A 57,671-nucleotide genomic window follows, 5' to 3' on the forward strand; every position below is an offset into this window, starting at 1 on the left:
GCCGTTGAAGTACTGTTGATGGCCGTGATGTCATCGTTTAGGTGATCAGCCGTGGCTGCTGACACGATTCCGTCAATCAGAGCCGATTGTTTAGCTGCTTCCTGAGAGGCGGCAGTTGCGACGGCAGTCTCACTGGAAGCAACGACAGATGCAGAACTTGCAGAAGCACTATTACCAGCACTCGCAAAATCACTGGCCGCCTTAGCGGCACTACTTGCAGCATTAGCTGCTGTCGAAGCAGCAGTTGAAGCGGTATTGATTGCTGAACTTACGCTGTTAATTGCTGTCAAAGCAGAAGTAATCGTTGAATCATCTGAATAGTCAGTGTGCATACTTGAAACTGCATTTACAGCACTAGTGGCATTATCAGAAACAGTAGACAATGCCGTTGAAGCCTTACCCGCATCGATTGCCGAACTTGCTGCAGCTGAAGCATCCGCATTCATATGTGCATTGTTCGCATCAGCGACAATACCAGCAATCTTAGCTGCTTCATTGGCAGCGATGACAGACTGCTCACTTGCAATCGATGATTGAGCGGCAGCTGATAATGAATCGCCCGTAACAGCTGCACTATCACTGCTTGCTGCATTGGTAACGGCTGAAGTTGCAAAACCATTTGCTGACGTTGCAGCATTCGAGGCAGCAGTTGATGCAGATTGAATTGCTACACTCACGATATTGATGGCAGCAGATGCAGATTGCAATGCAGAATTATTTGAATAATCACTAAGCAAAGCTGCAATTGAAGCACTGGCATCCTTCGCTGTTGTTGATTCAGATGATTGATTAGCATCTGCAGTCGCTGCTGTTGCACTATCAGAAGCTGCACTGGCATCTTTATTCATGTGCCAGTCCATAACTTGTGTCGTATTATCATTTGCAGCAATGACACTGTTTTGAGCATCTTGAGCAGCAATGGAAGCTGACTTAACGCTTGTTAATGCTGAAGCAACGATCGTACTTGCTGTGGTCAAATCCTTCGCTGCAATTGCACTCGACAGCGCCGAAATAGCACTGGTAACTGCAGTCACAGTCGATGTTGTTGTATCGTTATTTTTTGCAATGTTATCTGAAATCTGAGCGACCGCTGTAGAAGAAGCAGTTACGCTGGCAGAATCATCAGAATAATCTGAAAGTGCGCTGTTGATACTCGTAATATCACTATTAACAGATTTAATTGCGTTACCAGTAGTCGTAGCGTAACTGTTGGCAGACGTTAACGCATTATTAAGATCCTGCGTATAAGTCCAACCCGTATAAGCATCGGAATCACTGGCAATTGCATTACTACCAGTAGTTAAATCATTGTTATTGTTAAATGCATTTGATCCAGCAACATAACTAGTCATGGCGCTGGCAACACTATTGTAATTACCAGCTGTAATTGCACTGCTCATATCAGATACTGCACTTATCATCTCGCTGTATGCACTGCTTGCAGCTGTTGAAACGTCAGCGATACTGTCAAGAACCGACTTAGCATTAGCAAGTAATGCCGCTACCGAAGAATTTGATGCGTTACTTGCAGCAGCGGTTGATAATGCATTATAACTTGCAAGAGCACTATTGTAGTCATTATTTACCGTGGTTGAAGTGGCAGCCAAACTGGCTACGGTTGAACTTGCGGAAGCGACTGAGGTTGCAATGTTAATATTATTTGCAATCGAAGTAGCCTCTGCACCAGTCACCAAGACATTGTCATTAGCAAGAGTTAAATTAGCGAACGCAACTTGTAAACCGGCCGATAATACAGTCATTCCAGAAGCGTTACCAGCCACATCAGCAGCACTGATTGCGTTCGAAAGTGTTGTAATATCCGCATAGATTGAACCAGCAGCAGAACTTTGAGTATTCAAGCTTTTTACTCGATCTGATAGCATTGACATCAGCGTTGTTAAGCTTGAATCATTGGCAACGTACCCGCTAACGGTGGTGCTGGCACTGGTAAGCAATGTATTACCTGAGGTAGTAGCGGTATTTACTTGTGTTGAAGTTGCTTTTGCAGTTATAGAGATTGAATTAGCAACTGAAACTGCGTTGTCGATGGTGATACGGTCGGAAGCTGTAGAAGTAGCAGTTTGTCCTGTCGTATTCGTTGCAGTAGCACTGGTGCTTGCCTGTGTAGCAGTTGTCGAAGCAGTTACAACTTCATTGGATAATGAAGCTGCATCGATACCGTAGCTTTCAGAAACTAAATCTGTATTAACAACTGCTGATACTGCGCCAAGACTTGTCAGTGTATCACTGATTGCCAGTAACGAGGCTTGTAAGTCTGCAATTGCTGAATTAGCAAGTACAACTGCTGCGCTAAGGCTTAGATCAGACACACCATAACTCGTAATGCCACTTTGCAAAGTAGCCACACTATTTTGCAATGCCAAAATTGAATTGTTTAATGCAGTGCTCTCTGCAGTCCAGGTATCGATAGCAGTAGATGCAGCACTTGATACTGTCAATAAATCATTTCTTGAAGATGCTGCTGTCGAAGCTTCTGAGTATGCTTGCGCTGCTTCAGTTGTAGCGATGGATGCAGAACTAATTGTGGCTTGATTTACAAGCACTTCGATAAAAGCTGATTCAATACCAACAAAATTGTTCGCATTAACAAATGAAGATATATCTGAAAAGGCAGAAGTCAATGCGCCAACTGCACTACTGACAGCATCACTATTACTCATGTAATCTGAATAAGCTGCGTCTCTCTCAGTAGCTAGCGATTGCAACTTTGTATCAGAAGTACTGTACGAAATACCACTTGTTAAACTCAAATTCTCAATTGAAGTTGAAACTGACGCTGCCGATGAATTAATACCACTAGCTTCTAGGCCTACTCCATTGTTATACAAATCTTCTGCATAATCTACGACGCTTCCATCCATGTAAGAATTCATTACTGTCGCAATTGAATTATATACATCAAAAGCAGATATTGCAGCACCGAGATCACTAGCTGTAGATGCCGACGTAAAATCAGTAGCATATGATCCAGCCGATTCAGCTGCAATCGAATTTGATATCGGAGATACGTAGCTTACTATTTCGCTGAATTGGTTGATTGCACTCAATAATGATGCGTCAGAACTATTACTGCCATACTTGCTTTCAAGACCAGCAAGCAACTGATCTATACCTGAATAACCGTTCATGAAATTATTGTAGTTGTTTACATTTTTTGCAGCAGATGTATTCCAATTGTTTAAATTAGCCCATGCCAAGGATTGTGCCTTAACGGTTAAACTTGAAACTGTTACAACTCCAGTTGAAGCGGCTGAAATTCTAGTCTTTAAATCTGTAACATTATTGTTTAATTCAGAAATCGTACTTACTGGCTGTGTCTTATTTAAGATAGAGGCCATAATTGCGGAGGTCGTTTCTGCATTTGTCACTTCATTAGATAGTGCAATATACGCACTTGAAATGTCGCTCGTTGCCGATGAACCGGCCAAATCCGGATATTTTGTAATCCCACTTGCTAGGGTGCTTGCGTCTTGTAACTCACCTTGCAAAGAATCGATAACTGTTTTAGTCACAGTACTCTCAATGCTTGCCATACTTGCAACATTTGTGTTCATAACACTGTTAGCTGACGAAGTTGCTGATGCAGCCGCTGCAAGTGAAGTTGTTAATTGGGTTAAAGTAGTGGAAGCAGCAGCAATTGATGCTGAGTCAGTCATTGTTGCCAGATTTGATATAAGGTTACTTAGGCTGGCTCCTAACGCTAAATAGCTAGCAGCTACAGAATCAGTAGTTCCAAATAGCGCCAAATACGTGTTAAAAATTGCTGTTGAGGCAGAGGTTAACGAAACCGCGTGATCAGCGTATCCTGAAGCAATTGCTAAATAAAAGCCGACACTACCCACCATTGAATTTGTTGCAATTTCAGAAACTGCCGAACTCAACGAACTAGCGTACGATTCCGCTGCTGCAATAGCATCAGCCATATCAGCAACCGATGCATTTACTGTGGCTGTAGTCATCGCCTTAACCATCGGCGTTCTCAAAACAACCGACTCCCGAGTATCAGAAGAAGCGGCAGCATTAGAAGCAGCAGTTAAACTATCACTCAAGGTCGAGTTAATATCTGATGTCGTGTCTGAGCTGCCATTAGTAGCCGCATCACTCAACATCCCACTAACATCCGAACTACCACCCGAAATAGCGGCAGTATCCGAGCTAGCAGAAGCACTTAAATCATTACCACTCGCAGGGTCACTTGCAGAATTACTATCCGCACTCTGGCTGACCGTAGTCGGTGTAGCGCTAACATTGTCACTACTACTTGTCCCAGCACTGGTAGTATCGCTTTCTGTACTGCTTGCCGTCGTTGTGCCGGCGGATTGCGTTGATTGCACACTGGTATTATTGGCGTCATCTGAGGCCAATTCGTTGGTTGACTTGTCAGTGGTTTCATCGGCGACTTTCACGGAAGTGCTGGCGTCGTCTGAAGTTGCACTTGAAGAAACGCTGCTTACTGCGGCAACGCTGGTATCGGCAGCCATACTAGTTGTACTGGCTGCTGTAGCACTTTGCTGTAAAGTGTACGTATCTGATTGCAGTGACGTCCCCGAACTGGTGGCGTTGGATGCAGAATCAGGTGAATTGTTGTTTGTGGTTGCAACTGTATCGGCGTCCGCAACGGTACCGCCATCAATCACATAACCGCTGATTGAGGTGAAGAAAAGCAGGATGGCACTGTACATCCATCGCTTCCCAGCCTTAAACATCTTATAATGACGCTTTTCGGTCACGTCATTATCATTCTTTGGATTTCTAAATCGACTACTCATATAGTTGGTTGCCCCCATTTCATAAAAAAGCTACTCCTAGCTCATAATTAACTCTGCGTCATACTTCTTAACTTCATTGCTTAAAAAATAATCAAAAGCGGTTTGTTCGCTATCGAACCAGCGATGTTCACCGTCGTAGTCCATGATTTCAAAACTCGTTTGGACCACTGGCCATTCGTTTTGCGTTTTACCCTTCAGGTGTTGCCACATAAATGATGATTGTGCGCCGACTCGACCCTCACCGTTATAAAAGATGATGTGGGTCAAGCCGCCGTACGTCGTGTAGTACCGGGTAGCGGAGCGAAAACCGCGCCAATCCCAGATATCTGAAACCACGTTTTCCTCTCGCCGGTCCAAGTAGTTGAGCATCGATACTTGACCCAGCGGTTGTTCACCGAACAAATCAATGTCGATCATGGTCCGACCGTAATCTACCCCGTCGCGCTTAGCTCGAGCTAAGGCAAAATCGGTTCCCTCTAAATGATACTGAGTCTTATCGATTTCAGGATTGTAACGGTAATGAACAACCTTTTCTGGCATGTTTGTCGTGCCTAAGAACACATCGTACATATTTAATAAATCGCCACTATCCAGACCGTAGTCCTTCAAATGGGCGTGTTGATTAGGAAAATACCCCCGCACAACGATTTTAGCTGCAATGCCTGCGTCCTTATCCTTCTTGACGGCCTCAGCGACTGCCGGGTCCAAGTTAGGATTATTTGATTTATCAACATATAGTTTCATAACTAGCCCTCCAGTCGCTAATTGCGTTTAAAGTATTTGACAGACTTCGGACCGCGCCACGTCACTTCGTTGGCACGTTGCCCCATCTGATACTGGGTGTCCATTTCACCCTTATAAGCAACGCCATAGCGTGGTAAATCATAGTGTTGCTTGTAAAGTTCCGGCCACTGCTTGTTGGCGTCATCAATCAAGGCCTTCCAAGCATCCCAGACTGTTTCTTCATAGAATCGTTTACTCAAGTCATAGGCTTGGTCAGACAAATCTTGGAGCTTCTTATCACTGCTGAAGACTTCGTAGAATCGATCGGCCATTTCCTTAACAAAGAGGTTTTCTTGTCCCTGTGGTGCCCAACGCGTCAAGTAACCGTTCTTACCGTGAATGATCAGGTCATTTGGCCCGTAGTTCACGTCGGTGGAGATAGCTGGTTCACCGTTAGCCATGGCTTCCATCATCGAAATATTGAAACCTTCCATAATTGACGCTAAGGCGTAAACCTGGTGAGAGCGGTGAATGCGATATAACTCATCGCGATCCGTAATGTAGTTGTGTAAGGTCACCACGTCGGATTCGAGGCGCCTGGCCTTGGTGATATCATCCGTTGGCTTATCCTGATCATCTAACATGGTTGGCTTATCTAATTTGAAATCTTCGAACAGTTTGAGCAAATCGCGGTTAGTTTGGTTGTTGTTGCTGCCATCAAAGTAGCCGTAGACGTCCAAATGGGCATTTAAGCCGGGATGTTCGCGATTAGCAATCATCAAAGCTTCCGTAACAGCGTTGATTCGCTTATCAGGCGCTCGACGGACGATCATCAAAACGGAATGCGGATCACGTTCATTCATTGGGACGCGGTCTAAGTCCCGAATCGCTTGTGGTACGACCCCAACTGGAATCGTGAAGCCAGTTGCGTTTGATTTATAACGCTTATTGACATCTCGACGTTGCTTGTTAGTCGCCGAAATAATCGCGTTGAATCGATTATTGTTGATTAAATCATATTCATAGTTGTTGTTAGCATCCGTTGTCATCACGTCGCGAGTATCAGAGGCGTGCAAGTTATGCAGATGCAGTGCCTTATAGGCTGGTTGTGACATGTTCACCATGCCATCACCAGCTGCACTGGTTCGGTCAGAAATGAAGACGTTCGGTGTTTTTTCACTGAAAAAGTCGTTGTTCAAATCATCTAAGAAGGTCTTAGTTAATTCGTCAAATGAATCGATCATGTAGGTAAAGCCGTTTGGTTTGATCAGACGGTAGCCTGTGACAAACGTTTCTTCCTTCGGTGCTTCAAACTTGCCTTCTTTAAACTCAGTCCCGTTTAATTCAGCGTTAGCTTTACGTTGACCCTCGGCCTCAAAAAACTTTCGTCGTCGAAGATTTATCTCGCTTGTACGTAACGGCTTTTTGCGTAAAAATTCCTCAATGACTGGACGGCCGTCACGATCCAGGTAGACGTTGGTGTTTGGCGTGCCATCCGGATCAATATACTGGGTTTTTGAAACAAAACCACGGGTATCGTAAAAATCTACCTTATATAAGTTACCGAAATGTTCAAACACTTCCGTAAAGGTAACAATGTTGTCATGTTTGGCATCCGTATGAATGCGACCCATAAACTTAGTTTTTTCGTTGTCTTCCCAGACCATGGTCACTTCTGGGTTCTTTTCGTCAGGTTCCAAGATTGCCGGCGTTCGACCGCCCCAATCAACATCCTGAGCGTGAACTGGGTGTTCTGGTACGTATTCAGTCTGTGCGTAGTAATCAAACAAGTTGATCAGTTCCGCATCGTTAATGTTCCATGCGAGAATATCGCGGTGACCAGTTTGCGTGTAAGTCCGGGTCACAATTTTAAATGACACTTCATTCTTGCGGAATAGTAAGCCACGCTGTACCTGTGCATGTTCGATACCTGAACCCTGCTCAGCGACGCGTTCATTTACAAAGAAATACATATTAAGTTACCCCCGTAACGTAAAAAAATGCCTGTAAGTTCGATACTCCTACATATCGTTTAATGTGTTAACCATTAAGGTTATAACACTCGTGACTATAAATATCGTAACTTCCATTATACTAAATGTAAGTGAAAATAACAGCATTTAAAGCATAATCTTAACAATTTTACGACGTTATTTGATTTCCTCAAATAATATAAATTCACTTTTCTGTGTAGGTGACTCACCATGATCAAACAGCAGGTTGAGTGGACGATCAATTTTGACTTATGTTCATAACATTTGAATCCAAAAAGCATGACTATTTAAATTGACTTTGATTAGTTTTTTACCAGTTTCTCCATCTGGCAAAAGCCCGGTATAATCCTTTTAATCGGAATTCTCTCTTCTCAAGGCATCAATAATAGTTTACTTCCCTATCATAATCAACTTACCTTTGAAAAAACTTAAAACTCGCATTTAAAACTCAAACAAAAGTAAGTCACCCTTACCCAATGAATTCCCCGTTACCACAATGGGTGATAAGTCCTGTTATAACGGGATTTAGTAGTTTAAATTTATCACGACTTTTACGGGTTTGTCGATAAGTATAGCAGGATAAGTTATGGTATTAATGACCTTTTCAGTATTATACTCCTACTTATTTATGATGATTTCATAAATTTGGAGATTTTCATTAAATTATCGGCACTGAAAGTAGTCAGAATCAAGTGAGGTCAAAATTAGAAATGTCGAGCTTAGTTTCCAGGACTTTCTCAGCACATTTATTCAAAAAATAATCCAACGTATTAATTAAAGTAATACCTTTCTGCACCTACATTGTAGTCGGTTAAAAAATTTTTAGTTGGAAAATGCAATTTTTTATTCTTGATTTAAGATTATTGGAGTATGATTAGAGCTGTAACTACATATTAATAATTCGAAAGTAGGTTTTAAACATGTCTAAACGATACAGCAGCGACAAGATGAAAAAATTGGTTCGCGATATTTACAGTGCGTACGGTTTTAACGACCAACAAGCACAACAAGTCGCAGACACACTTATTTATACCGACATGCACGGCATCGCCTCACACGGTGTTCAACGCATGGTGATGTACGATCACTTCATTCAAAATGGTAAGGTTCGAGTGAAGAGCCAACCCGAAATTGTCACCGAAACCGATGTCAGTGCCGTTGTGGATGGTCACTTTGGCTTAGGTTCGCTCATCGGGACCTACAGCATGAACGTTGCCATCGAAAAGGCCAAAGCTCACGGTGTCGGCATCGTTGCCACCCGTAATTCCGGTCACTACGGTATTGCTGGCTTCTACGCCAACATGGCGGCCGACCAAGGCTTGATTGGTTTATCTTCAACCAACTCGCGTCCTGCAATGTTACCAACACATGCCCTGCAAGCTTTCGTGGGCACCAACCCAATTGCATTCGCAATGCCAGCCAAGCCACATAACTTCATCTATGACGCGGCCACTACAACCGTGCCTCAAGGCAAAATTGAAGTTTACCGGAAATTGGAAAAAGACTTACCCGCATTCTGGGTTGCTAAGGAAGGCGACGAAGAAATCAACGACCACACCGATGACGTTGACTTGGACGCTTTGCGTGATCCATACTCACACGTCGGCTTAACTCCACTTGGTGGTGTTGAAGAAGCCACTGGTAGCCATAAGGGCTTCGGACTTGGTATGATTGTCGAAGTCTTCAGTGCAATCTTATCTCAAGGGAACACTTCACCGGAAATCACCCCTGAAGACCTACAAGTTGGCCCTAGTCAAAGCTTCATTGCCATCGATCCATCAATCTTTGGTAATCCCGATGCCATCATCAAGAAGTTCTCCGATTACCTGCAACAGATTCGTGAATTACCAGCCCGTCCAGGCAAAACAATTTACGTTCATGGTGATAAAGAAGCGATTGCTTATGACGATCGTAGCAAGAACGGTATCGTGGTTGACGACAAGACGTTAGCCGAAGTTACTGGCATTGCTGACCGGTTGGGTGTCACTTATGGTGATTTAACTGAATAATTACGCCACATGTCACTGACGTCAAACTGAAACAAGCCATAGATAACGAAAATATCGTTGTCTATGGCTTGTTTTAATTTACCGCTATTAAAATTATTAATCATCACTGTCACGACCACTCCAGGTAACACGCCTTTTCAGCTGCTGTGGGACCGACTTCAGCCACGAAAAACACGTGTCTTCCGCCTCGCTTGTGAGCCTTCAAAACCCGAAGTCTCACAAACGTCCAGTTCGAGTAACCGCTAAAGCGCTAACTCGAACTTGTCACTGCAACTGAAAAACCGCGTTACCTTCCGCTCACGTTACCATGATTATAGTAGTAATAATTGTCCTTCACCAAAAAGTTACTGAACAATCCGACTATCAACTATCGAATTCATGTAACCAAAATTCGACAAATTTTCACCCACTACATAAGCCGTAGTGCCAGAAGCCAGTCTTTTGGGCGGGTAGCAGTGACTAGTGCCACTTTGCGCGTAGCGCTTAGTGGCACTGGACGCTTCTGAGCCTCGAAAATCACGAGTCTCAGAAGCGAGACGGAAAACGCGAAGCGGTTGAAGTCGGTCCCACAGCTACCCGCCCAAAGGACTGGCTGGCGGCCGAAGGCGGACTTCTAACTAATTATCAAATAATCGAAACGTTCCCCTCATTTAAATCAACATGATTCAAATAAGCGGTTTGGTTATAAACGTCAACGTAATAGCCATCAGGCCGAACCCCAAGAATTGAAGTTGACAAGTTTTTCAATCCCAGCAAGTGTTGGTTACCAGTTGCACCCTTGATACCGAGTTGACTAATGCCGCCATGAGAAAAAATCAGGGCATTTTCATCCGGACCCAATGATGCGGTAATCTGATCCAAAGCCCGCACATATCGTTGTTGTGCTGCATTAAAATCTTCGACACCAATCGCCGTTAGACCTGGATCATTTTGACGTTTTGATAATTGTTTGAACAAGTCTGGTTGAGCCACTATCAGTTCTGCTTTGGTCTTGCCCTCCCACTCACCAAAAGAGAGTTCTTTTAAATCCGGCAGCAGTTGAATATCATCAATCGGCTGCTTCATGCGCAACGTTACCAGTTTGGCTGTATCCACCGCGCGTTCAATGGGACTGCTGTACACCTGGCTAAACCGATACGTATCCAAATAAGCGGCCAATTGTTCGTAACCAGTTAAATCATCCGTAAGCAACGGACTGTTGGCACCGGCCCCTTGCAGGCGTTTTTCAAGATTCCACTGTGTTTTACCATGACGAATAATGAATAATCGTTTCATATTAATTAAACCTTTCCGACTGTATCGCCACGGAGACCACGACGAATCGTTGCAACCGAGATGGCGTCCTCAGTGGCGATGTTTCCAAGATTAACTGCCGGACCGTATTTCAAGACCAACGCCACTTGTTGTGCTTTTAGTGGCGCTTCGATAATCAAGTGTTCTACGCCGGCTTGTGCCAGCACTTTCAGTTCATCATCGATAATTTGCCCATTGGCATCATAGATACCAATGTTCTTACCAGCTTCGCGCGCTTCGAGAATCACATAGTGCGCACCATGGTCAAGGTCAGCTTGGATCATGGCTAACCGTTCAGTTGGCGTTAATTCGTGGTCTAGGTCAGGGTTCTTTTTACCAACCTCTGAAATCACGAAAAAGCCGGCGTCTCGTGCCTGCTTGATTAGTTCGCCCCGGGTAACAGCATCAATGACGGTCGACCCATCCGAGACTTCAATGCCGGTAAAGCCGATTGCGCGCGCTTCATTCAGATATTCAGCGTACTTACCTTGCAACACTGCAACTTCAAGTAACGTACCGCCCGGATAAGTTGTGATGCCAGCAGCGTTATAAGCTGCCACTTTCTGCTGAATGAGATTTCTGTCTGACACGGCACTGGTTCCCCAGCCAAACTTCACAAAGCTGATATGAGCACCAGCGACAGCAATTAAATCCGTTACCTCATTTAAGCCCAGCCCCTTGTCTAGCACCATGGTTTTACCCATTGGTCGATCAGTCGTTAAAAAGTTAAATGCGTTCATACGGCGCCTCCTGTTTTTAATGTTGCTATGATTATAGCAGAGTTGGCTTAAGTGGAACTAAAGGATCCCGAGCAGTAGTGTGGTTTTTATCAGATTACAGTTGTTGTTTTGGCTTCTTGGCCTGGTGTAACACTAACTGAGATGACGCACTAGCCAATGCAACGCCCAGTCCTAGTGGCAGAAGTGCCGAGTAGTCCAGGTGGCAGACCTCAAAAATCATGAAGAGTGCCATTAACGGCGCTTGTTGTGAGCTGGCTAACAGCGTTGCAGCACCAATTAGGCCGCCCTGCCAAATGGCGATGCCAGGGATTAGCATGTGCGCCACGACACCAAGAGCCATACCAATCGTTGCGCCGATGGCAATTGAAGGCGTCAGGGTACCACCAGAGGCACCGGCTCTGAGTGAGAACACGGTCACCAGCGCTTTAGCGAGGCCGCCAATTAGAAATAAGCCAACCAATCCGGCTGATTGATTTGTCATCGCCGGTTGTGCCAGAGCGCGACCATTCCCCGAGATTTCAGGATAGAAGTATGCAATCGCGCCGGTTAACACGGCTACGACAGGCAGTAGCCACAAAATTGAACGGTCCCGGGCCTGATGCTTGTTGGCCCATTGAAAGAAGCGACGGAAGTATGCGCCCACAAAGCCACAAAGTGGTCCAACGATAACCACTAATACCACCGAAATGGGTGAGAAATCACCATTACCGACGGCGTAGTACGGGTGAAAGCCCCGCAAAGTTGAACCCATCAACATCGCAATTGACGACATAGTGAGGCTCACTGCAACGGCTCTGCCAGTCACCTTCTTATACAACAGCTCGATGGCAAACATGGTCCCGGTTAACGGTGCAATATAGATACCAGCAAATCCAGCACCCGCAGCCGCCGCAATCAGTAACTTTCGATCCTCTTCATCAAAGGTGATGCCAAACCGATGTAAAAACCGTTGCCACGTTTGCGACAACATCGCACCAAATTCTCGTGGTGCCAATTCACGACCGACTGATCCGCCTGTGGCCACAAAGAAAATTTGGGTAAAAACGTGAACCGCAGTGGTCCACACCGGCATGGTCTCACCATCCAGCGCCTTGGCAATGCTAACGGTTGGCTTCATTTTAGTTCGCATGTAGTACCACACAATGGCCGCGATGACACCGCCAATAATCATCGAGACTAACCTCCGCGTACCACTGACGTTAGCTGCAAATGGACTCAGGGGTGTTTCGTTGAAATTCAAGAAGAGCTTTTCAATGATATCCAAAAAGTTGGCCAGAATCAGCGACCCCAAGCCGGCAATCACCCCCAGCACAACTGTTGAAATGGTCATCATTAATCTTTCACGTGTTTTTGTCATATGATTCAAATTCCCTCTTATTTTAATATGTAGACTTTCCGCCTAAATTAAGGTAGCACGGTTAGCGACGAGATTCAACTTAAACTCAAGTTCATTGTGACTGTGACAGCTATTAGCCAATTAGTTGTGCGTTTTTACTAGCCAGATTCGGCGAGACAATGTGGCCAACGCGGTAACTTTGTCACATCATTACTGCCACTACCACTTCAGAAAACGCGAAGCGGTTGCAGTCGTTCCCACAGCTACCCGTCAAAAGCCAGGCTGGCGGCCAAAGGCGGCATTTCCAATCCCTTTTACAATTCAAAGAATAATTTGAGACATAAAAAAACGACGCCCATACGAGCGCCGTCTAAAAACTTACTATCCTTATTTAATGTTAACAAGTGGCAAGTTAACCATCTTAGTGAAGTCTTCGATTTGTTGTGCAGTAACTGCATATGAGAATACCGTGTGGTGGCCACCGCCGTTTTGGATCCAAGCAGTTGCGCCTTCCTTAAGGCCAACCTTTGGTGTCCATAATTGCTTAGCAACTGGCAATTTTGGCGTTTCAGCTTCTGGCTTGTTTGCGTCTACTTCATACATGATCATCTTGAAGTCGTCGCCAAAGTCAGCCAAGGTAACATCGATTGCGTCGCCTTCTGAACCAGTGAAGACCAAACGTGCAGGATCATCTTTACCACCAATATCCAATGGGTGAACTTCAACACGTGGCTTGTCTGAAGCGATTGAAGGATCAACTTCCAACATATGTGAACCCAAGATTGCTTCGTGACCCTTACGAAGATCCAATGTGTAGTCTTCCATGAAGGCAGTCCGCTTGTTGTGGGCGATGATCTTCATCAAACGACCCAAAGCAGCAGTCTTCCAGTCACCTTCAGCGCCGAAGCCGTAACCTTCAGCCATCAATAATTGAGTAGCCAAACCAGGTAATTGCTTCATACCATGTAAGTCTTCAAAGTTGTTTGTGAAGGCAGTTGCACCACGATCATCCATGAACTTCTTGATAGCGAAGTATTCGCGGATTTGGTACTTAACTGATTCTTCAAACTTGGCAGCATCGTTGTCGCCTGGCGTGAAGGTGTATTCCTTTTGTAATTCGGCGTATTTCTTGTCGATGTCAGCATCAGAAACCTTGTTGATTTCTTCGACTAAATCACCAACGGCCCAGTAGTCAACTGTCCAGCCTAATTGAATTTGGGCTTCAATCTTGTCACCATCGGTAACGGCAACGTTACGCATCTTGTCACCAAAGGCAACCACTTTGATCTTGAAGCTTTCGTTATAGGCAACAGCAACGTCTTGCCAGTCAGCGATTTCTTGTTGAGTTTCTTCATCGCCCCACCAGCCGTAAACGACTTTGTTGTTCAAACGAAGACGGGCGTTGATAAAGCCGTATTCACGGTCACCATGAGCACTTTGGTTCAAGTTCATGTAATCAAAGTCAATGTCTGCATATGGAATCTTGTTCAAGTATTGAGTAGCCAAGTGAAGTAATGGCTTTTGAAGAAGTTGTGTCCCACGGATCCAGTTCTTAGCAGGACTGAAGGTGTGCATCCAAGTGATCACACCAGCAACTTCGTCATCGTAGTTGGCTTCCTTCATGAACTTAGTGATGTTTTCGGCAGTCGTTGCAACTAACTTGAATTCGACTGGGTAAGGCAACTTACCAGAAGCGTTCAACTTGTCAACGATGTCTTTAGCATCTTTTTCAACGGACTTTAATTGTTCTTCACCATAAAGGAATTGTGAACCAGTAACAAACCAAAACTTGTAATTTGGGGTACTTAACATAGTAATAATCTCCTTTAAAATAAATAGTTTTAATAGTTGGTTAACATAAATTATGAATTATTCGTGCTTAGCATGGCTTTGTGACTTAGCGTTATTTTGGCCATAATAAGCGTTGGCACCGTGCTTACGGTAGTAGTGCTTATCGAGCAAGTACTGAGGTAGCCGTGAGTTATCCATCGTCATTTGCATGGCGTGGTAGTCTTCTTCAGCCACAACTTCAAGGACTTTTGAGTTGTAAACGGCCTTGGCTGGTGTTGGTCCCCAAGCAAATGGGCCGTGTTGGCTGACCAAAGCAGCTGGAATGGCTTCGTAGTCGATACCGCGTTCTTCAAAGGTCTTCACGATGGTCTTACCCGTGTTACCTTCGTAGTCTTCTTCAATCTCTTCCTTAGTTAAAGCATCCGCAGCTGGTACGTCACCGTAGAAAGTATCAGCGTGAGTCGTGTTCATGGCTGGTACGTCCAACTTAGCAGCGGCGAATGAGACAGCCCATGGTGAATGGGTGTGCACAATACCACCGATCTTTGGGAAGTGATTGTAGAGGTACGTGTGAGTTGGTGTATCACTTGATGGGTTCATGTCACCTTCGACGACTTCCCCCTTCAAGTTAACGACCACGAGGTCAGAAGGCTTTAATTCGTCATAATCAACACCAGATGGTTTGATAACGAAGAGTCCCTTCTCACGGTCAATACCACTCACGTTGCCCCAAGTAAAGGTCACTAGACCCAACTTTGGCAATGACATGTTAGCTTCGTAGACTTCTTGTTTTAGTTCTTCAAGCATTTCGACTAAACACGCTCCTTAATTAAAGTTCAATTGATTTAACAGCTTGCGATTCAACTTCAAGCCCCTTCTTATAGGCTTCGATAAATTCGTTGCAACCCTTGACTCCTTCTGGGTTAGGCTTAACCGTGACACTTTCAGGATCAGCAAAGACCTTGTCGTCCAAGAAATCGGCCAAACTTTGCTTGCCATCGTTGTTCTTGGTATAGAGGGCCAAAACAGCCATGCCCCAAGGGCCACCCTCACCGGCGTTACTCATGACGGTGATTGGCGTATCCAGTGCGTCAGCCAAAACTTGTTGGCCAACTTCTGGTGTCTTGAACAGACCACCTTGAGCGATGAAGACGTCAGCCTTGATGTGTTCATCGTTGGCCAGGATGTCGTTACCAATCTTGAGTGGTGCGAAGGCGGAATAGAGATGCGTCTTCATGAAGTTTGGTAAGTTAAAGCGACTGTTTGGTGTCCGAACAACCATTGGCCGGCCTTCAGGCATCTTGGTGATGTTTTCACCTGAAAGATAGGCGTAACTCAGTAAACCACCGGCGTTATCTTCAGCTCGCTTTGAGCTGTTGAATAAGGCACCGTACAAATCGTTCGGTTTCAAATCAACGCCAATTTCTTTGGCGAATTCATTGAACAGACCTACCCAAGCGTTGATATCTGATGAACAGTTGTTGGTGTGCACCATAGCAACTGGATCACCACTTGGTGTCGTGACCATATCGATATCACGGTGAACATTATCCATTGGTGAATCCAAGACCACCATTGAGAAAGCTGATGTGCCGGCACTGATGTTACCTGTCCGTTTACGAACAGCGTTGGTTGATACCATCCCGGTCCCAGCGTCACCCTCAGGCGGTGCCATGACGGCGCCGGCTTCAAGAGTGCCACTTGGATCAAGTAATTTCGCCCCTTCAGCGGTCAAGTTACCAGCACTTTCACCGGCAAACTTGATGCCAGGTAAAACGTCCTTTAGGCTCCAAAGATACTGACGAACGGCTGGTTGCTGATTGAATTTATCAATCATCCCCTGGTTGTAAGTCTTAGTAGCGTCATCAATTGGGAAGACCCCTGACGCATCACCAATTCCTAATACCTTTTCACCAGATAACTTCCAGTGAACATAGCCGGCTAAAGTCGTAATAAAGTCAACGTCCTTGACGTGATCTTCTTGATTTAAGATGGCTTGGTAAAGGTGGGCAATACTCCAACGTTGTGGAATGTTGAAGTCGAATAACTCGGTTAGATCATCCGCAGCTTGTTCAGTAATGTTGTTACGCCAAGTTCTAAATGGCACTAACAAGTTACCTTCCTTATCAAATGGCATGTAGCCGTGCATCATCGCACTGATACCAATGCCACCAATTTTCTTTAACGCCACGTGGTACTGGTCGTTAACATCGTTGGCCATTTTTTGATAACTGCTTTGGATACCAGCCCAAATCTTGTCGACTGGGTAAGTCCAAATGTTATTGACCAATTCGTTCTCCCAAGTAAAGTCGCCAGCAGCAACGGTTTGGAAGTCGTCTGTTACTAAAACAGCCTTGATCCGCGTTGACCCTAGCTCAATACCGAGGGAAATGTTTCCGCTTACAATTTCATCTTTAATAGCACTCGAATCCATGGTTTAAATCCTCCAGAATGGCTTTGCACTTCTAAATTCGTTTCAAATTCGTATCGCTTACAAAACAAATTGTAGAATATTTATCCGTATAAATCAACAATTAATTTATTTATCTGTATAAAAAATTAGTGAAAAAAAGACACGAGCCTTACAAGCTCGCGTCATAAAAGTTCTCAAACAATTTTTAATTTATTTTTTTGACGGAATTTCGAACGATTAATTCAGGGTCATACATGATAGATTCTGCAGGTTCTTTTTCGATCATGTTGATCAACAGCCTTGCTGCATCGTGCCCCATTCGTTCCTTTTCATGCACCATAGTAGTAATGGCCGGATCCATGTAACGGCCCAGTTGATAATCATCAAAGCCAGTAATTGAAATGTCATCTGGAATACTGAGGTCCATGGACTTCACCAGATCAATCACTTGAATGGCCAGTTGATCATTATAGCAAACAATTGCGGTTGGCCGCTTATCCGTTCGAATATGTTGTTCAACTTGTGCCAACACCTCTTTGATTGGATCGGTAGACCGATACATGACAATATTGCTCTTTAAGGTGATCTGAGGATGTGCTTGATACGCGTTGATAAAGCCGTTCATCCGGTTAACGCCTTGAACGTCATCAACCTGAAAAACGCCCAAGATGCGTTCGTGACCCTGATCCATTAAGTAGTTGGTGAGCTTTTCGATTGCGCCCTGATCATCAGTCGTAACTGAAACACCATCGATGGCGTTGTACTTGGCGTTAATGAAGACCACTGGCAAGTTTAACTCATGAATTTTTTGATATAAATCCATGTTTGGCGATTGCAAAGTACTTTGCGTTGGTTCGATAATCAACCCCGTAACGTTGCTATCCAACATCGTAATCAGTGATTTCCGTTCCCGCTGCGGATCATTATGAGTGTTAGCAAGTAACATGGCGTAACCGTTATCCGAGATAATTTGGTCAGCCCCACTAATGATATTGGGGAAAATATAGTTGGCAATGTGGGTGGTGATAATGCCAAGCATGCGGTTTGACGTGGTTTCTGTCGCCTTGGCACTCTGCCAATCGTTCACGTACATACCACCACCTTGAATCCGGTACACAAAGTGCTCGTTTTCTAGGTCACCGATTGCTCGTCGCACGGTATAACGACTGACGGCATACTTTTGCATCAACTCCGTTTCAGTGGGTAATTTGTCGCCAACCTGATACTCACCAGACAGGATCTTTCCCTTGATGCCTTCTTCTACTATTTCATATTTTGCCTGCATATTGACAACTCCATTTACTAGATTGTACGTGTTCTATTCTATGTATCGACTTAAGAAACTACTATTATTAATATAGCATAAAATAACCTCAAATTGACTTGAAATCGTTGGATTTACCAGATGTTGTTGACATTTATACGGATAAATTATATCTTGTAAACGGATACATTATTTAATCTGGAGGGATAACCCATGCAAACTAGCCAACACGTCTTTGATCAATACGAAGGTCACGATGTCACTGCTTTTCAACTCACCAATGATAACGGCGTTTCTGCAACTATTTTAAGCCAAGGTGGTTTGATTCACGAATTTAACGCACCAACTGCGGATGGTGGTCACCAAAACGTTCTGTTGTCATACCCAACTACTGCCGATTACTATACCAACCCATTTTACGTCAACATGGCGATTGGTACGGCTGCTGGTCGTACGAAAGCGGCTAAGTTTGTGATTGATGGTAAGCAAGTTGACGTTACAGCCAATGAAGGCCGTAACACCCTTCATGGTGGCCCTCACGGCTTTAGTAGCGTCAATTGGGACGGTCAGACAGCCGTAACTGACGCTGGAGCAACGTTAACCTTAACCCACCACTTTGAAGGCGGTGCCGGTGAATTTCCAGCCATGGACGTCACGATCACTTACGTCTTGGATGCCAACAACACGTTATCACTGACATACACGGCCACCAGTGAAGCGCCAACCGTCTTTAACCCAACCCAGCACGTCTACTTCAACTTGACCGGTGCAGACAGTATTCGCCAACAAGTTCTCCAGTTGAACACAACACGTCACTTAGACGTTGACGCCGAAAAATTACCAACTGGTGACTACCTTGATAACGCTGGTACACCGTTTGACTTCAGTAAACCAACCGTCTTAGGCGACGCAATTGATGGGATGCAAAATACTACCGAAAAGGGCTTTGATGATATTTTTGAAGTCAAGCCTGACGCCGATAACACAATTGCTCGTCTCAGCGACCCTGACAGTCAGCTGGCCGTCACAATTCACTCATCACGCAACGGACTTGTCGTTTTCACTGCCAACTCGTTCACTGATGACATGAACCTTACAATTGGCCATGGCAAGCCTAATATGGGTGTAGCACTTGAAGCCCAGAACTTGTCAGACGCAACCCGTCTGCCACAGTTTGGCGATATTACGCTAAAACCTGGCGAAGAGAAATCATACACGATTGGCTATCACCTATCATTTTAAGCTAAATATTTCTAATGTTAAAACCGACTAATTCTAGTATAAATAAAAGAAGCGCTCCCTATGCTTACGCGGGGAGCGCTTCTTTTACATCTTATAAGTCGCTAAACGATTGTCTTCCGCCTTCGGCTCCCGGTCAGGGTGGGGGATGCTGTGGGGCCGGTCCGAGCCAAAATGCTGTCTCGGACCTCGAAGTTGAATCGTGCCAAAACCCATGCACGTTTCAACTTCGTCCCCGACTGGTTACCCAGTCGTTTCACTGCATCCACCACCCTGACCGTCCGCACTACGGCTTACATTATACATTTAGGTTCGTTTGGCTAATTGGAAATACAGCGGTCTTCAAGACACATTGGTCCTGTTGCAATCATCAAAAGTTAAATGCAGCAATTTATATTTGATAAATTCTCTACTTAAACTCTTCCATTTCAACTAGATAAGCTTCCAACCTGGATATAAGCCGTAGCGCCACCAGCCAGTTTTTCTGGCGGGTAGCAGTGACTAGTGCCACTTTGCGCGCCAGCGCTTAGTGGCACTGGACGCTTCTGAGACTCGTAATTTTCGGGGCTCAGAAGCGAGACGGAAAACGCGAAGCGATTGAAGTCGGTCCCACAGCTACCCGCCAAAAAACTGGCTGGAGGCCGAAGGCGTCCGCTACAAGTTTCGCCATTTCAAAAAGAGACCCACCAGTAAAGGTGAGTCTCAAATTCTACTATATAAATGAACCTTTAGAATGTACCTGGTTCGCCAGCTTCAACGTGACCCTTAGCGTGAGCACGGCTACGAAGATCGGCTTCAAGTGATTCCAAAGTCCGGTTACGAGTTTCAATCGTAAACTTGGCAATGAACCAAATCGCAACGAAACAAAGAATACCGTAAACGATGAATAATTTGGCAATGCCTTGGCCTTCTGCGTTGACTGCGTGAGCAGGCGTAAAGGCAATCAATAACATTGGGAAGGTTTGGGAAACACCGAAGTTGGCAGCCCAGTTGATTACGGCACCAAATGAGTTCCCTAACCCACGAATGTTAAGTGGGAAGGCTTCACCAATCATAACCCACATAACTGGGCCCCAAGTTGCTGAGAAGAAGGCGATGTAAAGTGTTAATGCGATAACACAGATCCATGAACCCAAGTTACCATTACCGGCTTTCAAGACCAACATAGCAGTTGACATCACCAAAAGTGACGCACCCATCCCGATGGCACCGTAAGTTAACATCTTCTTACGATCAATCTTATCCATGATCTTAACGGCAATCGCAGTCACAATCACGTTGAACAATCCGATAACAATGTGAGATTGAAGTGCAAAGTGTTCGCTAAAGCCAGCTGAGATAAAAATCTTAGGCGCATAGTACAGCACCGTGTTACAACCCATCACTTGTTGGAAAATCGCAAGTCCTAAGGCCATAATCAGAACTGGCCGTGCCATGGTACCAAATAATTCTTTGAAACCGCCTGAAGGAATTGAGGCTTGTAACTTGATGTCTTCCAATTCTTCATCAACGGCATTATCGTTTGAGTTAATTTGAAGTAAAACGTTACGGGCGTCGTCATTACGACCGGTTTTAACCAAGAACCGTGGTGATTCTGGTAAGAATAACCCACCTAAGAACAGTAGTGCGGCTGGCACAGCAGCTAAGGCAAGCATCCAACGCCAACCAACAGCAGGTGATAAGCCAAACATCCCTTTAGGAGAAAGCCATTCGTTAGAAACGTAAGCAAGGAAGATCCCAGTCATAATCATGAGTTGGAATAACGTCCCAATCCCACCACGTTTTTCAGCGGGTGCCAATTCGGCCAAGTAAGTTGGAATCAAAGCTGATGCACCACCAACGGCGATCCCCAACAGAACCCGAGAACTAACCAGCACAGCATAATCTGGTGCGAAGCCAGAACCCAGTGCCCCAACAAAGAAGATAACAGCGGACGTCAATAGTAACTTTTTCCGTCCTAACTTATCAGAAAGTGGTCCGATAATCGCGGCACCCAAGATGGCACCCAACAATACTGAAGCGGTGATAAACCCATCTTCAAAGGAACCTGCTTTAATGCCTAATTCTGCACCAATAAATAACATGGCCCCAGAAATAACACCAGTATCATAACCAAACAACAAACCACCGAGGGCGCCAAAGAAGTAGATGAAGTTGGTTGACATTTTCTTCTTGCTACTAGTCATACAATAATCCTCCTACATGACGAAATATAATTGCTAAAATATCAGTGAAATAAAAAAAGAAACGTAAGCGCTTTCTTTGCATGTGTATACCATATACTACTTGGTTGGTTTTTTCAACCAACTAAAGCAATTTTGTTTAAATTTTTTATTGATTGATAGATACTTCAATTTTTTCGACTTGTGATTTAAACCCGAATAGTTGCAAGAATTACTAGTATTTCAATCGTTTGTTCGGTGGTTCAAATTCACAAAATAAGTCATGACACAAAAAAACAGCTCACCCTGAACTGGGTGAACTGGTCTAGTTCGATATATGACGTTAAGAAAACTTCCTCAATAAATAGAACTTGAGGTTACTCATTTTGATTTCGGATTCATTTAATCAGGTTGAGAGGCCGCATTTTGGCGATACTTGGTTGGTGCGATGCCGGTATATTTCTTAAACGACGTCGAGAAATAGTAAATATTTTGAAAGCCAACGCTCAGCGCGATTTTTTCAATCGAAGCATCCGTATTTAGGAGCCAACGAGCGGCCTCTTCCATTCGATACTGCATTAAAAACTCTGCTGGTGACAGCCCAATTGTCTGCCGTAATACACGGACCAAATAGTTTGGGCGTTCATTAAAATGGTCGCTCAGCGTTGCAGCGGTAATTTTTTGATTAAAGTTCTTCTTCAAGTACTGTTGAATTGACAATGATAGCTGCGTTAACTCATTCTTGGCGTTGTCCTGCGCTTGTAAGCTTGCCAATAATTTGAGGAATAATTGCTGGGATTCAAAAAACTGCTTTGAATCACAATTATAGGCTTTTGACACTAACTGATCGACCATTGGGTAGATTTCAGTCGTGTTATTAAGCGGTCGATGCTGCATCAAAAACAGCGTTTGTACCGGCACTGGTGGGTGTAACATCAGCTTTTCCATTGAATTTTTGGCTGGCGTCAAGTTCGACTGAGTATGCCAATCCCCCGCAACATACCCATAGATCCAATCAAGTTCAACCTTCTCTTCGGTAGCCCACCAGACGTACTGATGGTGGCCCGGAGTCATGATGTATAAGTCATTCTCGCGAACCGTCTGCTCTACGCCATCCTGAACCATGGTCAACTCCCCCTTGCGCACAAAGGCAAACACGAAGTATTCCAAATGAATCTGATTCATCTTACTGCCATCTGGTTTGATTTCAAGCCGACGTCCTTCAATGAACGTCGGCAGTGGCAGGCAAGATAGCGAAAGATATGCAGTTTGTGCCATGATTCATTCCTCCTAACAACATTCGCTATCACTCAATCATTATTGAAAGCTACGATACCTTCTCCATAATATCACGATTACTAATTGGTCTATTTAATCACAACCCTATTTTACCAATATCACACAGGTTATAACAACAAAAAGTGTTGATAAATCCGAATCTTTCGGCTTTAACAACACATTTTTATCACTTTTGTCCTTTTTTGAAGGCTTTAATTAATCCTTGTATAACTAAGTTATCCGCAGGTTTACCAATTGTAACCCGCAACCAATTCTCGCCAAGACCGGTTCGAACTAAATAGCCATGATCGAGCAACAATTCACTTAGCTGTTTGGCGCCATTTATTTTGAAAAAGACAAAATTAGCCTGGGACGCGTCAAACTGCAACCCAAGTTCCGCCAAAAAGTTTAACCATTGGGCACGTTCTTGTGCCACTGTCTTAACCACACTATCTACAAAAGCTTGATCTTGATAGGCTGCCACCGCTGCAATTTCTGCTACCGTACTCAAGTTGTACGGTAATCGAACGGTTTGCAACAACCGAGCTAACGGCTTGGCGACCACCGCATACCCCACTCGAAAATTGGCGAGCCCGTACGCCTTTGAAAAAGTACGCAACACGACTAAGTTTTCAAACTGTGGTGTCAAATCGATCACCGAAGCCTGAGATTCAGCCGTGACAAAGTCAATGTAGGCCTCATCCACAACCACTGTAACAGTGGCAGGTACCTGTGTCATAAAATCCGCAATCGCTTGATGTGTCACGTAAGTTCCAGTCGGATTGTTCGGATTACATAACCAGATCATTTGTGTCTTCGGCGTAATCGCACGTAACATGTCATTTAAATCCGTTTCCCCCGTGTCTGTGGCTGCAACGTTAACTAGTTTAGCGCCTTCAATTTCGGCGTGGAGCCCATACTCTGAAAACGTTGGTTGAGTCAAAATCACTTCATCATCCGGTGACAACAGGGTCCGGGATAACAGCTGAATGACTTCATCCAGGCCGTCCCCAAAAACCAGTTGCTCTGGATCAATTGTTAACCGATCGGCAATAACACCTCTCAGTTGAGCAACGTTACTATCCGGATAACGATTCACATCGGTAATGCCCCAATCGAGAATCGCCTGTTTGACTTTCGGAGAGGTTCCCCAGGCGTTTTCGTTTGCTGACAACCGGACTAATTTGTCTAACCCGCGCTGCGCCTTCAAGGCTGCCAAAGTTTGCTCGGGAACGTAGGGTGTTAATTGTTTAATTGCTGATTTGACCATTTGCTCCCCCCCTATAAGTCCTGAATATCACGGCGTTCCTTGGTTTTACTCATGAGCCCCTCACGTTCAGCGAGTTCACGTTTGATTTGATCCACGCTAATGCCACGATTAGCCATCAAAACCAGGACGTGGTAGGTCAAGTCGGCCACTTCATAGATAAATTCATCATCACTATCATTTTTAGCAGCAACAATGACTTCGGTGGATTCTTCGCCCACCTTCTTCAAGATTTTATCCAATCCCTTGGTAAACAGATAATCCGTATACGACCCTTCTTTGGGGTTGGCCTTACGATTTAAAATAAGTTGGTAAAGTTCATCGATATCTTGCATTTAGTTTTCCTCCTGCTGTGCTGTTTCAAGGTTAATTTCACGATAAAAGCAACTGGTATGGCCTGTATGGCACGCTGGTCCGGCTGGTTTGACGCGGACCATCAATGTATCTTCATCACAGTCAATCCAAATTGCGACAATGGTTTGCGTATTGCCACTCGTCTCACCTTTGTGCCAGAGCGACTGACGACTCCGAGACCAAAACCACGTTTGCCCAGACTCCAGGCTCAAGCGATAACTTTCAGCATTCATATACGCCATCATTAACACCTGTTGCGTTTGGTCATCGACCACGATGGTGGGTACCAGGCCATCTGGATATTTTGCAAAATCTGGTTTCAACGTCATCTGACCGTCACCCCGTTTCGTTTCAAAGCTTGTTTGACAGCCGGAATCGTGAGTTCACCAAAGTGAAACACTGAAGCGGCCAGTGCGGCATCCACGTCAGTTTGAGCGAACACATCCGTAAAATGACTCACTTGACCACAACCGCCAGACGCAATAATTGGCACATTCACGGCCTGCGTGAGCTGCTGATAAAGTGGCAGATCAAAGCCAGTCTTAGTACCATCCTTATCCATGCTGGTCACTAACAGCTCACCGGCACCAGCAGCGACACCCTGTTTGGCCCATTCAATCACATCCAGGTCGGTGGCTTGACGACCACCATTCACGTAAACCTGGTACCGTTTTGTCGCGTCGTCCCACTTACTATCAATCGCAAGGACGACACACTGACTGCCAAATTTCTCGGCGCCGGCCGTAATTAATTGCGGATCGCGAACAGCTGCCGAATTGACGGCGACTTTGTCCGCACCTGCTTTTAAGAGTCGCTGCATATCATCTACCGTATGAATACCACCACCGACAGTTAACGGCATAAAAACCTGACTGGCGACTTGTTCGATCGTATCCACAATGGCTGGCCGTTTTTCATTGGTTGCCGTGATATCCAAGAAAACTAGTTCGTCTGCACCCTGTTTTTCATACGCTGCCGCAATGGCAACTGGGTCACCAACATCCGTTAAATTAACAAAGTTGACACCCTTCTTAACTCGGCCGTGGTCGACGTCCAGACAGGGAATAATCCGCTTAGCTAACATCTTTGACCACCTCCGCTAAAGTCGATAGTGGCAAATCACCCGTCGCCATTGCGCGACCGACAATGGCTGCCTTAATACCGGCCTGTGCCAGCGTCTTAAGGTCAGCCACCGTGGTCACACCACCTGAAGCAATCACCGAAGTAGTTGGATAAGCATTTTGTAATGTCGTCAACAACGCTGTATTAGGGCCGCTCAGCGTCCCATCCTTAGCAATATCGGTCACAACGAAGTTCACGACACCAAAGGCGACCATAGACGCCATCAGCGTACTCATGGTAACGTCGCTTTCTTCCAGCCAACCAGATATTGCCACTCGGCCATCCTTGCCATCGATTCCCACCACAATTTGATCGTTACCAAACTGATTAATGGCTTCCTGCACTAAGTTAGGATTCGTCAAGGCCGCTGAACCAAGGATCACGCGGTTGACACCACTGGTTAAATAACCATTGATTTGAGCTAGGGTTCGAATGCCGCCACCGACCTCAACTTTGACGTTGGTCTCGGCACAAATCTGTTGAATCAAACGTCGATTGACGGGCCGGCCACTCTTAGCACCATCCAGGTCAACTAAGTGGAGTCGGCTTAACCCAGCAGCTTCAATTTGTTTTGCCTGTGTCACTGGATCATCAGCAATCAGCGTCGTTTGTTCAAAATCGCCCTGATATAACCGGACGCTTTGCTGATTCTTTAAATCAATTGCGGGAATAATTTCCATTTTCTACCAACTCCTTAAAGGCCAGTAAACCGTTCAGTCCAACTTGACCGCTTTTTTCCGGGTGAAATTGCATGCCGATGACGTTGTCTTTTTGAACAATGCTTGGCAGCGTCACACCATAATCACAGGTCGCCAACGTGTATTTTTCACTGGTTTTAACGTAGTACGAATGCACGAAATACGTTGCTTCTTGATCAAAACCTTTGGCAATTACACTTGGTTGTGTGACCTGGTTTTGGTCCCAGCCCATGTGTGGCACCTTGACACCTAAGTCATCCGGAATTGCGACCACTTCACCCGGAATCAGGCCAAGTCCGGCCGTTTCACCAAACTCAAAACTACGATCAAATAATAACTGCATGCCCAGACAAATGCCTAGCATTGGCATCCCCGACTTGGCTGCTGCTTGAATAACGGGAATCAATTGCCGTTCGTTCAGTGCATCGACCGCTTTTTTAAAGGCCCCCACACCGGGCAGAATCAACCCATCTGCTTGATTGATTACCTCAGAGTCTGCTGACAAAACATTATCAATGTTGAGATAATCCAGCGCCTTTTTCACGTTGCGGGTATTACCCGTATCATAATCAATGATGACAATCATCAGATCACTCCTTTAGTCGACGGCACACCCTTAATTTCAGGATTTAGTGTCACGGCTGCGCGTAACGCCCGACCTAACGCCTTGAAGAGCGTTTCAACTTTATGGTGAGTGTTACGACCGTACAGTACTTCGGCGTGAAGATTCAACTCTGCATTAAATGCAAAAGCTTGGAAGAAATCCTCGGTGACTTCTGTATCGTAATCGCCTAATCGTGGACTAGTTAGTTCCGCGTTGAAAACCAAATAACTACGACCAGATAAATCAACCACTACGCGGCTTAAGGTTTCGTCTAATGGAATTAAAGCCGATCCAAACCGTTCGATGCCCTGTTTATCACCTAACGCTTGCTTGAGTGCCATACCAAGCGCAATGCCAACGTCTTCGGTGGTGTGATGCGGATCAACGTCCAGGTCACCAGTTGCCTTTACAACCAACCCAAAGCGACCGTGCCGAGCAAAGGCGTCTAACATATGATTGAAAAAGCCGATACCGGTATCGATCTCAATCGTGTCGTAATTGTCCAAATTAAGGCTGAGCTCAATTTGTGTTTCGTTGGTGTCTCGTTTTATCGTTGCTTGTCTCATGGTGTACTCCTTTGGGTGTGTCTGCTTTTCCGTTAAAATGCTGATTCGTGATTCTACTACTATTTATCCAAGTAAACGTGACTGTTTGACTACCACTCCGGTTATCAGCGGTGGTCTGCTGCTGTGGGACCGGCTTCAGCCACTCTGTTTCTTACGCCTCGTTATCAAGCCTTGAAAATCACAAGTCTCGGTAACGTCCAGTGGTTGTAAGTGCTAAAGCACTAACGACCACTTGTCACTGCTGCTGACCACCGCTGATAACCTCCGTTCTCGTCTGGCGTCGATGCGGTGAGAAAAACAGTACGAATAAAAATCATCAAACAACAATATAATCATTCTGCTCGATCTCAGCCGGAGGTAACCAAGTCGGTTGGCTACCGCTGTGAAACGATTGGTGGGTTTCACCAATCGGGGACAAGTCTAAGACGAGCAATGGTTTTTAGCTCGGCTTGGACTTGAGGTTCGAGACCGATCTTCGGCTCGAACCGGCCCCATAGCGGTAGCCGACCGACTTCGTTGCCGGAGGCGAACATCACAGCAATGTACGTTTACTTAGTGTTATTTAAACCGAGCTTCAACAGCACGAGCGTGGGCTTCAAGCCCTTCAACCCGAGCCAACGTTGTGATCGCCTTTTCCTCTTTCTTCAAGGCCGCTTTCGAATAGGTCACAAACTGAATTCGCTTCACAAAATCAGATACCCCAAGTGGTGAGAAGAACCGCGCAGTCCCACCAGTAGGTAAAATGTGATTGGGACCGGCCACATAATCACCAACCGGCTCCGAGGCGTTGAAGCCCAAGAAAACGGAGCCAGCGTTTTTAATTTGGTTCAAATATTGCATGGCATCGGCCAGCTCAATTTCCAAGTGTTCTGGTGAAATGGCGTTCATAACTGTGAAAGCTTCATCAAGGTTATCAACCACAGCGATAAATCCTTTATTCGCAACTGATGCACTAGCAATTTCTCGTCTTGGTAAAGTTTCAAGTTGCCGATCAATTTCAGCACTCACTGCATCCGCAAAGGCCTCACTTGGTGTGACTAACATTGGGCGAGCTAACTTATCGTGTTCGGCTTGTGATAGTAAGTCTGCAGCAACATTCTTTGCATCCGCACTGTCATCTGCAATTACGCCGATTTCAGAAGGTCCGGCAATCATATCAATGTCCACTTGACCAAAGACCTGCTTTTTCGCTACAGCCACAAAAATATTACCTGGACCAGTGATTTTATCGACACGTGGTACACTCTGTGTCCCGTACGCTAAGGCTGCAATTGCCTGCGCACCACCAATTTGATACACTTCATCGATGCCAGCAATTTTAGCCGCTGCTAACACAGCTTGGCCAATGCCATCCTTTTGTGGTGGCGTGACCATCACAATTTTTTCAACGCCCGCTAACTTGGCTGGAATCACGTTCATCAAAATCGATGATGGATAGGCTGCGGTACCACCTGGCACGTATAGCCCGACTGCTGCCAAAGGGGTAATCTTTTCGCCACGCACAACACCGGGCTGTTCAGCGTCAACAAAACCATTTTGAATTTCTTTCTTGTGATAGCTGATAATGTTACTTTTAGCGAGGTTCAAGGCGTCGATCAATGATTGATCTGCGTTTTGATAAGCTTCATCAATCGCTGCCTGTGACACACGGAGGTCATCCAGCTCAACTTGATCAAATTTTTGACTGTAAGCCTTTAGCGCCGCATCACCATTTTTAATGACATTAGCAATAATTTCCGAAACGGCCGCTTCAACTTCTGGCTGGTTAGCCTGTTGGTCGGTTTGACGATCAACTTGTTCTAGTAATTGTGAGAGGGTTTGATTTTTTAAAATTTTCATTGCGCATTCACTCCTTGGGTTTGTTGTAAGGCATCAATTAAACTTCTAATCTGTGGTTGGTACTGTTTGAGCGCCAGTCGATTCACGACTAACTTAGTGCTAACGGGCTGCAACTCCGCGTAGACGTGCAGGTTATTTTCCTTCAGCGTCGTGCCCGTTTCGGTGATATCAACGATGGCATCCGCTAAGCCAATTAACGGTGCCAATTCCACGGAACCTTCAATTTTGATAATTTCAACATCTTCGCCAATACTTTGAAAGTAACGTTTAGTGATATTCGGATATTTGGTTGCAATAATTTTTCGGCTAACTTGCTGTGGATCGAAGTCACTTGTGGAGGCGAGAACGAAACGACAGCGACCGACGCCTAAATCCAGCATGGCGTACTGTGGATTACGTTGCTCGTCTAAAATATCGCTCCCGACGATACCAAGCTGCACCGCGCCACTGTTGAGATATGTTAAAACGTCGGGACCCTTCACCAAAATAGTTTCGTAAACGGGATCTTCATCAAAAATCAACCGCCGCCCCTTGCTGCGAATGCCAGAACAATCAATGCCACTGGCTTCCAGTAACGGCACAACTTGTTGTTCCACGCGGCCCTTAGTTAACGCTATCTTAATTGGCATTTGCTCACCTGCTTTCTGTTAAATCAATCAGTTGCTTGGCGGTGCTAACGGCAATTCGTTCTGCTTCCTCACGACTGTCCGCCAAACATAACGTACTATTTGGTGTTCTTGCTAAGGTTGCTTCAGCTAGTTGCCATTGATCAGCATCAAAGTAGATCAAGGTTTGGGGCGGTGTTGCGGGTGTTGCCACCTTGTCAGCCAGGGCATCAACGTCAAAGGCCAACCCAACAGCCGGCTCCTTGACCTGTTGGAAACTCTTCAAGAGGTCATCGTAGCGACCACCACTAAATAAGTAATCCGACGCGTTTTGCGTATACCCTCGGAAAGCCATTCCCGTGTAATAACGTTGCGGTGACGGAATGCTGAGGTCTAATACCACTCGTTGCGATGGTGCTTGCTGCTTAAGGAAAGCCGCAGTCGCCTTTAAATCATCAATCACCGGGGTTAAGGCAGGAATCGCTGGTAATTTGGCAACGACTTTCATCACGTCATCGAATTCACCGAACAACCAGGGCCATTCAGCTAAAAACGGACCAAACGGTGTCTTTGCCAGTAGCGCTGAAATTTGCTGATAAGTCGTTAGATTCTTTGCAAATAGTGCTTGTTGCAACGCTTGTTTCGTTGGCGTTGGTACTGGCAGTGCTTCAAGGACGCTCGCAACGAACCGGGCATCGCTGAGTTCTAACGTCATTTCAGTGACACCAGTTTCGCGACAACCTGCTAACGCAATCATCAATGATTCCCATTCGCCCTTAAGACCACCATAGCCGACCAACTCGAAGCCGGCCTCGCTGATCTGGTTATAGCTGCCGGATAACTGTTTCTTGACCCGAAAAACGTCGCCGCTGTAATACCACTTAGCGGGTAGCTCCACACCAGTCGTACTCAACATCCGTGCCACTGGTAACGTCAAATCAGGCCGCAGTACCAAGGCTTCACCTTGCTCATCCAACAACTGATACGCGCGGTTGTTTGTGAGATTCAACGGTTTAAATACATCCGCGTATTCCAAGATTGGTGTGGTGAGTTTTTCAAACCCGCGTTGCTTTAAGATGGCCAGTAGCTTTGCGGTAATCTGTTCCTTCACCGCGGCTCTGGGACCAAATTCATCTCGCGTCCCACTTGGTAAATTTCGATTTTTCATTGTCACGCCCCTTTTCGACCATCGCTGTGTTTAGAAAATAAAAAAGTCCTCGCAAACTAACTTAATAGTTTACGAGGACGATATAATCGCGGTTCCACCTCAATTTGCCGACACCTCACGATGCCAACCTTACGTTGCCAATAACTAGTCGTCGAAGCCCACTTCGAGAACAGTTACGGTAACCCTGATAACGCTAAACATGCGGAGGGGCTTACTTTATTCAGCCCATCAGTTCATAGAGGTGTTTCACGGTATCAATGGTCTGGTTCACACCGGCCCAAACTCTCTTAACATTGACTCACCGTTACTTTTTCTAATCACAACTTTATTTTGTCATTTAGTTTTAATTTATGAGTTAAATTTACCACCAAATTCTAATTTGTCAACTGATTTTTCTTAAAAATAATCAAGTTACATTTTAAATTCCGGATAATCATAACTCGTTTGACTGCCACTCCGATTACCAGTGGTGACTAGCTGCTGTGGGACCGGCTTCAGCCACGACATGTCTTACGCCTCGTTGATGATCCTTGAAGTTCACAAGTCTCATCAACGTCCAGTGTTTGTAAGTGCTAAAGCACTAACAAACACTTGTCACTGCAGCTAACCACCGCTGGTAACCTTCGTTCTCGTCAGGTAATGTAAAATCTTATTACATATCTGTCCAGGCCATTGGAATCGAGACGTACAACTTCAGCGTACATTTCAAACCAAAATTTCTAGCAGCCTTCGTCCACTGCATCAGTCAGAGATGGTCAACTCGGTCGGTTGTTGCTGTGAAACGATTGGTGGTTTTCACCAATCGGGGACAAGTCTAAGACGAGCAATGGTTTTGGCTCGGCTTAGACTTGAGGTCCGAGACCGCCGTTTGGCTCGGACCGGCCCCATAGCGGTAACCGACCGAGTTGACTACCGAAGGCGAAAGTCACAACTTGAACTTATTAAATTATGATGCCGCAACTTGGTCCTTAGCACCAAAATTAAGTTTATCTTGAATCTGCTGACGGAACTTCAAGAACTCATCAGAAGTCCGCTGACGTGGATAAGGCAACGGATTCGTCACAATTTCCTTAATTTGACCAGGTCGCGGCGTCATTACAATAATCCGATTAGATAGGTAAACCGCCTCATCAATATCGTGGGTCACCAGAATCATCGTGGTTTTGGTTTGTTGCCAAACCCGGTAAATCACATTTTGAATATCCGCCCGCGTAAAGGCGTCTAGGGCACCCATTGGCTCATCCAGCAATAACAGCTCGGGATGCATAATAATCGACCGTGCCAAAGCAGCTCGCTGTGCCATCCCACCAGAAACTTGATGTGGGAATGCCGATTCGAAGCCCTTGAGGCCCATTAAATCAATGTATTGATCAACGAGGGCTTGATCAAAATGTCTGCCCTGGGTTACGCGTAATCCGGCACTGATATTGTCTCGAATCGAAAACCAGGGAAATAAACTACCATGTTGGAAAACATAGCCACGTGAGACATCTGGTTTAGTAACCAACTTGTCGTTAACTTTAACGGTCCCCGACTCTGGTTGATCCAGTCCTGAAATCAAGCGCAGCAGCGTTGTCTTGCCACAACCTGATGGCCCAATCAGCGATACGAACTCGCCGGGTTCCACATCAAAATTAATATTGTTTAAAACCGGTACTCGTTGGCCGTTGTTATCAGTCAGAATTCGGTTTACAGCTTTAACCTCTAATAAACTCATTGTCGTTCCTCCCTAACGTCCGGCATCGCGCCACCGGAGCAATCGTGCTTCTACTTTATTAATGACGGCAAAAATGACTGAGAACAGGAGTGCCATGATTGCGATGGCCGCATAAACTTGCGTGTAATTACCGACACCCTTCGCCCAGTTGATGTACCAGCCGAGGCCAACCTTGGCGCCAATCATTTCAGAAATCACTAACATGGTGAACGAGAGGCCCATCGCCGTGAAGACACCGATAAAGATGCTTGGTAGCGCACCTGGAATAACAATTTTACGCACAATTTGAAACTCACTGAAGCCCAGTGTTTTGGCGGATTCAAAATAATCCTTCGAGATGCCCTGTACGCCACCAATTGTCATAAAGGCAACTGGGAACCACACAGAAAACGCGATTAGAAATACTTCCGCCATATAGCTGGTCGGAAAAATCACCATTGTCAATGGCATCCAAGCTGCGGCCGGAATAATCCCAATGACTTTCAAATAGGGAAAAGCCCAGTAATTAAACTGCCGATAGCGACCCATGAAGAGGCCTAAGAAGACCCCAAGTAATGTCCCAACGACAAAGCTCACCGCCCAAAGGCCAAGTGACGACAACGTTGATTCCCACAGTAGTTTGGCATCCTCGTGAATTTGCTGCAATATTTGAGCAAAGCTAACAAAAAACGGTAGCGCCATTAATGCAAATTTTTCGGTAATTAAATCTTGTATGATGAGCAAGATACCAATTGAACTATTAAGCTGTGCAAAGTGGCCACTATAACTCCGAACGCCACCGTGGGTCACCTGTCCGATGACGTAAACAATGATCAAATAAGCGATGTAGGCCCCTAAAAACCAGTGATAATACCGATTATCGACGGTTTCTTGCGTGGGTACTAGAGCGTTTTCCAAATAAGCCAGTGCGATAGTCAACACGCTAAACACGTTCCAGCCAATTGACCATTTTTTCCAATAATTGCGTTCACGCTCGTGCTGTTGAATCAGCTGACGTTCTTGTTTTACTGACGATTGCATGTGAAGACTCCTTTAGCGAATAGACTAGTTCAACTTGGGATTCCAGTAAGCCTGCTTCAATAATTGCTTGTTGTTCGTGTCCTTCTTCAGGTAACCGGCTTGCTTGAGCTGTTGAATGTAATAACTTAGGTCCGACTTGCCCTTCTTAAGGTTCAAGTCAAAGTGTTCGTCTTTCAAAATCTGGGTAACGTTTTTAACGTTAATAAACTTGGTCTTTGAGACATAGCCCTTGTTCAACTCAATCTTGGCAGTTTCTTCTGGATGCTTGTTGATCCAATCAGCAGCTTCCTTGTATGATTTCACAACGGCCTTAGCTTTGGCTGGGTTCTCCTTGATCAGCTTGTTAGAGAGATACAAGTAACAGCATGACCCTTGCTTCTTCATCCCCATAGCGGCCATTTTGTTGCTACCTGAATAATTGTTGTTATCAATGATTGCTTTGAAGCCATCCTGTTTTTGGGCTTGATAAGCGTATGGATCAACTGTCCCAACTGCATCTATTTCACCCTTTTGAGCTGCCTTGGCCAGTAAATCGGTGCTGTAAACTTTCCACGTCACGTCCTTCTTCGGATCAATGCCAGCGTGTTGTAGCGCAATCGAGGTCACGTACTGGGGTGTTGATCCTTGGGCTGGAATACCAATCGTCTTGCCCTTTAAGTCTTTGACGCTCTTGATACTTGAGTTTTTAGGGACCAACAACTTGATACAACCTTGGTGAATGCCACCAGCCGCCTTAATTTGAGCACCGTTTTGAATGGCGGGTAAATATTGAAAATCACCGTTTTGGGCATCGTATTTACCACTAGCGAAACCGGCTTCCAAGTCGCTGATATCCCGTGGATTGGCCACAATCTTGGCCTTAATTCCATTTTTCTTGAAGAACCCTTTTTCATATGCAATGTAGTTCGGCGCGTTACAAATCGAACCATCCTTCGCTGGGATCGTAACCGTCCCATACTTGTAGGTGCTACTCTTGCCTGCGGTTGACTGATTGCCACAACCTGCAAGCACGCTTCCCAATGCTAAAACACCAACTAAACTTAACAATGTCTTACCAATTCTCATACCCAATAACCTCCCTAAAATAAAAAAAGTCGTCCTCGTATCGTTACGATACAAGGACGACAAAGTCGCGTTACCACCTTAAATTTAAACACATTTCACAATGTGTTCCTTAGAGGTACTGTCTTTTACAGTCGATCAACGCCACCCTCCTTGTACTTCGGAGGCCAACCAACGTTGAGCAGTGCATCACAATACCCGCCCGCTGTAACGGGCGGACCCGTTGATGACTAATTGTTCGCCATCAAATGACGATAAGACCATATTCACCACGTCACATTGGCTGGTTCACATCAACCCCAGCTCTCTAAGCAATGCGTTATGGTTACTCAACTTACCATTGTCAAAATGTATAAAATTAGGCTTAAAACTTGAATATACATTAAATTATAATTAGAAAATTTGAGTTGTCAATAGCTATTTTTCATTTAGCATGGCAGCTAACGTATGAAAGCCGTGCCCAACTTCCGCGATACTGTGTGCATCTGAGCCAAACACTAACGGAATTTGCAGCCGTTGAGCAAGTTGGACGGTTGGTAAATCTGGGTAGACTTCATTACAAAATGGTTTGTAAAGACCGGCCGCGTTGTAATCTAATTGGCGACCTTGTTGTGAGATTAAAGTCAGCAACTGTCCTAAAACCGCCTGTGTGTCAGCATCGTACGTCCGAGGTAAGTAAAAATAGTCTTGAAACTTGCGAATGAGCGTGATGTGACCAATGCGCTTGGGTGCAAACGGTCCTAGGTCAGTGGAAACAGCTTCAATCAGGGCGTTAAAATACTGTTGGTACAGAGTCTGCCCATCCGCAGCATTGGCTAATAAACCACGTTCAAAATCTGGCATCGTATCATCCACACACCAAAAATGATCGTCTGTCCCCTGCATAAAGTGAACTGACAAAATGTTGTCGCTAGTTTGTGGCCCATACTCATTCATGAAATCACGGGTCCAGGCGACGTGATGTGGTAAAAAGTCGAGTTCAAAGCCAACGTTAATTTGAATTTGATCCCCGTATTTTGCCTGCATCTGCCGGCATTTTTTGAAATACGCAGGTAAATCAGACATCTTCATCGAGGCCTCAGTAAGACCAGTCTCATTTCCCGCATACTCCGCTTTAAAATCATCAGGTAGTGGGGCATGCTCAGTAATGCTATACGTCTCAAAGCCTAATTTAATCGCCTTTTGAATCATTTGTTCAACATCGTCGCCGCTACCGTGTGGACAAAATTCAGTATGTGAATGGCCTTCTTTTTTTAACATGTCGTTTCTCCTTCGCGTGCGTTTGCTATACTTATACCACAAAATATGGCCAAGGATCTTCTTTTATGCAATTTTATAAAAGTCGCCCCACCCAATGCGAAAAATTGTTATAATAAGCAAGACGTCTCATCAGATTTTCATTTTTGAAGGAGGTGCTAGCATGCCAATCGAACCAAGCATGACCGTTGCTAAAAGTATTGCGCCAGACGGTGACTTTATCAATCTACAAAAAATCGATGATAGTATCATTGTTGATTTAAAATACGCCACTGAAGACAACTTTACTGGCCAAGTGATTTATCAATTTCAAACTGCGGTTGCTCGTGTGGGGACCGCTCGTAAACTCGGCATTGCAGCACAATTATTTAAGGCACAGGGCTACCGAATCAAAATTTGGGATGCATATCGTCCAACTGTAGCGCAACAACGACTGTACGATGTTTATCCTGATGATACTTGGGTGGCCACGCCCAACCCCAACTACAGCCACGAAAAAGGTGTTACCTTTGATATGACGCTCACCGATCTTGATGGCCACGAACTGAACATGCAGAGTGGCTTTGATGATTTCTCTGACCGCGCCAAACGCAATTACCATCGCACCCCTGAACAAGAACGCAATTACCAATTACTCAACACCATTATGACTAAGGCCGATTTTCACGGCTACGAAAATGAATGGTGGGATTTTATGGACAATGATGCGGATGCCTACGGACCATCGCAAGTTGATCCAAATGATTATCGTTAAGGAGGCTTCATTTTGGGATTATCAAAACCTTTTTTAGACCCGGTTAGCGAAACCCTACCCGGTCCACGTAACCTCATTACCGACGTGCCTGGTGTAAGTGTGGGTCAAACAACTATTCAAGACGGGGTGCATAACACCGGTGTGACCGTGATCAAACCGGCACCAGATAACGTCTTTTTAAACAAGTTAACAGCAGCCACTCACGTTATTAACGGCTTTGGCAAAAGTACTGGCTTAGTTCAGATCAATGAACTGGGGACCCTTGAAACGCCTATTGTGTTAACCAACACCTTTGCTGTGGGGACTGCCCAAAATGCCTTGGTAAAAGCGATGTTGGCTGACAACCCAGATATTGGTAATACCACCAGCACTGTCAATCCGGTCGTCATGGAATGTAACGATGGTGATATAAACGCCATTCGCGACGTTCACGTTACTGAAGCGGACGTTTTATCGACACTTGATCAAACGGCTGAAACGTTTGAAGAAGGCACGGTTGGTGCTGGCGTTGGCATGAGCTGCTACGATCTAAAGGGTGGCATCGGTTCAGCTAGTCGGGTGATCGACATTGATGGTCAATCATTTACCATGGGTGCACTAGTTCTCTCAAACTACGGCTTTTTACGCGACCTTAACATCTATAACGTACCAGTTGGTGCTAAGTTAGCAGCCGATAAAGCGGCTCAAAAACAAAAGGAAAAGGGCAGTATCGTCACGATTCTAGCGACTGATATTCCCTTCAATGAACGCCAGTTAACTCGAATTGCCAAACGGGCCAGTGTTGGCATTACCCGTACCGGTGCGTTTATTGGTAATGGTAGTGGCGAGATCGTGTTGGCATTCTCAACCGCTAATCGCATCCCACACTATCCAAAAACTGAGTTAACTACCCACGCCGCCATCAGCGACGATAAGTTTGACCGTTACTTTCGAATGACCGTTGCCGTTGTCGAAGAAGCCGTTTTGAGTGTGTTAACTCATGCCACAACGGTAACTGATCGAAAGGGTCAGCCACGCCTGAGTTTGACTGATGCGCTTGACCAATACCAAACAACTTATCAAGATAATGATATTGCACGTTTGCAACAGCAATTGGGCATCTAAATTAGTTTGGCTGCCACTACCACTCCAGGTAAGGCGTTTTTGCAATTGCTGTGGGACCAGCTTCAGCCACGAAAACCACGTGTCTTTCGCCTCGTTTGTGAGCCTTCGAAGACCAAAGGCTCACAAACGTCCAGTTCGAGTAATCGCTAAAGCGTTAACTCGAACTTGTCACTGCAACTACAAAAACGCCTTACCTTCCGTTCTCGTTACTTACACCTGTACACCACAACGTTGTTTGACAATATGCCAGTTGATCATTGACTTAAAAAACCATCGTATGGTCGAATTTCACCCGCAATATGAGCCGTAGTGCCAGAAGCCAGTCTTTTGGGCGGGTAGCAGTGACTAGTACCACTTTGCGCGATAGCGCTGAGTGGTACTGGACGTTTCTGAGACTCATGGGTTTCGAGGCTCAGAAGCGAGACGAAAAACGCGAAGCGGTTGAAGTCGGTCCCACAGCTACCCGCCAAAAAGACTGGCTGGCGGCCGGAGGCGGCTTTCATCAGTGTACTTTCAGTTCAAGCTGCCACAGTAAAAAAGATGGCACGTCGAAAAAGTCGACGAACCATCTTTTTAATTGCTAACCAATTGATACCGCCCATTTACGAGCATCATAAGCCTGTTTAAATCGCGCCGTACTTAGCCAGTACCGGCCATCGATTGGATCCGAAACATGGAGTAAGTCATCGCCAAAATAACCGTCCAATAAAACGGCATGATTATTACTCAAAGCCTCACCAAACGAATATTGCGCCGATTCAGGTGTCTCAAAGCCGACCGTCACGTACGTTACGATGGGCTTTTTTTGTGCAATCAATTGACGTAAATCTTCAATTTCAGCATTGGCGAGTTGATGCGCTGGTCCGTATTGTCGTGCCCATTTGGCCAACGGTTCTGGAAAAATTGCCTCAAAGTGACCTGGCACGTTCTCGTCAGGTTCACCGCCAAAACCATGATAAGGATTGTAATCAGTCGCTCGTGGCATCTCCGCAATAAAATCAAGGTAACTTAACGTTTGGGCATAGCCCATGAGGTGTAACCCCTCCAGCAAAGCGGCCGGTTCACACCCGTTTGGCATCCCCCAACGAATCTGATTGATATTCTCGGCATTCAGGTAATGATACTCTGCCTGATCGTCGTGTGCTGCTTGCCATTTCGTAATCTCGGTAGTGACATCGTTTTTTAAAACAAAGCGATCAGGGTCAAGCTGATAATAATGGCGACCTTTTTCATCAACGACTTCCGCTTCAATTTTGAGTTGTTCGTGCGGTGCAGTGCGCTTAATCAAGTCGCCATCCGCATCAAACAACCGTGCACCGGCCGATAAAATCACCACAACCGTCGTTGCCTCGGGCTGGTGTGGTGCCAATGCATGAATTAACCTTCCTGCCATGACTGTACCTCATCGATGACCGCCTGGGCCATTTTGTTAGATTGTTCGTTAAATAGTGGTGGTAACTGGTCTAAGGCAAAGTACTTCACCTGCTTGGTTTCATCCGTGACGTGATCCAGTAGTTGACCACCGGTTTGCTTAACTAAGTAAAGTGCTGTGATCAACTGTGTCTGGTCACCGTTGGGATAGGTATAAAAATCCTTGTCGAATAACTTCAATAGCTTAAGTGGTTCGACCTCAAGACCCGCGTCCTCGAGATACTCACGCTGACAGGTCTCTGCAAAAGAGGCGCCAAATTCCATGTAGCCACCTGGAAAGCTCCAATCACCAGTGTCAGTTCGTTCCTGTAACAGCAAGCGATTATCATCATCAAGCAGCGCACCAGCCGCCGTGTTCAGAATCATCGGCCGGTGTCCCACTAACGCGCGCATCTCATGAATATAATCTGCCATTAAAACCACCCCTTCAATTTTTTCGTGATTCTATTATATCAGTTACTCGGCTTCTTGCGTATGCTCAGGTACTGTTTTAAAAATGTAACCAAAGCCTCGAATTGTTTGTAAATACTGTGGTTGTTTAGCGTCTTCTTCAATTAACTTACGTAATTTACTAATGTGAGAGTCAATTGCGCGCATCGTAGAGTCACGACCATTACGCCAGACGCCCTCCGCAATTTGGGCTCGGGTCAAGACGACGTTTTCGTGTTGCATAAAGTACACGAGTAAGCGAAAATCTACCGGCCCCATGGTAAGCTTGCGTCCAGCCACGCTCACCATGTAGTGTTGAAAATCAACTTGTAACTGGCCAGTGTTTAATATTTCACGACTCTCTTCTTGCGGTTGGTAATATCGCCAGATTTTTTGCTGAATTCGAGCGTGTAATTCACGATTCGACATCTCTAATGAGAGTAACTCATCAAAGTGGAACCGTTCAAAAATATCGCATATCATTGCTGCCGTGAGTCTTTGGCGGTGAATGGCTAGTAATGGTCCACGAAATTGCTGGCGCATTAAAAATAACGTATCTGGACGCTGCCCAAGTTCTGAGAAATGGTCGAGATCTAACAAAATCAGGGTTTGACTATCACGATTCAATAGAATATCAGGGAGGTAAGTTGGGCTACTAATGACTTGCCAGTCGGTCATAATCTGCTTCAGACGTTTCAAAAGATTAGGATTATCACTAATCAGTAAAATGCTGCGTTCCATGGCGATCCTCTTTTCGTTTTAGTCGTTACAATAGTTATCGCACGTTTATTTACCCAACAAAACCCGTTTTACATAAACTTTACACGACCTATACATTAACTTTACGCAAGCGTCTTATACTGTCCCTGTACTTAGAAATCAGGTGTTTCTAGGACAATACTTTTAAAGGGGAATATGCTCATGCACAAAAAAACACTCGTTTCCACGTTAGTTGCATTTAGCCTTGCCGGGTTGCTCTTAGGGGGCTGTAGTTCTAACTCCAGCAAAAAATCAAGCAGCAGCGACACAAAGGCAGCCAAGGTCACTAAGATCACCGCTGTTGGCTCAACTGCCCTTCAACCACTCGTTGAACAAGCTGCCCAAGACTACCAAGCAACTAACAAAGACGTCAACCTAACCGTTCAAGGTGGTGGCTCTGGTACAGGGCTCAGCCAAGTTCAGCAAGGTGCCGTTCAAATTGGAAATTCCGATATTTTTGCAGAACAATCTTCTGGTATCAAGGCCAAGCAACTCGTTGATCACCGGGTAGCCGTTGTGGGAATGACACCAGTTGTTAACCCAACTACCGGTGTAACGAACGTTACCATGGCTCAACTCCGCGATATTTTCACTGGTAAGATTACCAACTGGAAACAAGTCGGTGGTAAGGACCAAAAAATTTCAGTCATCAACCGTGCGCAAGGTTCAGGTACGCGTGCCACCTTTAAATCAGCCGTTTTGGAAGGTAAGAAAGCCGTCACTTCACAAGAACAAGATTCGAATGGTACGGTTCAAAAATTGGTTGCTAGCACACCTGGCGCCGTCAGCTACTTAGCTTTCTCATACGTCAACACGAAAGTTAAGGCTCTTTCAATCAATAACGTTAAACCAACTGATACCAACGTTGAATCCAATAAGTGGACGATCTGGTCTTATGAACACATGTACACTAAGGGTCAACCTGACAAGGCAACTGCCGGCTTCTTAAAGTACATGACATCAAGCAAGGTTCAAGGTGATCTCGTTCAAAAACTTGGTTACATCAGCATTCACGATATGAAAGTAACTAAAAACGCTAAAAACGTTGTCACAAAGTAACAGCGTTAAAGGATCAAACTAAACTCGTTTCACCCAACTCACCCCAATTGATAAGCGGAAAACCGGATTGTTTGATAACGATTTGGTTTTCCGCTTGTCTATCTCAGTATGAACTATTCCCACTCCCACCATTCAACCACCAAGGAGGATCACCATGGATGAGATTCAAAAAAAACTAGTTTCGCCCTCCAAAGCTTCCCATGAAGATATCCTGGGTCGCATCATTAGTTACACCTGTATTGCCGCCATCATCATCTTAGTTGTCAGTATCTTGTACTTTATCACCTCACGTGGTATTGCCACTTTTACCAACGATCACGTCAACCTCTGGCGTTTTTTAAGCGGCACTGACTGGAACCCTGGCAGTCTAGATGCTAAGGGAAACCCACAAGTTGGGGCGCTACCAATGATTGTCACTTCGTTTAGTGTCACTGTACTGGCTGCCCTAGTGGCAACGCCCTTTGCAATCGCGGTTGCCCTGTTTATGACCGATATCGCACCAAAAACGGGTGCTCGTTTTCTTCAACCGGTGATTGAATTACTGGTCGGTATCCCATCCGTTGTCTACGGTTTTATCGGTTTGACGGTCATCGTGCCCGCTATTCGGCAGCTATTTGGTGGCACTGGATCAGGAATCCTCGCCGGTACCATTGTGTTGTTTGTGATGGTGCTACCTACCATTACCTCACTTTCTGTTGACGCACTAAAAGCTGTCCCCGGTTACTTTCGTTCAGCGTCACTGGCACTTGGCGCAACCCGTTTTCAAACCATTTATAAAGTATTACTTCGAGCTGCCATGCCACGGCTACTGACCGCCATTATCTTTGGGATGGCACGAGCATTCGGTGAGGCGTTAGCCGTTCAAATGGTGATTGGTAACGCCGCGTTGATGCCACATAATTTGATTACACCTACTTCGACCTTAACGAGTCAATTAACGACTAACATCGGCAATACGATCATGGGGACACTTCCTAACAACGCGCTTTGGTCGCTTGCCCTAATTTTATTACTCATGTCACTGGTCTTTAACCTGCTCATTCGTTTTATTGGAAAGCGAGGCACGATTAACTCATGACGCCACATCAAACTGACCGCGTTGCCACCCAAATCATCAATCTACTCGTTGCGGTAGTGGTTTTGATTCTCTTGTTCCTACTCGGTGACATCATTATCAGCGGTCTACCCCACATCAGTTGGCACTTTTTAACCTCACCATCCAGTTCATTTAGCGCTGGTGGCGGCATTCGTGATCAACTGTTTAACTCGTTATATCTATTGGTCTTAACCCTGGTCATCTCGTTTCCACTGGCATTGGGTGCCGCAATCTACTTATCCGAATATGCCGGTAATAACTGGTTTACCGGCCTCATTCGAACGGCTATCGAAGTGCTGAGCTCGCTACCATCCGTGGTTGTCGGCTTGTTTGGTTACCTCCTTTTCGTGATTTCTTTTCACCTTGGCTTTTCGATTCTTTCCGGTGCAATCGCACTGACTTTTTTTAACCTGCCACTCCTGGTTCGAAGCATCGAAGGTTCACTTCACGCAGTGCCAGATAGTCAACGTGAAGCCGGTATAGCCCTTGGCCTCTCGAACTGGCGAACGATTCGCGGCATTATTTTACCGGCTGCGTTACCTGGCATCTTAACTGGCATTATTTTAAGTGCCGGTCGAGTATTTGGTGAAGCCGCTGCCCTCATCTACACCGCTGGTCAAAGTGCGCCCATCGTCGATTACACCAACTGGAATCCCGTTGATAGTAACAGTTTTCTAAACCCGATGCGACCAGCAGAAACCTTAGCCGTTCACATTTGGAAAGTGAATACGGAGGGGGTCACGCCGGATGCCGTTAGTATCTCAGCCGGTGCGTCAGCAGTGTTAATCATCGTGATTTTGATTTTTAACTTTGGCGCTCGCGCCATCGGAAACCACCTTTACAAAAACATGACCGGCGGAAAGTGAGGACCTTATGCAAAGCTATAACTTAAATGAGACCCATATTGTGACACCTGATGAAGAAATTGCGCTGTCCACCCACCAACTGCAAGTCTTTTATGGCAGCAATCACTCAATGACCGACGCCAGTTTGAGCTTTCCCCGGTTTCAAATTACGGCGTTAATTGGTGCCTCAGGATCTGGCAAATCGACTTATTTACGATCGTTAAACCGAATGAACGATCGAATTGCAACAGTTAAGGGCGAAATTATGTATCGGCATACTGATATTAATAGTCGAAAAGTGAACGTATTTGAAGTTCGTAAACATATTGGCATGGTGTTTCAAAAGCCCAACCCATTCGCAAAGTCTATCTACGACAACATCACTTTTGCTTTAAAGGCAGCCGGACTAACCAATAAAAAAGTACTAGACGACCGCGTTGAAAGCAGTCTTAAAGAGGCGGCTCTCTGGGACGAAGTCAAAGACGATCTTCATAAGAGTGCACTATCCCTATCTGGTGGGCAACAGCAACGACTGTGTATTGCCCGTGCAATTGCGATGCAACCCGACATTTTGCTACTCGATGAACCGGCCAGTGCACTGGATCCCATCTCCACTGCCAAATTAGAGATGACCTTGAAGAATCTGACGGAGAAATACACCATTATCATCGTGACCCACAATATGCAACAAGCCTCTCGAATTAGTACTTACACCGCCTTTTTCCACTTAGGTCACGTGATTGAATACGACAAAACAGAAACCATTTTTCAAACACCCCAAATTCAGGCTACTCGCGATTACGTTACCGGTCACTTTGGCTAACCACAGGAGGAACGTTATGACACCAATTCTAGCAACCCAAAACGTGCGCCTGTCGTATGGCGAAAAAGAAGCGCTCCACGGAATTGATCTTAACTTTGACGAACATAGCATTACCGCTCTGATTGGTCCGTCGGGATGTGGTAAGTCAACTTACCTACGCTGTCTCAATCGGATGAACGACCTGATTGCTGACACGACCGTCACAGGTAGCTTTCAATTCCATGAACAAGATATCTACGCACCTACGACCAACTTAGTTGAACTTCGTAAGCAGATTGGCATGGTCTTTCAACAGCCAAACCCATTTCCCTTCTCACTCTACGAAAACGTCACCTATGGCTTAAAGCTTGCGGGTCATAATGACAAACGTTTTCTGGACGAGCAAGTTGAACGCGCGCTAAGACAGGCTGCAATCTGGGAGGAAGTCAAAGACGATTTGCATAAAAACGCCTTTTTGTTTTCTGGTGGTCAACAACAACGCATCTGTATTGCGCGATTACTTGCAGTTCAACCTGACATTATTTTACTGGATGAACCCACTAGTGCACTTGACCCAATTTCAAGTGCACAAATTGAAGAAACGCTTCTGACACTGAAAAACGACTACACGATTATCATCGTGACCCACAATTTACAACAAGCCTCCCGCGTTGCCGACCGCACCGCCTTTATGCTGAATGGCGATCTAGTTGAAGTCGACTCAACCAGTCAGCTATTTACTCAACCCGCCCACCAACAAACTAGTGACTACCTTAACGGGAAGTTCGGTTAGGAGATTGCACATGAAAAACATTTTTTCAGAGGAACTCAAAAAGTTATTCTCAGATTTCACCGACATGGGAACTGCTGTTAGCGGACAAATTGCTCAAGCCACACAATCCTATATTGATCATGATAAGGCCGCAGCCCAATCGTTGGTTACGCATGACCAATCTATTAATGGCAATGAAGTTGACTTGGAAAAACAAGCCCTCACTTTGATGACGCTACAACAGCCCGTCGCCGATGATTTTCGGGCGGTCGTCTCAATTCTCAAAGCGAGCGCAGATTTAGAGCGGATTGGTGATCACGCAACGAGTATTGCGTCTGAAACGATTCGGGTAAAGGGTTCGCACCGTAACCAGTCCGTTGAAGTTAAAATTGCCTCATTGTCTCAACAAATTCGTGATATGCTGACAACTGCCTTAACGGCCTTTAACGCTAATGATGCAACTCAGGCCGAAAAAATTGCCAAACAAGACCAATCAGTTGATGATCAATTTGACGAAATTCGAAACACCGTTACAGTTGCCATGCAGCAAGACCCGGAAGTTGCAGCGGCTGGTGCAAGTTATTTACTCGTCACTAAACTACTCGAGCGAATTGGTGATCGAATTGTCAATCTTGCCGAAGAACTGGTATACAACCAGACTGGTGAAATTATCGAATTAAATCAAAGTCGAATTCGCCCGGATGGTGATTAGTTCACTCGAACTTAGGCGTGAATCCCAACAACATCAAAAAGAATTAACTAGGGAATAGAAGCCATCTCATGCACTTCGTTGCCAAAATCACCGTGAGTGTTGAAAAGAATTAGTTGCTATTCGGTCGAACAACTGGTAAGCTGTTAACTAATGTATTTAATACTTCGAAATTTTGGTACGACGTTCGTAAGAATGACTTCCCTATTTCAAAAGTTTCAGATACACAAATATATTGCGCTATGCGCTCGGAGGTTTCATTCTTATGGAACAAGGTACTGTTAAATGGTTCAACGGTGACAAAGGTTTTGGTTTTATTACATTGGAAAACGGTTCAGACGTTTTCGTACACTTCTCAGCAATCAATGCTGAAGGTTACAAGACGCTTGAAGAAGGCCAAAAAGTAACTTTGGACGTTGAAGACGGCGACCGCGGCCCACAAGCTGCTAACGTTACTGTTGCTTAATTCAATTTAAGCGTTTAAAGAAACCATCATTTCTTCGGAAATGGTGGTTTTTTGTGTCTTAAATTTTGGTAATTCACTCTCACCAAAGTAATCTTATAGCTGCCACTGTCACTCCAGGTAACGCGCTTTTGCCGTTGCTGTGGGACCGGTTCCAGCCACGAAAACCACGTGTCTTCCACCTCGTTTGTGAGCCTTCACAACCCAAAGTCTCACAAACGTCCAGTTCGAGTAAGCGGTAAACCGCTAACTCGAGCTTGTCACTGCAACGGCAAAAACGCGTTACCCTCCGTTCTCGTTACTAATGTTAATGGGACAATTACGGCAAGTTTTTCTTTTTTATCAATCTGAGTCTGTTCACCAAGAATTATTTTCAAAGTTACGTGTAAGAGCCAAAACCATAATAAAAATAAACATTGACCACCCTATAAGCCGCAGTACCAGAAGCCAGTTTTGGGGACGGGTAGCAGTGACTAGTACCACTTTGCGCGCAGCGCTTAGTGGTACTGGACGTTTATGAGACTCGTGGTTTTCGAGGCTCAGAAGCGAGACGGAAAACGCGAAGCGGTTGAAGTCGGTCCCACAGCTACCCGTCCCCAAAACTGGCTGGCGGCCGGAGGCGGAATTCACTCGTTTTAAATTGACCAAGTACAATAGCAGGGCGATTATCAGTAAATCGATAATCGCCCTGCTATTGTAAATTCATTTCAATCATTAACTCGTCTGCGATGCCATTTTAGGCTGGTTAACCGCATAGGTTGGCGTTTGACCAGTCAATACTAGATCAATCATTTTAGCGGCCGTCATCGCCATCTCTCGGTTGGCCTCAACCGTGTTGGCACCCACATGGGGCGTTAAAATCACATTATCAAGACGGTACAATGGGCTATTTTGTGGCAATGGTTCGACTTCAAACACATCCAACGCAGCCCCCGCAATCTCACCCGTAGAGAGCGCGTGAATCATGGCCGATTCGTCAACAATTGCACCGCGGGCTAAATTAACGAGAAAGGCCGTGGGTTTCATTAACTTAAACGCTGTTTCATCAATACTACGAAACGTCTCAGCGTTAGCCGCAACGTTGATTGAAACAAAATCAGCTTCACGAAGCAACGTCTCTCGGTCAACAAAGGTACCAAGCGTTGTTTCAACGGGCTGACGCGCATTAATCAGCGTCCGAACACCGAAACTGGTCAGCAGTTGAGCTAAGGCCTGACCCACATGGCCGAAGCCGATGATACCAACAGTGGCCCCACTGAGGTCATGCCCCATTAACTGGTACGCACCCGCCCAGTCACCTTGACGGGTCCGTTGATCAACCGCTCGGAATTGACGGGCCAACATCATCATATCCATCAACGCCGCTTCAGCGACACTACGGGCGTTCGCGCCTGGTGTATTAGTCACCCACACACCGTGTTCTGCTGCCGCATTCACATCAATGTTATCGTAACCAACGCCACGTCGAGCCAGTACTTTTAGGTTTGGCATCTGCTCATAAATTTGGTTAGAGAGTTTCTTACTGATCATCATCACCGCAGCAGCATCTGGCGCCACCGTGAGTAATTCCGTTTCACCAGGATTATCCACCGTCACCACGTCATAACCCTTTTTAGCAAGGTAGTTATCGGTCAACTCAGCCGCCACTTTAGGCATCAATACTTTAGGTTTCATCTTGCACGCTCCTTCTTTACGCAACTATTCTGCCGCAGTAACCGTCTTGACGTTTCGATGGCCACTCAACGAATCAGCGTAACGATCAGCTTGTGCTTGATCAAAGGCCCCTTCTGATTTTGAGACGACCACGGAAGCTAGCGAATTACCAAAGACGTTCACGCATGTTCGACCCATATCAACGACCCGGTCAATCCCCGCAATGAAGGCCAGTCCTGAAGTCGGTACGCCAATGGTTGACATGGTGGCAAGCAAGACCACAAAACAAGCACCGGTAACACCAGCGGTCCCCTTGGACGTCAGCATTAATACGATTACAAGTGAGAGCTGTTGCGCCAAACTCAAGTGGATATTGTACGCTTGAGCAAGGAACAGTGCCGCAATCGATTCATATATGGCAGCGCCGTCCAAGTTGAAGGAATAACCAGTTGGAATAACGAACGAAACGAACGATCGATTAACGCCATAGTGTTCCATTTTATCCATCAGTTTTGGTAAGACAGTTTCTGAACTCGATGTTGAAAAAGCTAACACGATTTCTTCCTTCAAAACGCGCATCAACTGGAAGAAGTGAACTCCGAATAAACGCGCTGTTAGCCCAAGAACACCAAAGACAAACAAGAAGAACGCAGCGTAACAGAGTACAATAAAGTAACCTAATGGCGCTAAAGCCGATAAACCCATCTGTGCAATGGTGGCCCCAATTAATGCACAAACACCAATTGGCGCAATTTTCATGACCCAGTTTGTGACTTTAAACATGGCCTGTGAAACTGCATTTAACAAATCAATAATGACCTGTCCTTTTTCACCAAGAGAAGCTACACCAAGCCCAAACATCACACAGAAAAAGATGATTGGCATCATATTGCCTTCACTTAACGAGCTAAAAATATTAGTCGGAATGATGTCCATCAATAGGCCCCAAAAGCCGCCGTCTTTACTATAACTTTTGGCACTTGAAACATATTGACTGATGCTAGTTGCCTTCAGTGAATGAATGTTAACGAGGTCACCGACGTGAAACACATTTGCTAAAATGAGTCCTAAAACAATCGCAATTGTAGTAATGATCTCAAAGTAGACCAGTGTTTTAACCCCAACTCGTCCTAACTTGCGAACATCACCCATGCCGGCTATTCCGACTGTCAAACACGACACTACAATTGGCAGCACGATCATTTGAATCAGATCGATAAACATGGTTCCAATATTTTGCATGGCCGTAATGGCCGTGGTATTTTGATAAAAAATAACGCCTAGAATCAATCCCAGCGCAAGGCCAATCATAATTTGCCAACTTTGCGAGATTCGGAATCGTGACTTGCTTTTTTGCATAAAAAAGATCCTTTCAGTATGTACAAACGTGACAATCAACGTTTAGTACGTTACCTGCAGGACCTTAACTTTAACTTAAGTACACTCATTATATCGATTGATGAAGTAGCCGAAACAACGCTACCGTACCGGAGACCACTTGACAATAACACCAGTAATTACAAGTGGTGTGCGGGATCATTAACCCTTACTCATTGCGTTTAACAAAGTTGAAATCACGACCGCCATAATCCTCAATGTATTGGTATAAAATCAGTTCCATTAAGGCTATCGTCGAGATTCGCGAACTAATATCAGTGCCATTAACTCGGACAGCATCGGAGAAAATGTATAAATTAATGTCACTCAGATTTTGAATGGTGTTGTTATCCGGTTCCGTAATCGAAATCAAAAACGGTCGCGTTGTCTGTCTGAGCATCTGATTCATCATTTCTAAAAACTCGCTGTCCATACCGTCATAGGTCATGATAAAAACTAAGTCGTCAGGTTGCACTTGACCGCGGACAACGCTCCGATACGAATGTTCACGCGGAAATTCCACCTGAAAACCTGCCATGATAAATAGATAGTAAATGTAATCCGTGGCGTGCTTACTGACACCCTTAGCAAAAAAGTAAATTTTGGGATGGGCTGACAGTAATTTTGTAATTTCATGCAATTTGCTGGTGGGCACAACTCGAACAGACTCAGTGATGTTCTTCAAGTACTCTTCACGGTAATCCGTTTGAGAAACCGTAAAGGGCATGTCACTTTCAGTGTCCTGGTCGTCGTTTAACAGCGTGTATTTCAACACCGTTGTAAACTCACTAAAACCAGCAAAACCAATTTTCTTAACAAACCGCAAGAAGGTGGCGGTGGACACGAACGTCTCCCCCGCTACCTCCCGAATACTTTGATTCTTAATTTGATTCATATTTTTTACGACATAGTCGAAAAGTGCTTGTTCGTTGTTTGTTAATGAACTGAGATGGGGATTAACAATCTCAAAAAAGTTCATCGAACGCCTCCTGTCTGTTGACCTGGCACACTCAGTAAGATTGTGTGCAAGCCCCCGCCACCGGTTAAAATCTCACGGGCCGGAAAATCAATTATTTCTCGATCTGGGTAAAGCTCAGCTAACTGCTGATGTGCAACTGAATCTTGCGGGTCGTCAAATTTAGGCATCACGATGATGTGATCCGTCGTAATGTAATTGACGTACGTCGCCGTTAACCGCTGATTAGCAGTTCGGGGCAACATCCCGTTGATTGGATCAACACCGTTCGCCTCCTCTTCGGTGAGGAGTAATTGGGCTGGCAATTGCAACTGATGCACTTTGAAGTGTCGCCCTCGTGCATCCGTGGCGTGCTCTAACACTTCAAGCGCTCGCCGACAAATGCCATACATCGGATCAGTCTGGTCATCCGTCCATGATAAAACCAGTTCTCCCGGTCTAACCAAGCTGACCATGTTATCAATGTCACCACCGGTTTCGTCTAAGAAAAAGCCCTCAGGCAGCCAAATAACTTTTTCTGCGCCAAAGTAATCGTGAAAGACCTGTTCTGCCTCTTCTTTAGAGGCATTAGCATTACGCCCCTCCGATAAGATCACGTCTTCAGTCGTCAAAATGGTCCCCTCGCCATCAGTCGTGACTGAGCAACCCTCTAACACGCGATCATGATGATAATAATCAAGTCGATTTAAGCCGGCTATTTTTTCGGTCAGTTCATTATCCTTGTCCCACGGAAAATACAGACCGTCCAACAAGCCACCCCAAGCGTTAAAGTTAAAATCAGCAATTCTAACCGAACCCTGTTTATTAATTAAGTAAAATGGGCCGGTATCCTTGATAAAGGCATCATTACTGCTCATTTCGATCACTCTAACTTTATCCGGTAACATTGACCGTGCATTTTGATACTGGTCCTCATTAACGAGCATCGTAATCGGTTCGTGTTCGGCAAGTAACGTAGCCAATTTGGCGAACGCATATTGAGCCGGTTTTCCGCCATCACGCCAATTATCAGGCCGTTGTGGCCAAATCATATACCCCGCTTGATTTTCTTCAAAGGCTGCGGGTAATCTGAAGCCATCTTCGACTGGTAAGGTTGTTAGCTTCATAAAATCTCTTCCTTTCTGATTAAATTACACGCACCTTGACGGTCACTGATCAGCATTTTCTGCAATGCTATTATACGCATAGTTATCCAGTAATTGTTACTATTTTTTCATAGATATAACAATAATCCGTATGATTGACTATCAATCACGCGGATTATTTTGACACTGAAGTACTCTGAAAATACCTGTTAACGACTATTTTGTGGCATTCTCAGCAACTTTTGAAATAATGGTGCCTTCGCCGCTTGCTAAAAACTCACCAATATTTTCAAGTGACGTAATCACTGTTTGACCATGATCAGTATGCTCAACAAAATCAATCGCAGCCTGAACTTTTGGTAACATGCTGCCCTTAGCAAACTGTCCCTCTTCAATGTACTGCTTTAATTCAGGAACCGTGACCTTAGTCAAGGACTTCTGGTCTGGCTTGTTGAAGTTAACAAACACGTGATCCACGGCCGTTAAGATAATCAACGTATCGGCATTGATTTGTTCAGCCAATTTTTCTGAGGCAAAATCCTTATCGATGACAGCTTCGCGGCCCTCAAGGCGATTGCCGACCCGAACAACTGGCACACCGCCACCACCAACTGAAACTGGAATGATGCCGTTATCGACTAAGTTTTCAACCACGTCAGCTTCCACCACGTTCACTGGTTTAGGTGATGGCACAACGCGACGGTAGCCACGGCCAGCATCTTCAACGTACCGATAATCGGGGTGCTCAACGTGTTGCTGTTCAGCAACTTCACGGGTGTAAAATGGTCCGATTGGCTTGCTTGGGTCTTCAAAAGCGTGGTCAGTTTCACTGACTTCCACCTGAGTAACCACCGTTGCGACAGACTGGGTTAAACCGGCGTTAACGAGTTCTTCGCGTAACGCGTTTTGTAACCAGTAGCCGATGCTGCCTTGGGTCATTGAAACGGCGGTATCAATTGGCATGGCTGGATTAGTTTCGGTACTACCAGCAGCTTGTTGTAATAACAAGTTCCCAACTTGTGGCCCATTACCATGTGAAACTACCAATTCGTCTCCTTGTTTCACAAATTGAACTAAATACTTTGCGGTTTGTCGCAGTGCTTCTTGTTGTGCTTGTGCTGAAGCATCCTTTGAAAGGATGGCGTTGCCACCTAGGGCAACGACAACGCGTCGTTTTGCCATGGTTATTTCCTCCTGAAGTTAAATTCAATTTTTCTGAAGTCTTATTTTTAATCAAATCGTGCATCAAGAAACTCGCACTTATGTATAAGGGGTCCACGGTTCTATCCCAAGTTCGGGGATAATACCGTGAACCCCTTACACGCTAGTCTTAAAGCGCTTGGTTCTATACGCTAGTTTTCTGGTACTTGTTGGGTAATGCAGTGAATGTTACCGCCGCCAAGGAGAATTTCGCGGGCTGGTACACCGACGATTTTACGGTCTGGGTATAATTCAGCCAACGTTTCCTTAGCCTTTTCATCGTTAGGATCGCCAAAGGTTGGGAAGACGATACCGCCATTAGCAGTGTAGTAGTTAACATAGCTAGCGGCTAAACGTTCGCCTTCAGTCCGTGGTAAGGTCCCGTCGACAGCGTCAACCCCTTCACTTTCTTCCTTAGTGATCGTTACTGGCTTTGGCACGTACAACTTAACAACTTTAAGCTTACGACCCTTAGCATCAGTAGCATTTTCCAAGATTTCTAAGTTTTCTTTTGAGATCTTGTATTGTGGATCAGACTTATCATCCGTCCAAGCTAAGGCAACGACACCTGGCTTAACGAAGTTAGCAATGTTATCCACGTGACCGTTGGTTTCGTCGAGATAAATCCCGTTCTTTAACCAAATCACCTTTTCAAGGTTCAAGTGTTGTTTGAGCACTTCTTCGATTTGTTCACGTGATAATTGTGGGTTACGACCCTTTGATAACAAGCATTCTTCAGTCGTAATCAAAGTCCCTTCACCATCAACGTGAATTGAACCACCTTCAAGCACAAAGTCGTCTAAACGATAACGGTCAGTGTGTTCTTGTTCTGCCATCTTTTGAGCAACCCGGTCGTCCTTGTCCCATGGGAAGTAAAGACCATCTTCTAAGCCGCCCCATGCGTTAAAGGTCCAGTCAACCGCGCGCAAGTCACCCTTGTCGTTCTTAACAAAAGTAGCGCCACAGTCACGAATCCAAGAATCATCATTTGAAATTTCAACGACTTCAACGTTATCAGGTAACATGGTCCGTGCGTTAGCGTATTGATCATCGTTAACACCAACGGTCACATGCTCGAATTCGGAAATGGCTTCAGCAACCTTCACGAAAGTCTTTTGAGCAGGCTTCCCACCGTTACGCCAGTTATCTGGACGTTGTGGCCATAAGATATAAACGCCTTTGTGAGGTTCGAATTCACCGGGCATTCTGAAACCATCTTTTTTAGGGGTGCTATCTAAAGTTTTAGTCATGATAATGAACTCTCCTTTGATTGAGTGTTTTGGGTTTTAACTTTGTTTTTGTGTTCGGCATAACGAACGACGATTTCACCAATAATAAGTGTCACGATCGTTCCAATTAGGATTGGCATTTTACCTGAAATTTCTTCGGAACTACCATTTAATGGTACCGCAGTGAAGACAACGGTGGCAATCAAGAGAATTTCTGGTACCCAAGTCATGAGTTGAATCATAACTGGTCCACCAGGCACCTTGAATGGTCGTTCTGTATCAGGATCTGATTTACGCAACTTCAGGAAGGCTGGGAACATCATCGTGTATGACAAGAGTAATGCCACCACGTTCAGTGAGAAGAAGGCCCAGAAAATGTCTTGGTTAGGAATGAATGGTGCAGCAACCACAAGAATTGATGCAACTATCCCATTTAAGTAACCTGTACCAACTGGCATCCCCTTCTTGTTTTCAGCACCGAAGATGTTAGGTAGCACGTGGTCCTTAGCAGCGTAGTCCGCCACGTAGTTGATACCAAGTGCCCATGACACCATTTCAGAAGCCAAAATGTAGAGGAAGAAAATACCGATTAAAATAACGAACCAGTTCATGTTACCAATTAAGAGAATGAAGCTGTCGAGTAACCCACTTGAAGCTGAAAGCTTGTCGGTTGGCACGGCGACACTCATCCCAAAAGCTGATACCAGGTAAAGGATCGCAATCAAGAGACCACCATAGATGATGGCTTGTGGAATCTGTTTCTTAGGTTTGTCCATATCATCGGCCATTGTAGCCACAACTTCAAAGCCTAAGAAGTTAAAGATGATGACTGACAGGTTGCTTAATGAACCAACGTTCATTTGAGGCAACAAGTTCTTTGGTGAAAAGTCATTAGCGACACCCTTCGTCATGGCAACGTAAATACCAAGAACGGCTAGGGCAACGATTGTAAAGATCTTCGCAAAGGCTGCTAAGTTCATGATCCACTTTGATTCTGACACTGGTTGATTCCCTAAGATCACAACGACCCAAACGAAAATCAACTGAATGATCATGCTGGTAGCGGTGTTCATCTTCCAGCCGGCAATGGTGCCCAGCACTTGCTGGAACAACACGGCCAAACTTGACATCCAAATTGGGTAATTGATCCAATACAGCCAAGCTAACCGCCCGCCCCAACGAGCGCCAAATGCTTGTTTGACCCAGTCATACAGGCCACCTTCACCAACGTAGGTCGTTCCTAATTCTGATGAAATCAGTCCATATGGTAAGAAGAAGAGGACTAGTAAGAAGCCCCACCAGAAGAATTGAGAGGTCCCAATCGCTGCAGCCGGTGCCACCGATTCCACAACCATGATAACAACCACGGACATGAGCACGGCGTCAAATAATCTAAATTTTTTCTTTGGTTTCCCGTTTTCCATGACGCTATCTCCCATCTATTGCGTACAACACGTAATCGGTTTAATTATTTTTCGTTACGTGTATCAACTGCGTTTCTTAGCATGAGTTCAAATTCTGCGTCGTACTTTTCAGCAACGGCCTTTGAAGCATACTTCAATTCTGGGTTCAGCAAGTAAACGAAGATTGCACGCATCGCCGTCTTACGGTTTTCAGCTTCGTCCCAAACGATTGAGTAATCTGAATCAAGCACTTCATCGGTAACTTCTTCACCACGAGTTGCAGGTAAGCAGTGCATGAAGCGAACGTGATCAGAAGCCTTAGCAACCATCTTGGCATCAACTTGATACTTAGGATAGAAGATGCTCATCCGTTCGTCCTTACCCATTTCAGCGTCGTACAAGCCATACCATACGTCGGTGTAGATAAAGTCGGCATCCTTCATGGCTTCATCTTCGTCTTCAGTCAAGGTAACACTGCCACCATACTTCTTGGCATTTTCCTTACCAATCTTGACAACGTCATCCTTCATCTGGAAGTCCTTAGGGCCAAATTGTACGAAGTCCATGCCCATCTTAGTTGTCATAAACATGGTTGAGACACAAACTTGAGTAGCGTCGCCGACAAAGACGATCTTGCAATCACTTAACTTCTTGCCCTTTGGTAAGTGTTCAGTCATGGTGATGATGTCACCAAGTTCTTGGGTTGGGTGGTTGTAATCACTCATAAAGTTAACAACTGGCACCTTAGCGAACTTACCAACTTCAGCAACGGTGTGATGACGATCAACCCGGGCACCGATGATGTCAAGAATCCGACCAAGAACCTGTGATGTATCTTCAATGGTTTCGTGACCACCTAATTGGATTTGGCCTGGTGCAAGGTATTGTGCGTGACCACCAAGTTCAGTCATTGCAGCTTCGGCTGAAGTACGGGTACGAGTTGAGCTTTGTTCAAAAATCATACCCAACGTCTTGTTCTTCAATAGTGGTGGGTAGTAACCATTCTTGATTGATTCCTTGATCTTAATGCCTAAATCAATCATGTATTGAATTTCGCTTTGTGAATAAGTATTAGTATCGATGAAATCACGTTTTGTCATAGTAAAAACTCCTTTAGTTTTGTTTGTTCATTTGTTTACATATGCATCATACCGGGTATCGAAAAATAATAAAAGCGTTTTCATGCTGTTTGAACGGGCTTTTCACGGGGTGTCACGTGTTTCATATCGTGTAACATGTTTCATCGTCTTGCTACCATTGTGGTGTCGCTTACATGATTAATGTGAAGCCTTTATCTTTCCGGTTTAAAAGCTTCTTTAACTTGAACTAACATGCATATGTATAATATCTAATTGTTTGCAATCTTTATTCATCTCATCCAAATGAGAGATTAGCGGCAAAATCCATGCCGATTTGTTTCATGTTGTTGATTTACCACGATTAAGTAACGCTGACTAAAATGTGAAAGGCCTTGTCTCACTCGCACAAAACCACCATGGCGATGTGATTAGCGGACACAAAAATTCCCCGCACAACGTCACCGTCGTACGGGGAATCCAGATTGCTTCTATTAAAGGTTGCTAAATCACATGGCGTTCAAATGGTTGGTCTGAAATACCTTCACTCAAAATCTTCTTAGACCATTCTTTAGCGGAGAATAATGAATGGTCGCGATAATTACCGCAGCTATAGATATCAGTGCCGGGAACATCTTCCCACTTGATATCATTGGCAATTTGTTCGAGGGAACTCTTCAAAGCCTTGGCAACCTCAGTCGTACTTGGTTCGCCCCAGGCAATCAAGTGAAAGCCAGTCCGGCAGCCAAATGGTGAGCAGTCAATAATGCCGTCCATTCGGTCACGTAACAGCCCTGCCAACAGGTGTTCGATTGTATGAAGTCCTGCCGTTGGAATGGCATTTTCGTTTGGCTGAACCAATCGTAAATCAAAGTTGGAAATGGCGTCACCACTAGGCCCCTTCTCGACAGTAATCAAGCGAACGTAAGGTGCCTTTACTTTTGTATGATCTAATTCAAAACTTTCTACTTTAGCCATGAACTTCCTCCTTGAAATAATCTCAATACGACATCAGTATAGTAGCGACCGGAATTTCTCGCAAGTACTGCGACCCGGTCCAATCCATGCACTGTCTCGTCATAAAACAGTCTGAAACACCCGTCTTATTCGTACAATTCTGGTCGTCGGTCTTCAAAGA

General features: G+C 45.2%; 50 protein-coding genes and 1 other annotated feature (1 of these 51 running past the window's edge). Of the genes, 11 read left to right on the forward strand and 39 right to left on the reverse strand.

Annotated features, from left to right (window positions below):
* From FD04_RS02260 to FD04_RS02270, 3 genes are all read right to left on the reverse strand, one after another.
* Positions 1-4,790: KxYKxGKxW signal peptide domain-containing protein (locus FD04_RS02260; protein ID WP_162255751.1), on the reverse strand; the 4,790-nt coding region annotated here is incomplete at its 3' end.
* 36 nt (positions 4,791-4,826) lie between these two features.
* Positions 4,827-5,534, reverse strand: coding sequence for a glycosyl transferase (locus FD04_RS02265; protein WP_056946627.1), 708 nt, complete (start codon positions 5,532-5,534; stop codon positions 4,827-4,829).
* Between the two features lie 17 nt (positions 5,535-5,551).
* On the reverse strand, positions 5,552-7,486 hold the full coding sequence (locus tag FD04_RS02270) for a glycosyltransferase (RefSeq protein WP_056946628.1): 1,935 nt from the start codon (positions 7,484-7,486) through the stop codon (positions 5,552-5,554).
* Positions 7,487-8,427: 941 nt separating this feature from the next.
* Between FD04_RS02270 and FD04_RS02275 the strand changes: the two genes are divergently transcribed.
* Positions 8,428-9,516, forward strand: a complete 1,089-nt coding sequence (locus FD04_RS02275; protein ID WP_056946632.1) for an Ldh family oxidoreductase — start codon at positions 8,428-8,430, stop codon at positions 9,514-9,516.
* Positions 9,517-10,140: 624 nt separating this feature from the next.
* On the opposite strand, the gene FD04_RS02280 is transcribed toward FD04_RS02275, so the two are convergent.
* From FD04_RS02280 to FD04_RS02310, 7 genes are all read right to left on the reverse strand, one after another.
* The gene (locus FD04_RS02280; RefSeq protein ID WP_054702480.1) at positions 10,141-10,791 is read right to left on the reverse strand and encodes a histidine phosphatase family protein; all 651 of its coding nucleotides are present in this window, start codon (positions 10,789-10,791) and stop codon (positions 10,141-10,143) included.
* Between the two features lie 5 nt (positions 10,792-10,796).
* On the reverse strand, positions 10,797-11,549 hold the full coding sequence (comA, locus tag FD04_RS02285; protein ID WP_054702477.1) for a phosphosulfolactate synthase: 753 nt from the start codon (positions 11,547-11,549) through the stop codon (positions 10,797-10,799).
* 94 nt (positions 11,550-11,643) lie between these two features.
* Positions 11,644-12,906, reverse strand: coding sequence for a chloride channel protein (locus FD04_RS02290; protein WP_056946636.1), 1,263 nt, complete (start codon positions 12,904-12,906; stop codon positions 11,644-11,646).
* A 366-nt stretch (positions 12,907-13,272) separates the two neighbouring features.
* Positions 13,273-14,697, reverse strand: coding sequence for an L-arabinose isomerase (gene araA, locus FD04_RS02295; protein ID WP_056946640.1), 1,425 nt, complete (start codon positions 14,695-14,697; stop codon positions 13,273-13,275).
* A gap of 57 nt (positions 14,698-14,754) precedes the next feature.
* The gene (locus FD04_RS02300) at positions 14,755-15,483 is read right to left on the reverse strand and encodes an L-ribulose-5-phosphate 4-epimerase (RefSeq protein WP_054702475.1); all 729 of its coding nucleotides are present in this window, start codon (positions 15,481-15,483) and stop codon (positions 14,755-14,757) included.
* Between the two features lie 22 nt (positions 15,484-15,505).
* Positions 15,506-17,110 carry a xylulokinase gene (locus FD04_RS02305; RefSeq protein ID WP_056946641.1) on the reverse strand — a complete coding sequence of 535 codons (1,605 nt, stop codon included), beginning with the start codon at positions 17,108-17,110 and terminating at the stop codon, positions 15,506-15,508.
* A gap of 184 nt (positions 17,111-17,294) precedes the next feature.
* Positions 17,295-18,374: a GntR family transcriptional regulator gene (locus FD04_RS02310; protein WP_056946644.1), complete on the reverse strand. Its 1,080-nt coding sequence runs from the start codon at positions 18,372-18,374 to the stop codon at positions 17,295-17,297.
* A gap of 192 nt (positions 18,375-18,566) precedes the next feature.
* On the opposite strand from FD04_RS02310, the gene FD04_RS02315 reads away from it, so the two are divergent.
* Positions 18,567-19,595 carry an aldose epimerase family protein gene (locus tag FD04_RS02315; RefSeq protein WP_054702472.1) on the forward strand — a complete coding sequence of 343 codons (1,029 nt, stop codon included), beginning with the start codon at positions 18,567-18,569 and terminating at the stop codon, positions 19,593-19,595.
* Positions 19,596-20,320: 725 nt separating this feature from the next.
* Here the strand turns inward: FD04_RS02315 and FD04_RS02320 are convergent.
* The 16 genes from FD04_RS02320 to hisJ form a co-directional block, all read right to left on the reverse strand.
* Positions 20,321-21,778: a sugar porter family MFS transporter gene (locus FD04_RS02320; protein WP_054702470.1), complete on the reverse strand. Its 1,458-nt coding sequence runs from the start codon at positions 21,776-21,778 to the stop codon at positions 20,321-20,323.
* 378 nt (positions 21,779-22,156) lie between these two features.
* A complete protein-coding gene (locus FD04_RS02325) occupies positions 22,157-23,032 on the reverse strand; it encodes a helix-turn-helix domain-containing protein (protein ID WP_056946647.1) in 876 nt (291 codons plus the stop codon).
* A 187-nt stretch (positions 23,033-23,219) separates the two neighbouring features.
* A complete protein-coding gene (gene hisC, locus FD04_RS02330; RefSeq protein WP_056946650.1) occupies positions 23,220-24,302 on the reverse strand; it encodes a histidinol-phosphate transaminase in 1,083 nt (360 codons plus the stop codon).
* An 11-nt stretch (positions 24,303-24,313) separates the two neighbouring features.
* On the reverse strand, positions 24,314-24,634 hold the full coding sequence (hisE, locus tag FD04_RS12410; RefSeq protein WP_056946653.1) for a phosphoribosyl-ATP diphosphatase: 321 nt from the start codon (positions 24,632-24,634) through the stop codon (positions 24,314-24,316).
* The gene (hisI, locus tag FD04_RS12415) at positions 24,635-24,976 is read right to left on the reverse strand and encodes a phosphoribosyl-AMP cyclohydrolase (RefSeq protein ID WP_156660386.1); all 342 of its coding nucleotides are present in this window, start codon (positions 24,974-24,976) and stop codon (positions 24,635-24,637) included. It abuts the gene before it with no gap.
* A 2-nt stretch (positions 24,977-24,978) separates the two neighbouring features.
* A complete protein-coding gene (hisF, locus tag FD04_RS02345; protein ID WP_054702461.1) occupies positions 24,979-25,737 on the reverse strand; it encodes an imidazole glycerol phosphate synthase subunit HisF in 759 nt (252 codons plus the stop codon).
* A complete protein-coding gene (hisA, locus tag FD04_RS02350; RefSeq protein WP_054702458.1) occupies positions 25,727-26,455 on the reverse strand; it encodes a 1-(5-phosphoribosyl)-5-[(5-phosphoribosylamino)methylideneamino]imidazole-4-carboxamide isomerase in 729 nt (242 codons plus the stop codon). Before hisA ends, hisF begins: the two co-directional genes overlap by 11 nt.
* A complete protein-coding gene (hisH, locus tag FD04_RS02355) occupies positions 26,433-27,059 on the reverse strand; it encodes an imidazole glycerol phosphate synthase subunit HisH (RefSeq protein ID WP_056946658.1) in 627 nt (208 codons plus the stop codon). The genes hisA and hisH overlap by 23 nt, the downstream gene beginning before the upstream one ends.
* Entirely contained in the window at positions 27,059-27,643 is a 585-nt protein-coding gene (hisB, locus tag FD04_RS02360) for an imidazoleglycerol-phosphate dehydratase HisB (protein ID WP_054702455.1), read from the reverse strand. The genes hisH and hisB overlap by 1 nt, the downstream gene beginning before the upstream one ends.
* Before the next feature lie 558 nt (positions 27,644-28,201).
* On the reverse strand, positions 28,202-29,482 hold the full coding sequence (hisD, locus tag FD04_RS02365) for a histidinol dehydrogenase (protein ID WP_056946661.1): 1,281 nt from the start codon (positions 29,480-29,482) through the stop codon (positions 28,202-28,204).
* Positions 29,479-30,111 (reverse strand): ATP phosphoribosyltransferase, encoded by a 633-nt coding sequence (gene hisG / locus FD04_RS02370; protein WP_056946663.1) that lies wholly within the window; start codon positions 30,109-30,111, stop codon positions 29,479-29,481. Before hisG ends, hisD begins: the two co-directional genes overlap by 4 nt.
* Before the next feature lie 4 nt (positions 30,112-30,115).
* Positions 30,116-31,255: an ATP phosphoribosyltransferase regulatory subunit gene (locus FD04_RS02375; protein ID WP_054702451.1), complete on the reverse strand. Its 1,140-nt coding sequence runs from the start codon at positions 31,253-31,255 to the stop codon at positions 30,116-30,118.
* Between the two features lie 70 nt (positions 31,256-31,325).
* Positions 31,326-31,585 (reverse strand) — a binding site (T-box leader).
* 616 nt (positions 31,586-32,201) lie between these two features.
* Positions 32,202-32,972 (reverse strand): ABC transporter ATP-binding protein, encoded by a 771-nt coding sequence (locus tag FD04_RS02380; RefSeq protein WP_054702448.1) that lies wholly within the window; start codon positions 32,970-32,972, stop codon positions 32,202-32,204.
* A gap of 12 nt (positions 32,973-32,984) precedes the next feature.
* A complete protein-coding gene (locus tag FD04_RS02385) occupies positions 32,985-33,992 on the reverse strand; it encodes an ABC transporter permease (RefSeq protein ID WP_082603087.1) in 1,008 nt (335 codons plus the stop codon).
* Between the two features lie 24 nt (positions 33,993-34,016).
* Positions 34,017-35,057: an ABC transporter substrate-binding protein gene (locus FD04_RS02390; protein WP_056946666.1), complete on the reverse strand. Its 1,041-nt coding sequence runs from the start codon at positions 35,055-35,057 to the stop codon at positions 34,017-34,019.
* Between the two features lie 414 nt (positions 35,058-35,471).
* Positions 35,472-36,314: a histidinol-phosphatase HisJ gene (gene hisJ / locus FD04_RS02395; RefSeq protein ID WP_056946669.1), complete on the reverse strand. Its 843-nt coding sequence runs from the start codon at positions 36,312-36,314 to the stop codon at positions 35,472-35,474.
* Positions 36,315-36,474: 160 nt separating this feature from the next.
* On the opposite strand from hisJ, the gene FD04_RS02400 reads away from it, so the two are divergent.
* Positions 36,475-37,065: a M15 family metallopeptidase gene (locus FD04_RS02400; RefSeq protein ID WP_082603088.1), complete on the forward strand. Its 591-nt coding sequence runs from the start codon at positions 36,475-36,477 to the stop codon at positions 37,063-37,065.
* Positions 37,066-37,077: 12 nt separating this feature from the next.
* Positions 37,078-38,169: a DmpA family aminopeptidase gene (locus FD04_RS02405; RefSeq protein WP_056946672.1), complete on the forward strand. Its 1,092-nt coding sequence runs from the start codon at positions 37,078-37,080 to the stop codon at positions 38,167-38,169.
* Positions 38,170-38,749: 580 nt separating this feature from the next.
* On the opposite strand, the gene FD04_RS12300 is transcribed toward FD04_RS02405, so the two are convergent.
* Genes FD04_RS12300 through FD04_RS02425 form a run of 3 tightly spaced genes read right to left on the reverse strand, consistent with a single transcriptional unit; the run spans position 38,750 to position 40,770 of the window.
* Positions 38,750-39,562, reverse strand: coding sequence for a C39 family peptidase (locus FD04_RS12300; protein ID WP_082603089.1), 813 nt, complete (start codon positions 39,560-39,562; stop codon positions 38,750-38,752).
* On the reverse strand, positions 39,547-40,014 hold the full coding sequence (locus FD04_RS02420) for an NUDIX hydrolase (protein WP_054702438.1): 468 nt from the start codon (positions 40,012-40,014) through the stop codon (positions 39,547-39,549). Before FD04_RS02420 ends, FD04_RS12300 begins: the two co-directional genes overlap by 16 nt.
* Positions 40,015-40,056: 42 nt before the next feature.
* The gene (locus FD04_RS02425) at positions 40,057-40,770 is read right to left on the reverse strand and encodes a response regulator transcription factor (protein ID WP_056946678.1); all 714 of its coding nucleotides are present in this window, start codon (positions 40,768-40,770) and stop codon (positions 40,057-40,059) included.
* 180 nt (positions 40,771-40,950) lie between these two features.
* Between FD04_RS02425 and FD04_RS02430 the strand changes: the two genes are divergently transcribed.
* From FD04_RS02430 to FD04_RS02460, 7 genes are all read left to right on the forward strand, one after another.
* Complete coding sequence (locus FD04_RS02430) at positions 40,951-41,847, forward strand: phosphate ABC transporter substrate-binding protein (protein WP_056946681.1); 897 nt, start codon at positions 40,951-40,953, stop codon at positions 41,845-41,847.
* Positions 41,848-42,001: 154 nt separating this feature from the next.
* Positions 42,002-42,925: a phosphate ABC transporter permease subunit PstC gene (gene pstC / locus FD04_RS02435; RefSeq protein ID WP_056946683.1), complete on the forward strand. Its 924-nt coding sequence runs from the start codon at positions 42,002-42,004 to the stop codon at positions 42,923-42,925.
* The gene (pstA, locus tag FD04_RS02440; RefSeq protein ID WP_056946686.1) at positions 42,922-43,809 is read left to right on the forward strand and encodes a phosphate ABC transporter permease PstA; all 888 of its coding nucleotides are present in this window, start codon (positions 42,922-42,924) and stop codon (positions 43,807-43,809) included. The genes pstC and pstA overlap by 4 nt, the downstream gene beginning before the upstream one ends.
* A 7-nt stretch (positions 43,810-43,816) precedes the next feature.
* Entirely contained in the window at positions 43,817-44,611 is a 795-nt protein-coding gene (gene pstB / locus FD04_RS02445) for a phosphate ABC transporter ATP-binding protein PstB (protein ID WP_056946689.1), read from the forward strand.
* Between the two features lie 16 nt (positions 44,612-44,627).
* Complete coding sequence (gene pstB, locus FD04_RS02450) at positions 44,628-45,383, forward strand: phosphate ABC transporter ATP-binding protein PstB (protein WP_054702433.1); 756 nt, start codon at positions 44,628-44,630, stop codon at positions 45,381-45,383.
* Between the two features lie 10 nt (positions 45,384-45,393).
* Complete coding sequence (gene phoU, locus FD04_RS02455) at positions 45,394-46,074, forward strand: phosphate signaling complex protein PhoU (protein WP_056946692.1); 681 nt, start codon at positions 45,394-45,396, stop codon at positions 46,072-46,074.
* A 262-nt stretch (positions 46,075-46,336) separates the two neighbouring features.
* On the forward strand, positions 46,337-46,537 hold the full coding sequence (locus tag FD04_RS02460; protein WP_054702430.1) for a cold-shock protein: 201 nt from the start codon (positions 46,337-46,339) through the stop codon (positions 46,535-46,537).
* A gap of 711 nt (positions 46,538-47,248) precedes the next feature.
* Here the strand turns inward: FD04_RS02460 and FD04_RS02465 are convergent.
* The 10 genes from FD04_RS02465 to FD04_RS02510 form a co-directional block, all read right to left on the reverse strand.
* Positions 47,249-48,208: a phosphoglycerate dehydrogenase gene (locus FD04_RS02465; protein ID WP_056946695.1), complete on the reverse strand. Its 960-nt coding sequence runs from the start codon at positions 48,206-48,208 to the stop codon at positions 47,249-47,251.
* Between the two features lie 24 nt (positions 48,209-48,232).
* Complete coding sequence (locus FD04_RS02470) at positions 48,233-49,546, reverse strand: cation:dicarboxylate symporter family transporter (RefSeq protein WP_056946698.1); 1,314 nt, start codon at positions 49,544-49,546, stop codon at positions 48,233-48,235.
* Positions 49,547-49,733: 187 nt separating this feature from the next.
* Positions 49,734-50,543 (reverse strand): MurR/RpiR family transcriptional regulator, encoded by an 810-nt coding sequence (locus FD04_RS02475; RefSeq protein ID WP_056946701.1) that lies wholly within the window; start codon positions 50,541-50,543, stop codon positions 49,734-49,736.
* The gene (gene aguA / locus FD04_RS02480; RefSeq protein WP_056946704.1) at positions 50,540-51,646 is read right to left on the reverse strand and encodes an agmatine deiminase; all 1,107 of its coding nucleotides are present in this window, start codon (positions 51,644-51,646) and stop codon (positions 50,540-50,542) included. The genes FD04_RS02475 and aguA (FD04_RS02480) overlap by 4 nt, the downstream gene beginning before the upstream one ends.
* A 195-nt stretch (positions 51,647-51,841) precedes the next feature.
* Entirely contained in the window at positions 51,842-52,807 is a 966-nt protein-coding gene (gene arcC, locus FD04_RS02485; RefSeq protein ID WP_056946707.1) for a carbamate kinase, read from the reverse strand.
* A gap of 170 nt (positions 52,808-52,977) precedes the next feature.
* A complete protein-coding gene (gene aguA, locus FD04_RS02490) occupies positions 52,978-54,075 on the reverse strand; it encodes an agmatine deiminase (RefSeq protein ID WP_056946710.1) in 1,098 nt (365 codons plus the stop codon).
* Positions 54,072-55,478 carry an APC family permease gene (locus tag FD04_RS02495; RefSeq protein ID WP_054702420.1) on the reverse strand — a complete coding sequence of 469 codons (1,407 nt, stop codon included), beginning with the start codon at positions 55,476-55,478 and terminating at the stop codon, positions 54,072-54,074. Before FD04_RS02495 ends, aguA (FD04_RS02490) begins: the two co-directional genes overlap by 4 nt.
* Before the next feature lie 44 nt (positions 55,479-55,522).
* Positions 55,523-56,557: a putrescine carbamoyltransferase gene (gene ptcA, locus FD04_RS02500; RefSeq protein WP_054702417.1), complete on the reverse strand. Its 1,035-nt coding sequence runs from the start codon at positions 56,555-56,557 to the stop codon at positions 55,523-55,525.
* 480 nt (positions 56,558-57,037) lie between these two features.
* Positions 57,038-57,511 carry an S-ribosylhomocysteine lyase gene (locus tag FD04_RS02505; protein ID WP_054702414.1) on the reverse strand — a complete coding sequence of 158 codons (474 nt, stop codon included), beginning with the start codon at positions 57,509-57,511 and terminating at the stop codon, positions 57,038-57,040.
* Between the two features lie 125 nt (positions 57,512-57,636).
* Positions 57,637-57,671, reverse strand: partial view of a carbon-nitrogen family hydrolase gene (locus tag FD04_RS02510; RefSeq protein WP_056946713.1) — the 3' portion only. 751 nt of this gene lie beyond the right edge of the window; only the last 35 of its 786 coding nucleotides appear in the window; the start codon falls outside the window, past its right edge; the stop codon is at positions 57,637-57,639.

It is taken from the genome of Secundilactobacillus odoratitofui DSM 19909 = JCM 15043 (assembly GCF_001434895.1).
In the GTDB taxonomy this organism is placed as follows: domain Bacteria; phylum Bacillota; class Bacilli; order Lactobacillales; family Lactobacillaceae; genus Secundilactobacillus; species Secundilactobacillus odoratitofui.

Coding starts and splice junctions, on each gene's coding strand:
- FD04_RS02265 (WP_056946627.1), bottom strand. CDS start 5,534: ATGAAACTATATGTTGATAAATCAAATAATCCTAACTTGGACCCGGCA.
- FD04_RS02270 (WP_056946628.1), bottom strand. CDS start 7,486: ATGTATTTCTTTGTAAATGAACGCGTCGCTGAGCAGGGTTCAGGTATC.
- FD04_RS02275 (WP_056946632.1), top strand. CDS start 8,428: ATGTCTAAACGATACAGCAGCGACAAGATGAAAAAATTGGTTCGCGAT.
- FD04_RS02280 (WP_054702480.1), bottom strand. CDS start 10,791: ATGAAACGATTATTCATTATTCGTCATGGTAAAACACAGTGGAATCTT.
- comA (WP_054702477.1), bottom strand. CDS start 11,549: ATGAACGCATTTAACTTTTTAACGACTGATCGACCAATGGGTAAAACC.
- FD04_RS02290 (WP_056946636.1), bottom strand. CDS start 12,906: ATGACAAAAACACGTGAAAGATTAATGATGACCATTTCAACAGTTGTG.
- araA (WP_056946640.1), bottom strand. CDS start 14,697: ATGTTAAGTACCCCAAATTACAAGTTTTGGTTTGTTACTGGTTCACAA.
- FD04_RS02300 (WP_054702475.1), bottom strand. CDS start 15,483: ATGCTTGAAGAACTAAAACAAGAAGTCTACGAAGCTAACATGTCATTG.
- FD04_RS02305 (WP_056946641.1), bottom strand. CDS start 17,110: ATGGATTCGAGTGCTATTAAAGATGAAATTGTAAGCGGAAACATTTCC.
- FD04_RS02310 (WP_056946644.1), bottom strand. CDS start 18,374: ATGCAGGCAAAATATGAAATAGTAGAAGAAGGCATCAAGGGAAAGATC.
- FD04_RS02315 (WP_054702472.1), top strand. CDS start 18,567: ATGCAAACTAGCCAACACGTCTTTGATCAATACGAAGGTCACGATGTC.
- FD04_RS02320 (WP_054702470.1), bottom strand. CDS start 21,778: ATGACTAGTAGCAAGAAGAAAATGTCAACCAACTTCATCTACTTCTTT.
- FD04_RS02325 (WP_056946647.1), bottom strand. CDS start 23,032: ATGGCACAAACTGCATATCTTTCGCTATCTTGCCTGCCACTGCCGACG.
- hisC (WP_056946650.1), bottom strand. CDS start 24,302: ATGGTCAAATCAGCAATTAAACAATTAACACCCTACGTTCCCGAGCAA.
- hisE (WP_056946653.1), bottom strand. CDS start 24,634: ATGCAAGATATCGATGAACTTTACCAACTTATTTTAAATCGTAAGGCC.
- hisF (WP_054702461.1), bottom strand. CDS start 25,737: ATGTTAGCTAAGCGGATTATTCCCTGTCTGGACGTCGACCACGGCCGA.
- hisA (WP_054702458.1), bottom strand. CDS start 26,455: ATGGAAATTATTCCCGCAATTGATTTAAAGAATCAGCAAAGCGTCCGG.
- hisH (WP_056946658.1), bottom strand. CDS start 27,059: ATGATTGTCATCATTGATTATGATACGGGTAATACCCGCAACGTGAAA.
- hisB (WP_054702455.1), bottom strand. CDS start 27,643: ATGAGACAAGCAACGATAAAACGAGACACCAACGAAACACAAATTGAG.
- hisD (WP_056946661.1), bottom strand. CDS start 29,482: ATGAAAATTTTAAAAAATCAAACCCTCTCACAATTACTAGAACAAGTT.
- hisG (WP_056946663.1), bottom strand. CDS start 30,111: ATGCCAATTAAGATAGCGTTAACTAAGGGCCGCGTGGAACAACAAGTT.
- FD04_RS02375 (WP_054702451.1), bottom strand. CDS start 31,255: ATGAAAAATCGAAATTTACCAAGTGGGACGCGAGATGAATTTGGTCCC.
- FD04_RS02380 (WP_054702448.1), bottom strand. CDS start 32,972: ATGAGTTTATTAGAGGTTAAAGCTGTAAACCGAATTCTGACTGATAAC.
- FD04_RS02385 (WP_082603087.1), bottom strand. CDS start 33,992: ATGCAATCGTCAGTAAAACAAGAACGTCAGCTGATTCAACAGCACGAG.
- FD04_RS02390 (WP_056946666.1), bottom strand. CDS start 35,057: ATGAGAATTGGTAAGACATTGTTAAGTTTAGTTGGTGTTTTAGCATTG.
- hisJ (WP_056946669.1), bottom strand. CDS start 36,314: ATGTTAAAAAAAGAAGGCCATTCACATACTGAATTTTGTCCACACGGT.
- FD04_RS02400 (WP_082603088.1), top strand. CDS start 36,475: ATGCCAATCGAACCAAGCATGACCGTTGCTAAAAGTATTGCGCCAGAC.
- FD04_RS12300 (WP_082603089.1), bottom strand. CDS start 39,562: ATGGCAGGAAGGTTAATTCATGCATTGGCACCACACCAGCCCGAGGCA.
- FD04_RS02420 (WP_054702438.1), bottom strand. CDS start 40,014: ATGGCAGATTATATTCATGAGATGCGCGCGTTAGTGGGACACCGGCCG.
- FD04_RS02425 (WP_056946678.1), bottom strand. CDS start 40,770: ATGGAACGCAGCATTTTACTGATTAGTGATAATCCTAATCTTTTGAAA.
- FD04_RS02430 (WP_056946681.1), top strand. CDS start 40,951: ATGCACAAAAAAACACTCGTTTCCACGTTAGTTGCATTTAGCCTTGCC.
- pstC (WP_056946683.1), top strand. CDS start 42,002: ATGGATGAGATTCAAAAAAAACTAGTTTCGCCCTCCAAAGCTTCCCAT.
- pstA (WP_056946686.1), top strand. CDS start 42,922: ATGACGCCACATCAAACTGACCGCGTTGCCACCCAAATCATCAATCTA.
- pstB (WP_056946689.1), top strand. CDS start 43,817: ATGCAAAGCTATAACTTAAATGAGACCCATATTGTGACACCTGATGAA.
- pstB (WP_054702433.1), top strand. CDS start 44,628: ATGACACCAATTCTAGCAACCCAAAACGTGCGCCTGTCGTATGGCGAA.
- phoU (WP_056946692.1), top strand. CDS start 45,394: ATGAAAAACATTTTTTCAGAGGAACTCAAAAAGTTATTCTCAGATTTC.
- FD04_RS02460 (WP_054702430.1), top strand. CDS start 46,337: ATGGAACAAGGTACTGTTAAATGGTTCAACGGTGACAAAGGTTTTGGT.
- FD04_RS02465 (WP_056946695.1), bottom strand. CDS start 48,208: ATGAAACCTAAAGTATTGATGCCTAAAGTGGCGGCTGAGTTGACCGAT.
- FD04_RS02470 (WP_056946698.1), bottom strand. CDS start 49,546: ATGCAAAAAAGCAAGTCACGATTCCGAATCTCGCAAAGTTGGCAAATT.
- FD04_RS02475 (WP_056946701.1), bottom strand. CDS start 50,543: ATGAACTTTTTTGAGATTGTTAATCCCCATCTCAGTTCATTAACAAAC.
- aguA (WP_056946704.1), bottom strand. CDS start 51,646: ATGAAGCTAACAACCTTACCAGTCGAAGATGGCTTCAGATTACCCGCA.
- arcC (WP_056946707.1), bottom strand. CDS start 52,807: ATGGCAAAACGACGCGTTGTCGTTGCCCTAGGTGGCAACGCCATCCTT.
- aguA (WP_056946710.1), bottom strand. CDS start 54,075: ATGACTAAAACTTTAGATAGCACCCCTAAAAAAGATGGTTTCAGAATG.
- FD04_RS02495 (WP_054702420.1), bottom strand. CDS start 55,478: ATGGAAAACGGGAAACCAAAGAAAAAATTTAGATTATTTGACGCCGTG.
- ptcA (WP_054702417.1), bottom strand. CDS start 56,557: ATGACAAAACGTGATTTCATCGATACTAATACTTATTCACAAAGCGAA.
- FD04_RS02505 (WP_054702414.1), bottom strand. CDS start 57,511: ATGGCTAAAGTAGAAAGTTTTGAATTAGATCATACAAAAGTAAAGGCA.